Source organism: Subdoligranulum sp. APC924/74 (genome assembly GCF_003324125.1).
GTDB classification, from domain to species: domain Bacteria; phylum Bacillota; class Clostridia; order Oscillospirales; family Ruminococcaceae; genus Gemmiger; species Gemmiger qucibialis.
This window is the reverse complement of sequence record NZ_PSQF01000009.1, coordinates 1-56207: the sequence shown is the minus strand read 5'-3', so window position 1 is coordinate 56207 and position 56207 is coordinate 1. Positions and strand designations below refer to the sequence as shown.

General features: G+C 57.5%; 67 protein-coding genes and 1 other RNA gene. 63 read left to right on the top strand and 5 right to left on the bottom strand.

What is annotated here, in order from left to right:
• Window positions 1-61: 61 nt before the first annotated feature.
• The 7 genes from C4885_RS16415 to C4885_RS04615 all read left to right on the top strand — a co-directional run bounded on the left by C4885_RS16415 (window position 62) and on the right by C4885_RS04615 (window position 5094).
• Window positions 62-256, top strand: coding sequence for a hypothetical protein (locus C4885_RS16415; protein ID WP_158538810.1), 195 nt, complete (start codon window positions 62-64; stop codon window positions 254-256).
• Window positions 198-545 carry a hypothetical protein gene (locus C4885_RS04635; protein ID WP_113999243.1) on the top strand — a complete coding sequence of 116 codons (348 nt, stop codon included), beginning with the start codon at window positions 198-200 and terminating at the stop codon, window positions 543-545. Before C4885_RS16415 ends, C4885_RS04635 begins: the two co-directional genes overlap by 59 nt.
• Window positions 546-791: 246 nt before the next feature.
• Complete coding sequence (locus C4885_RS04630) at window positions 792-1517, top strand: hypothetical protein (protein ID WP_113999242.1); 726 nt, start codon at window positions 792-794, stop codon at window positions 1515-1517.
• Between the two features lie 93 nt (window positions 1518-1610).
• Window positions 1611-1958: a hypothetical protein gene (locus C4885_RS16265; RefSeq protein WP_147237751.1), complete on the top strand. Its 348-nt coding sequence runs from the start codon at window positions 1611-1613 to the stop codon at window positions 1956-1958.
• On the top strand, window positions 1936-3228 hold the full coding sequence (locus tag C4885_RS04625; RefSeq protein ID WP_113999241.1) for an FtsK/SpoIIIE domain-containing protein: 1293 nt from the start codon (window positions 1936-1938) through the stop codon (window positions 3226-3228). The genes C4885_RS16265 and C4885_RS04625 overlap by 23 nt, the downstream gene beginning before the upstream one ends.
• A gap of 124 nt (window positions 3229-3352) precedes the next feature.
• Window positions 3353-3889 carry a hypothetical protein gene (locus C4885_RS04620; RefSeq protein WP_113999240.1) on the top strand — a complete coding sequence of 179 codons (537 nt, stop codon included), beginning with the start codon at window positions 3353-3355 and terminating at the stop codon, window positions 3887-3889.
• A gap of 14 nt (window positions 3890-3903) precedes the next feature.
• Window positions 3904-5094, top strand: a complete 1191-nt coding sequence (locus C4885_RS04615; protein ID WP_113999239.1) for an SAP domain-containing protein — start codon at window positions 3904-3906, stop codon at window positions 5092-5094.
• Between the two features lie 1423 nt (window positions 5095-6517).
• On the opposite strand, the gene C4885_RS04610 is transcribed toward C4885_RS04615, so the two are convergent.
• The 3 genes from C4885_RS04610 to C4885_RS04600 are packed head-to-tail and all read right to left on the bottom strand — an operon-like array spanning window position 6518 to window position 9754.
• The gene (locus tag C4885_RS04610; RefSeq protein ID WP_113999238.1) at window positions 6518-7147 is read right to left on the bottom strand and encodes a response regulator transcription factor; all 630 of its coding nucleotides are present in this window, start codon (window positions 7145-7147) and stop codon (window positions 6518-6520) included.
• Window positions 7125-8111 (bottom strand): hypothetical protein, encoded by a 987-nt coding sequence (locus tag C4885_RS04605; RefSeq protein ID WP_113999237.1) that lies wholly within the window; start codon window positions 8109-8111, stop codon window positions 7125-7127. Before C4885_RS04605 ends, C4885_RS04610 begins: the two co-directional genes overlap by 23 nt.
• A complete protein-coding gene (locus C4885_RS04600) occupies window positions 8108-9754 on the bottom strand; it encodes a hypothetical protein (RefSeq protein WP_113999236.1) in 1647 nt (548 codons plus the stop codon). The genes C4885_RS04605 and C4885_RS04600 overlap by 4 nt, the downstream gene beginning before the upstream one ends.
• A 256-nt stretch (window positions 9755-10010) precedes the next feature.
• On the opposite strand from C4885_RS04600, the gene C4885_RS04595 reads away from it, so the two are divergent.
• From C4885_RS04595 to C4885_RS04585, 3 genes are read left to right on the top strand one after another with little or no spacing between them, the layout of a single operon-like run.
• Window positions 10011-10343 carry a hypothetical protein gene (locus C4885_RS04595; RefSeq protein WP_113999235.1) on the top strand — a complete coding sequence of 111 codons (333 nt, stop codon included), beginning with the start codon at window positions 10011-10013 and terminating at the stop codon, window positions 10341-10343.
• Between the two features lie 17 nt (window positions 10344-10360).
• Window positions 10361-11089: a hypothetical protein gene (locus C4885_RS04590; protein WP_113999234.1), complete on the top strand. Its 729-nt coding sequence runs from the start codon at window positions 10361-10363 to the stop codon at window positions 11087-11089.
• 50 nt (window positions 11090-11139) lie between these two features.
• Window positions 11140-11610 carry a hypothetical protein gene (locus C4885_RS04585; RefSeq protein ID WP_113999233.1) on the top strand — a complete coding sequence of 157 codons (471 nt, stop codon included), beginning with the start codon at window positions 11140-11142 and terminating at the stop codon, window positions 11608-11610.
• A gap of 556 nt (window positions 11611-12166) precedes the next feature.
• On the opposite strand, the gene C4885_RS04580 is transcribed toward C4885_RS04585, so the two are convergent.
• Entirely contained in the window at window positions 12167-12679 is a 513-nt protein-coding gene (locus tag C4885_RS04580; RefSeq protein WP_113999232.1) for a helix-turn-helix transcriptional regulator, read from the bottom strand.
• Between the two features lie 139 nt (window positions 12680-12818).
• Between C4885_RS04580 and C4885_RS04575 the strand changes: the two genes are divergently transcribed.
• From C4885_RS04575 to C4885_RS04325, 52 genes are all read left to right on the top strand, one after another.
• Window positions 12819-13049, top strand: coding sequence for a helix-turn-helix domain-containing protein (locus C4885_RS04575; protein WP_113999231.1), 231 nt, complete (start codon window positions 12819-12821; stop codon window positions 13047-13049).
• Window positions 13046-13465 carry a hypothetical protein gene (locus C4885_RS04570; RefSeq protein WP_113999230.1) on the top strand — a complete coding sequence of 140 codons (420 nt, stop codon included), beginning with the start codon at window positions 13046-13048 and terminating at the stop codon, window positions 13463-13465. The genes C4885_RS04575 and C4885_RS04570 overlap by 4 nt, the downstream gene beginning before the upstream one ends.
• Window positions 13455-13697, top strand: a complete 243-nt coding sequence (locus C4885_RS04565; protein ID WP_113999229.1) for a hypothetical protein — start codon at window positions 13455-13457, stop codon at window positions 13695-13697. The genes C4885_RS04570 and C4885_RS04565 overlap by 11 nt, the downstream gene beginning before the upstream one ends.
• Window positions 13696-13762, top strand: an RNA gene (locus tag C4885_RS04560) — hammerhead ribozyme type II. The genes C4885_RS04565 and C4885_RS04560 overlap by 2 nt, the downstream gene beginning before the upstream one ends.
• Before the next feature lie 23 nt (window positions 13763-13785).
• Window positions 13786-15846 (top strand): Mu transposase C-terminal domain-containing protein, encoded by a 2061-nt coding sequence (locus tag C4885_RS04555; RefSeq protein ID WP_158538809.1) that lies wholly within the window; start codon window positions 13786-13788, stop codon window positions 15844-15846.
• On the top strand, window positions 15833-16789 hold the full coding sequence (locus C4885_RS04550) for an AAA family ATPase (protein ID WP_113999227.1): 957 nt from the start codon (window positions 15833-15835) through the stop codon (window positions 16787-16789). The genes C4885_RS04555 and C4885_RS04550 overlap by 14 nt, the downstream gene beginning before the upstream one ends.
• A gap of 10 nt (window positions 16790-16799) precedes the next feature.
• Window positions 16800-17225, top strand: coding sequence for a hypothetical protein (locus C4885_RS04545; protein ID WP_113999226.1), 426 nt, complete (start codon window positions 16800-16802; stop codon window positions 17223-17225).
• A gap of 93 nt (window positions 17226-17318) precedes the next feature.
• Window positions 17319-17711: a hypothetical protein gene (locus C4885_RS04540; RefSeq protein ID WP_113999225.1), complete on the top strand. Its 393-nt coding sequence runs from the start codon at window positions 17319-17321 to the stop codon at window positions 17709-17711.
• 3 nt (window positions 17712-17714) lie between these two features.
• On the top strand, window positions 17715-18215 hold the full coding sequence (locus tag C4885_RS04535) for a host-nuclease inhibitor Gam family protein (RefSeq protein ID WP_113999224.1): 501 nt from the start codon (window positions 17715-17717) through the stop codon (window positions 18213-18215).
• Window positions 18216-18228: 13 nt separating this feature from the next.
• Window positions 18229-18711: a regulatory protein GemA gene (locus tag C4885_RS04530; protein ID WP_113999223.1), complete on the top strand. Its 483-nt coding sequence runs from the start codon at window positions 18229-18231 to the stop codon at window positions 18709-18711.
• Window positions 18704-19048, top strand: coding sequence for a Mor transcription activator family protein (locus tag C4885_RS04525; RefSeq protein ID WP_113999222.1), 345 nt, complete (start codon window positions 18704-18706; stop codon window positions 19046-19048). The genes C4885_RS04530 and C4885_RS04525 overlap by 8 nt, the downstream gene beginning before the upstream one ends.
• A 131-nt stretch (window positions 19049-19179) precedes the next feature.
• Window positions 19180-19551, top strand: a complete 372-nt coding sequence (locus tag C4885_RS04520) for a hypothetical protein (protein ID WP_147237749.1) — start codon at window positions 19180-19182, stop codon at window positions 19549-19551.
• 1 nt (window position 19552) lies between these two features.
• Window positions 19553-19891 carry a type VI secretion protein gene (locus C4885_RS04515; RefSeq protein WP_113999220.1) on the top strand — a complete coding sequence of 113 codons (339 nt, stop codon included), beginning with the start codon at window positions 19553-19555 and terminating at the stop codon, window positions 19889-19891.
• A 2-nt stretch (window positions 19892-19893) separates the two neighbouring features.
• Complete coding sequence (locus C4885_RS04510; protein ID WP_113999219.1) at window positions 19894-20472, top strand: phage protein Gp27 family protein; 579 nt, start codon at window positions 19894-19896, stop codon at window positions 20470-20472.
• Complete coding sequence (locus tag C4885_RS04505) at window positions 20469-21092, top strand: transcription termination/antitermination NusG family protein (RefSeq protein ID WP_113999218.1); 624 nt, start codon at window positions 20469-20471, stop codon at window positions 21090-21092. The genes C4885_RS04510 and C4885_RS04505 overlap by 4 nt, the downstream gene beginning before the upstream one ends.
• 120 nt (window positions 21093-21212) lie before the next feature.
• Entirely contained in the window at window positions 21213-21518 is a 306-nt protein-coding gene (locus tag C4885_RS04500) for a hypothetical protein (protein ID WP_113999217.1), read from the top strand.
• The gene (locus tag C4885_RS04495; protein WP_113999216.1) at window positions 21505-22773 is read left to right on the top strand and encodes a PBSX family phage terminase large subunit; all 1269 of its coding nucleotides are present in this window, start codon (window positions 21505-21507) and stop codon (window positions 22771-22773) included. The genes C4885_RS04500 and C4885_RS04495 overlap by 14 nt, the downstream gene beginning before the upstream one ends.
• Before the next feature lie 4 nt (window positions 22774-22777).
• Window positions 22778-22927: a hypothetical protein gene (locus C4885_RS16410; protein WP_158538808.1), complete on the top strand. Its 150-nt coding sequence runs from the start codon at window positions 22778-22780 to the stop codon at window positions 22925-22927.
• Entirely contained in the window at window positions 22924-23532 is a 609-nt protein-coding gene (locus C4885_RS04490) for a Rha family transcriptional regulator (RefSeq protein WP_199488073.1), read from the top strand. The genes C4885_RS16410 and C4885_RS04490 overlap by 4 nt, the downstream gene beginning before the upstream one ends.
• 76 nt (window positions 23533-23608) lie before the next feature.
• The gene (locus tag C4885_RS04485) at window positions 23609-23839 is read left to right on the top strand and encodes a hypothetical protein (protein ID WP_113999215.1); all 231 of its coding nucleotides are present in this window, start codon (window positions 23609-23611) and stop codon (window positions 23837-23839) included.
• 98 nt (window positions 23840-23937) lie between these two features.
• Window positions 23938-25326: a hypothetical protein gene (locus C4885_RS04480; RefSeq protein WP_113999214.1), complete on the top strand. Its 1389-nt coding sequence runs from the start codon at window positions 23938-23940 to the stop codon at window positions 25324-25326.
• 10 nt (window positions 25327-25336) lie between these two features.
• On the top strand, window positions 25337-27043 hold the full coding sequence (locus C4885_RS04475; RefSeq protein WP_113999213.1) for a phage minor capsid protein: 1707 nt from the start codon (window positions 25337-25339) through the stop codon (window positions 27041-27043).
• Entirely contained in the window at window positions 27021-27254 is a 234-nt protein-coding gene (locus tag C4885_RS04470) for a hypothetical protein (RefSeq protein ID WP_113999212.1), read from the top strand. The genes C4885_RS04475 and C4885_RS04470 overlap by 23 nt, the downstream gene beginning before the upstream one ends.
• Before the next feature lie 240 nt (window positions 27255-27494).
• Complete coding sequence (locus C4885_RS04465; protein WP_158538807.1) at window positions 27495-28040, top strand: phage scaffolding protein; 546 nt, start codon at window positions 27495-27497, stop codon at window positions 28038-28040.
• A gap of 15 nt (window positions 28041-28055) precedes the next feature.
• Window positions 28056-28928 carry a hypothetical protein gene (locus C4885_RS04460; RefSeq protein WP_113999210.1) on the top strand — a complete coding sequence of 291 codons (873 nt, stop codon included), beginning with the start codon at window positions 28056-28058 and terminating at the stop codon, window positions 28926-28928.
• 111 nt (window positions 28929-29039) lie between these two features.
• Window positions 29040-29390 carry a hypothetical protein gene (locus tag C4885_RS04455; protein WP_113999209.1) on the top strand — a complete coding sequence of 117 codons (351 nt, stop codon included), beginning with the start codon at window positions 29040-29042 and terminating at the stop codon, window positions 29388-29390.
• A gap of 1 nt (window position 29391) precedes the next feature.
• Window positions 29392-29811 (top strand): hypothetical protein, encoded by a 420-nt coding sequence (locus tag C4885_RS04450; protein ID WP_113999208.1) that lies wholly within the window; start codon window positions 29392-29394, stop codon window positions 29809-29811.
• Entirely contained in the window at window positions 29808-30185 is a 378-nt protein-coding gene (locus tag C4885_RS04445; RefSeq protein WP_113999207.1) for a minor capsid protein, read from the top strand. The genes C4885_RS04450 and C4885_RS04445 overlap by 4 nt, the downstream gene beginning before the upstream one ends.
• Entirely contained in the window at window positions 30182-30622 is a 441-nt protein-coding gene (locus C4885_RS04440) for a hypothetical protein (RefSeq protein WP_113999206.1), read from the top strand. The genes C4885_RS04445 and C4885_RS04440 overlap by 4 nt, the downstream gene beginning before the upstream one ends.
• A gap of 14 nt (window positions 30623-30636) precedes the next feature.
• Complete coding sequence (locus tag C4885_RS04435; RefSeq protein ID WP_113999205.1) at window positions 30637-31122, top strand: hypothetical protein; 486 nt, start codon at window positions 30637-30639, stop codon at window positions 31120-31122.
• 87 nt (window positions 31123-31209) lie between these two features.
• Window positions 31210-31683, top strand: a complete 474-nt coding sequence (locus C4885_RS04430) for a hypothetical protein (protein ID WP_113999204.1) — start codon at window positions 31210-31212, stop codon at window positions 31681-31683.
• Window positions 31683-32249, top strand: coding sequence for a Gp15 family bacteriophage protein (locus tag C4885_RS04425; RefSeq protein ID WP_113999203.1), 567 nt, complete (start codon window positions 31683-31685; stop codon window positions 32247-32249). The genes C4885_RS04430 and C4885_RS04425 overlap by 1 nt, the downstream gene beginning before the upstream one ends.
• 18 nt (window positions 32250-32267) lie before the next feature.
• The gene (locus C4885_RS04420) at window positions 32268-35060 is read left to right on the top strand and encodes a hypothetical protein (protein ID WP_113999202.1); all 2793 of its coding nucleotides are present in this window, start codon (window positions 32268-32270) and stop codon (window positions 35058-35060) included.
• A 1-nt stretch (window position 35061) separates the two neighbouring features.
• Window positions 35062-35433: a hypothetical protein gene (locus tag C4885_RS04415; protein ID WP_113999201.1), complete on the top strand. Its 372-nt coding sequence runs from the start codon at window positions 35062-35064 to the stop codon at window positions 35431-35433.
• A gap of 189 nt (window positions 35434-35622) precedes the next feature.
• Window positions 35623-39183: a hypothetical protein gene (locus C4885_RS04410; protein ID WP_113999200.1), complete on the top strand. Its 3561-nt coding sequence runs from the start codon at window positions 35623-35625 to the stop codon at window positions 39181-39183.
• 14 nt (window positions 39184-39197) lie between these two features.
• Window positions 39198-39392 carry a hypothetical protein gene (locus C4885_RS04405; protein ID WP_113999199.1) on the top strand — a complete coding sequence of 65 codons (195 nt, stop codon included), beginning with the start codon at window positions 39198-39200 and terminating at the stop codon, window positions 39390-39392.
• A gap of 1 nt (window position 39393) precedes the next feature.
• Window positions 39394-39666 (top strand): hypothetical protein, encoded by a 273-nt coding sequence (locus C4885_RS04400; RefSeq protein WP_113999198.1) that lies wholly within the window; start codon window positions 39394-39396, stop codon window positions 39664-39666.
• A 5-nt stretch (window positions 39667-39671) separates the two neighbouring features.
• On the top strand, window positions 39672-40991 hold the full coding sequence (locus C4885_RS04395; protein ID WP_113999197.1) for a hypothetical protein: 1320 nt from the start codon (window positions 39672-39674) through the stop codon (window positions 40989-40991).
• A gap of 13 nt (window positions 40992-41004) precedes the next feature.
• A complete protein-coding gene (locus tag C4885_RS04390) occupies window positions 41005-42864 on the top strand; it encodes a hypothetical protein (RefSeq protein WP_242979488.1) in 1860 nt (619 codons plus the stop codon).
• 497 nt (window positions 42865-43361) lie between these two features.
• Window positions 43362-44480, top strand: coding sequence for a Reverse transcriptase (RNA-dependent DNA polymerase) (locus C4885_RS04385; RefSeq protein ID WP_242979487.1), 1119 nt, complete (start codon window positions 43362-43364; stop codon window positions 44478-44480).
• Window positions 44480-45157: a hypothetical protein gene (locus tag C4885_RS04380; protein ID WP_113999196.1), complete on the top strand. Its 678-nt coding sequence runs from the start codon at window positions 44480-44482 to the stop codon at window positions 45155-45157. The genes C4885_RS04385 and C4885_RS04380 overlap by 1 nt, the downstream gene beginning before the upstream one ends.
• Window positions 45141-45572 carry a hypothetical protein gene (locus C4885_RS04375; RefSeq protein ID WP_113999195.1) on the top strand — a complete coding sequence of 144 codons (432 nt, stop codon included), beginning with the start codon at window positions 45141-45143 and terminating at the stop codon, window positions 45570-45572. The genes C4885_RS04380 and C4885_RS04375 overlap by 17 nt, the downstream gene beginning before the upstream one ends.
• Before the next feature lie 92 nt (window positions 45573-45664).
• Window positions 45665-46582 carry a glycoside hydrolase family 25 protein gene (locus C4885_RS04370; protein ID WP_113999194.1) on the top strand — a complete coding sequence of 306 codons (918 nt, stop codon included), beginning with the start codon at window positions 45665-45667 and terminating at the stop codon, window positions 46580-46582.
• Window positions 46583-46592: 10 nt separating this feature from the next.
• Complete coding sequence (locus C4885_RS04365) at window positions 46593-46895, top strand: hypothetical protein (protein ID WP_113999193.1); 303 nt, start codon at window positions 46593-46595, stop codon at window positions 46893-46895.
• Window positions 46896-46941: 46 nt separating this feature from the next.
• Window positions 46942-47709 (top strand): DNA adenine methylase, encoded by a 768-nt coding sequence (locus C4885_RS04360; RefSeq protein ID WP_113999192.1) that lies wholly within the window; start codon window positions 46942-46944, stop codon window positions 47707-47709.
• Window positions 47710-47784: 75 nt separating this feature from the next.
• Entirely contained in the window at window positions 47785-48048 is a 264-nt protein-coding gene (locus C4885_RS04355; RefSeq protein WP_113999191.1) for a helix-turn-helix transcriptional regulator, read from the top strand.
• 158 nt (window positions 48049-48206) lie between these two features.
• On the top strand, window positions 48207-49367 hold the full coding sequence (locus tag C4885_RS04350) for a hypothetical protein (protein WP_113999190.1): 1161 nt from the start codon (window positions 48207-48209) through the stop codon (window positions 49365-49367).
• A 40-nt stretch (window positions 49368-49407) separates the two neighbouring features.
• On the top strand, window positions 49408-51174 hold the full coding sequence (locus tag C4885_RS04345; RefSeq protein WP_113999189.1) for a zinc ribbon domain-containing protein: 1767 nt from the start codon (window positions 49408-49410) through the stop codon (window positions 51172-51174).
• Between the two features lie 63 nt (window positions 51175-51237).
• Complete coding sequence (locus tag C4885_RS04340; RefSeq protein ID WP_113999188.1) at window positions 51238-52560, top strand: SPFH domain-containing protein; 1323 nt, start codon at window positions 51238-51240, stop codon at window positions 52558-52560.
• Window positions 52557-53048, top strand: coding sequence for a hypothetical protein (locus C4885_RS04335; RefSeq protein WP_147237747.1), 492 nt, complete (start codon window positions 52557-52559; stop codon window positions 53046-53048). Before C4885_RS04340 ends, C4885_RS04335 begins: the two co-directional genes overlap by 4 nt.
• Window positions 53048-54124, top strand: coding sequence for a Trm112 family protein (locus C4885_RS04330; protein WP_113999186.1), 1077 nt, complete (start codon window positions 53048-53050; stop codon window positions 54122-54124). The genes C4885_RS04335 and C4885_RS04330 overlap by 1 nt, the downstream gene beginning before the upstream one ends.
• Window positions 54125-54140: 16 nt before the next feature.
• On the top strand, window positions 54141-54932 hold the full coding sequence (locus C4885_RS04325; RefSeq protein WP_113999185.1) for a TPM domain-containing protein: 792 nt from the start codon (window positions 54141-54143) through the stop codon (window positions 54930-54932).
• Window positions 54933-54988: 56 nt separating this feature from the next.
• Here C4885_RS04325 and C4885_RS16260 read toward each other — a convergent pair whose 3' ends face one another.
• A complete protein-coding gene (locus tag C4885_RS16260; RefSeq protein ID WP_147237745.1) occupies window positions 54989-55216 on the bottom strand; it encodes a hypothetical protein in 228 nt (75 codons plus the stop codon).
• A gap of 75 nt (window positions 55217-55291) precedes the next feature.
• Between C4885_RS16260 and C4885_RS04315 the strand changes: the two genes are divergently transcribed.
• Window positions 55292-56074 carry a ZIP family metal transporter gene (locus C4885_RS04315; RefSeq protein WP_113999183.1) on the top strand — a complete coding sequence of 261 codons (783 nt, stop codon included), beginning with the start codon at window positions 55292-55294 and terminating at the stop codon, window positions 56072-56074.
• Window positions 56075-56207 lie beyond the last annotated feature (133 nt).

The following is a 56207-nucleotide window of genomic DNA, read 5'->3' as shown; positions in this document are numbered from 1 at the left end:
CGAAATGCACTGAATGTATCACTATGATACGCTACAACTCCGCTAATGTCAAGAGGGCAGTATGGACTTCAAGATGTCAAAATTTGATATTGACCGTATTGCCTGCCTGATGTATCGCGATATTGCGGCGTACATAGACGACCAACGCAAGCAGTCTTCGGATTGTGATGCAGCGGCCAGAAAGGAGGAAAAACAATATGCGTTTGAACAATGCGACCATCAAGCAGGTGATTGTATCGCCTGCGACCCTCGGTGAGCGTCTTCGCCTGTGCGGTATTCGCCCTTACAACGAGTACATTAACGGCAATCGCACCGACACCGTTCTGGGCTACACTTACACGGTGACTTGTTCCGGCTTTCAGGGTGAACGCCTTGATGTTAAGATTCCGGGCAAGCAGCTGCTGGGTGAAGATGCCTATGACCATCTGGTAAAGTTTACCAACATTCAGCTTGGCATTTATCCCAGTTTCGTAAAAGGTCAGCGCGGCATTGATGCCGTCAACCTTAAAGCAATGGCCGAGGGTGTAACCGTTATCGGTGGTTAATCGCTGGGCGGTGGCAAGGGCGGGATGCCCTAAAGCGTCTCACCCTGCCGCCGCCTTACTTTTTGCCCTCTGGGTCGCTCGAACGGGCCCACGCCGGACGGGCGGGGAATATTACCTTAGAGCGACAATGAGACATTGAGATAGTGCAGAAATAAGACGTAGCACAGATGATAAAAGTATCTCAATGAAAACGACAAGTTGTTGAGATAGAAGCAAGTCGTTGAGATACAAAAGGTGGTGATGGCAATGGCAAAAGCAGCAGACTTTGATGGCAAGGCTAATGAAACAGAAGTCGTTACGTCAGAAAGTGTAAAAGGAAAACGAAAAACTTCTATTTTAGGCACGAAAGCGCGTCTGTGGCTGATTACAATCAATAACCCACAGAACCATGGAATATCTCTTGAACAGTCGGGAATTCTTGAACGATTCAAAGAGGACATTAAAACAGGGCGCGTTACCTATGTAGCAAGTGTTATGGAACAAAGCCTGACTGTCGATGAAAATGACAAACACACACCACATGGACATATTGCGGCATACTTTCCGTCACAAGAACTGGGCGGCCATCTGCACAAATTGTTCCCGATGGCAGCGCTGCAAGATTGCAAGGCAAATATTTTATCGGTCAGGCAGTACTTGATAAAAGACCCTACTGGTGCATGGTATAAAAAGTATCCTGAAAAGTTCGGCGAGAAGCTGCCAGATGATGAAGCTAACTTTTGGGAATGGGGCATCATTCCAGACGGAAGACGGAAATCTGCTGACAGCCAATCGTCAAAGACATTGAGCGAAGATGTGCTGCAAGCTATCCGCGAGGGGAAAAATGATGCGGAAATTCTGACGAAGTTTCCAACCGTGTGGAATCGTTCGGCAGAACTCCGCAAGATTCGATTTGCAATTATGAGCCAGAAGTACCGCCCGATTTATCGTGACCTAAATTGCATTTATGTGGAAGCCAATTTCCCACCTTAAGAAGCCTACAAGTTGTTTGCGCATACACCGGATACATACGTTGTAAGTGATTACACACACCCTTGGGATAGCTACTGCGCAGAAAAGACGGTTGTGCTGACTGAGTATGTAGGCCAATTCCCTTGGTTCGAGATTCGCCGTCTTTTGAGTGGTAACTACTGCACCTTGCCCGCGCGCTTTTCGGATGCTGTTGCCTGCTATACCAACATCATCATCATTTCTCCGCTACGCTTTGCGGAAATGTGCAAATGTGGAAAAGGATATAATCCTAATATATTGATAAGCTATTTTACACATTCCCGCCGCTATCTTGACCTTGCCGACTTTGGAACCGATTATGTGCTGAATCCTACATCGGGGGATTGGGAGCAGCGTTATCTTCTTCCCCCACACGTCGAACCGAAAAAGGAGAACGACCATGACGAATCTGAACAACAATGAATTGAGTGCTCGTACCAACCTGCACAACTTCTGCAATACCGTAAAGGCGGGGCTGCACAGTGCAGTCGTGTCTCCCCGCAAGCGCCATGCCTTGCTTGTGCTCCTGCTGCTGGGGGCGGCACTGTGCGCGGCAATCTACTGGCCGTACCATCTGCCCGCTTCGCTTGCGGGCCTTATGCTTGTACCGGCGGCATTTACCTATTTGTGTTGGGCTGCCGTTAGCGCTGCCGCCGTTGGCTATGTGCCGGGAGCATTGGAAATGCAGCACAATTTTGCCCGCATTGGATTCACGAACAGCGCGGGAGAAGCCCCTTACTTGGTGCAAAAAGAAAAGTGCGGCAATGCCGTTATACTGACGTATCACTGCATGGGCTTTCCCACGTCCGTATGGGCAGACAAACAGCTTGAACTTGAAAGTGCCCTTAATATGTTGATAGCCAGCGTTAAAGAGGGTAATGACCGCCGAACGGTGAGCCTGTGTTGCGTTCCGCCTGAACACGTTTTTGATACCATCGAATGGCATGAACGCTATATTCTGCGCAATGAGGACAACAAGCTGATTCTTGGGCGTGGCCTGACGGGGGATGTGATTATTGATATCGACAAGACCCCGCATATTCTGATTGGCGGCAACACGGGAAGCGGCAAGAGCGTATTGGTGCAGTGCTTGCTCTGGCAGGCAATTCAACAGGCAGATGTTGTATATGTGGCTGACTTCAAGGGCGGTGTTGACTTTTCTTATGTTTGGCAGGAGTTTGCCTACATTATTACGGAAGAAACGAAACTCCTTGTACTCCTGAACCACTTGGCAGATACCTTGGAAGAACGCAAACGGCTTTTCAAAAAAGTTGATGCCGCAAACATTATCGAGTACCGCGAAAAGTCCGGAGACTATATGCAGCGTATTGTCTTTGCTTGTGACGAGGTGGCAGAACTGCTTGACAAGACGGGTGCGGATAAAGCGCGTAAGGAACTGCTGGCACAAATTGAAGCACGACTTGCGCTGATTGCCCGTCAGGGGCGTGCCTTTGGAATCCATCTGATTCTTGCGACCCAGCGCCCGGACGCTAATATTCTGCCGGGGCAGATTAAGAACAACATGAACATTCGCATTTGTGGCCGCGCAGACACTACGCTGTCTACCATCATCATCGGGGACGGACGTGCAGCCGAGCAGATTCCGCACGATGCACAGGGGCGCTTCATTATGGAAGACGGCACGGTGTTTCAGGCGTACTATTTTAATGACGATACAATTTCAAAGTGGTAATATAAAAGGCAGACGTTTTTAGCGCCTGCCTTTTAATTTTGGCGAACGATTGTTGAAGGACATAGAAATTTATGCTATTATAAAAATATTGCAGATACGTTCAGATTTACAAAGGAGAATTTTTATGGGAATTTTTTCAAGATTTCGTAAGAATGAGCAAAAAAATAATTCTGAATCTGTTAGCTTGAGCCCAAAAGAAAAATTCAAAAAAATGGTGCCTGCTAATCCTGGAATTGCATTGAATGATGATGAAGTGTGCCTCTTTATGTCTGATGCTTCAATAGGAAAGGAAAAAACACATACAACGGGATATAAATCTTCTGGGATAAGCAGTAGAATCCGTATTGCAAAAGGATTATCGGTGGGAAGTTCTAACGTCCATGTAACACCAACACGTGAAACATATTGGGAAAAGACCCCCTGCCGATTCTTTGTTACAGACAAGAGATTCATTGCGATTTCCCAAAAAGGCGGATTTAATTTAAAGGCAGACAAAATTATTGATATGAAATTGAATGCTGACGCAGTGACTTTATATACAGGCTCGAAGACGTATATTGTCTTTATGACGAGCGAAGATGTGCATAGATATAAGGAACTGTGGGAAACAATTCAAAGTCTTCAAAGAAACGGTATTGACCCGAAAAAATTGTTGAGATAAAGGGGAACGATATAATGGCACTGCTGAATTTTATAGATGGACTTTTTAAGGGCGACAAAACTAAAACAAAACCACCCGTGCGAAATTCAACTGCGACACAAAAGCGATACTATGCGGATTCATCGAGCGTTGCGATAGAGGAAAGGCCATATTATCAGCAGGATAGTTATTATACCCTCGTAGTTCACGAAGGAACACAGTTCGAAAAGAAAGTGATTCCTTTTAATGAAAGAAAAACGGTGACATACCCGTCTAAAAATGGATTGTATGTTCCAGAAATTTTATTGCTGGAATATTGCAAATATGGAAAGTACCCTAAACCTTCTAATGGGTACCCGGGCTTTTGGTGGTTTGATTATGGAGTGCGTGATGTAGGAAGTTTACTTGATTCATTGAGAAGTCGTGAATTTATAAAATGGGAACGAAAAGGCAATTTGTTAATGAATCTGAATGTGAACGAGTTAAGAGAAATTCTTCGGGCTCATTGCCTTTCTACTACGGGAAAAAAGGGTGAACTTATCGAACGAATAAAAAGTGACATTGCGGAAGAAGACTTGCCAAACAACGTGGCTTTACAAAAATATACTTTAACCGAAAAAGGCATAGAGGAATTGAAAGAGAATGCATATGTGCCTTATATGCACAATCATCGGCATAAGACAACGGATGATTCCACTTTTGGAGAACCTTTTACGGTATGGGAAATGAATAAAATTATTGCGGCAGAGGGAAGACAGAAGGAGTGGGAAACAATAGTAGGTGAAATCGAAAGGCAACGATTTGGAGTAAATATGGCGGGGTCTCAAGGAACAACACAAAATCTTAGAACAACTCAAGAAGTGCCGAGTGAGAAGGAAAATAAAGGCGAGGAACTTAAAATGTTTCTGCGAGAGAACAGAAAGAATATAATAGCGGCTGCAAACACAGAGGGAGATGGATTTTTCGAGGAATCAAAGGGGCTTGATTACTGCACTATTGGAAATGATAAGGAGGCACTTTACCAATTTTACGTTGCGATAGAAAAGAAATTTGATGCGCCTGCACTATATAAAGAAACTGCGAAACTCTTACATAAATACGGCTTATATGATGAAGAAGTGAAGGTTCTGAAAAAAGGAGTCGCCATTGTTCCCGCGACAAACCGACACAGGGAAGAACTACTTAAAATGCTTCAAGATGCAATGACCATAAGCAAAACGAGATGAGTGCCGTTGAAAGATACAACGATGGATTTGTTATTCTACTTGGAATAAGGAATTGTGGGTTGTTCCGCGATTAGCCCAAAAAAGAGGGATGGGGAAATGTCAAGGGGACTGTGGAATACCGCAGCCCAGTTTGTAGAGCGAGGATATGCCGCAAAAGCCCCTTGATATTTCAACACCCCTCTTTTATCCTCGCGCGGAGGAACAACAGCATCACTTCCGGGTGAGCAGCCGTGTGATGCCGATGCCGCCCGGATAAACAAAAGTGTTCGGGTTTGCTCCCACATGGTGCACCAAGAAAAGCCGCAACGAATGTTGCGGCTTTTTTGTCGCACCATTCCCTCCGGGACGGACTCACACTTCGCGCAAGCGCTCGTGTTCGTCTCGCGGGGACTGGTCGCTAAATTCAGTCCGCAGGACTGAATTCTTAACGCGCCCACTGATGGTGCACCAAAGTACGCGTTGCAAGAAATTGCAGCGCGTTTTTTATTGCAATCTTTCAAAGAAGGTTCAATCTGGTGCACCATTGGGTGACGAGAACAGCTCGGGCCCGCCGCCGGTCCGGCGGGCAAAAACGCCCCAGTGGGGCGGTTTTAGAGCGCGGGAGAGTCCCCGATGGTGCACCAGAAAAAGCCGCAACGAATGTTGCGGCTTTTTTGTTGCACCATTCCCTTTGGGACGGACTCGCACTTCGCGCAAGCGCTCGTGTTCGTCTCGCGGGGACTGGTCGCTAAAAATGGTTGCGGGTTTGTGGGCAGGGGCCATGATTGAGCGTGAGCGAAAGCGGGGAGCGAACAATGTACGCCGCGCGCGGCGTACAACCGCACGAGCGGTTTTGCGAAGCAAAATGGAGGCCTTACAGGCCGACAAGCGGAGCAGACTGAATTCTTGACGCGCCCACTGATGGTGCACCAAAGAATGCCTTACACGAAAGTGTAGGGCGTTTTTTTGTTGCTCTATTTTAAGAAGGCACGATCTGGTGCAGCGTCGGAGATACTCGAACAGGGCGGCGGCACGCAGGTGCCGTAAGGAACGCCACAGTGCGGCGTTCCTTAGCCCGCGGGCACTTTACTTTTTACGCACCGTTTGCTATGGAATAACGGTTCATGGTCTGCCTACTATTTTTATGGCAATACCGCATAATTCTAAGTGTCGATACGGCGAGCGAGGTGCGGCAGCTGCTAAGCCAAAAGCGCAGATAATACTGGATGCTGCAAAGGTGAGCGCCGCCAGTGGCGGAAACAGCGAACCGAAGCAGGGGCAGCGGTCGCAGAGTGCGAGGGGCTTTTGCCCCCGAAGCACGATGCGGGTACCGCAACCCGACATTATCGAGCATTTTGGCAACGCAGATGCCGTGCCGCAGCCGCCGGAGCGGTGCTTAAGCCGTTAGGCGGGAATTGTGCGGTATTGCCTTATATACTACAAATTACTCCTCTGCCAACTCCACCACCAATTTGGCTTCGGTGGCGGCGATGGCAAGCTGAAGTTTATTCTCCAGGTTCGTCTTTTGCAGCATATTGATGACGTGGTACTTCACGGTGGATGGCTCGATGCCGAGTTCTTTTGCAATCTCGTTATAGGACAGCCCGCGCACAAGACAGCGCAGGACCTTCATCTCTCCTTTGGTGAACTCGGCGCTCATGGCAGTGCCGATCTCCACGCTGGGCGGTGCATCGGGGAAGATATGCTCCCCCGCCATCGTGCGGCGCACGACCTGCATCAGGGTCCCTTCATCGCCGTCCTTATACCACAGGCTGTCCGCGCCCACGGCTTTTGCGCGTGCCAAGACCTGTGTGTCAATAAGCGAGGTCGCCACCACGATCTTGATTTCCGGGTGTGCTTCTCGTATCTTTTTGGCGGCGGCCAGGCCGTTTTCGCGGTGTTCTGTCTGCACATCCATCAGCACAAGGTCGATGTCCTCGGTATCGCACAGGATTGGAGCCTCTGCAGCGCCGGGGATAGACACAGCAAGCTGATACCCGTCCTCGTTCTGAATATAGCTTTCAAGCAGGCTCCGTACCAGCTTTTGGTCCTCAACGATCATAACGCGTATCATTAGTGCTCTCCTTATCGGGCAGGGTGACTTCCAGAACAAATACAGGCAGGGAATGTACGGTTACTGTACCCCCTGCTTTTTCAATACGGCGGCGGAGCGAGGAAAGCCCGCCGCCTTCCTTTATCTCCGCCTTGGGTGGTGCGCCGTTGTTCGTGATGCAAAGGTGCCATGCCTGTGGCCGATGCTCGGAATCGGCGTACAATTCCGTGGCGCCCGCATGCCGCACACCGTTGGAGGTACACTCCCGCAGGATCAGTGCGTAGAGCTCGCGGGTGGCGCGTGCCGCAGGGTACGCACCGCGCAGCTGTACGGCTGCACCCAGAACAGCCGCCCGCCTTTGCATATAGCTCAGCGGGTCCTCTGCAGCATTCTCCTGCCGGGCGCGGCATAGCAGGGAGATGGAGCTTTCCCACTTCGCAGCTTCGCTCCTGAGCCGGGCGAGGTCATGCTCATGCCGCAGTGCGCGCCGTGCGGCAAGCAGGGTATGGCCGATGTCGTCATGCACCCGCATCTTCATTTTCAGGATTTCTTCCTCCCGCACAATGTCGGGCATATTGTCATATAAGCGCTTTGCGCGGCGGTTCGCATCGGCAAGGCGCTCGTTTTCCTGCTGCAGTGCAGCATGCAATGTAGCCAGCTGGGTGACATCGGTGGCCATCACCTCGGTGTACGGTATACCGTATTTGTCCTGAACAGGGCGCACCGTGAAATGATATACCGTTCCGTCCGGGAATTCATAGATGCGGGCGGCCTCATCGCGTAGCCGCACACCGCCGCCGGGACTGCGCAGCGCCTGCTCCAGATCCGTAAGGGTCTGCAGATCCCGGCCACAGAGGACTGCGGCGATTTCCTGCATCCTGTGATTGATCAGACGCAGCAGACCATTGCGGTCAAAGTAGCAGATGGCCGCCGGCAGCGTGTCAAAGCCTTCCTTGACGGCGTTGCGGGAGATTCGGGGAATCATAGGCCGCCTCCTTCTGCCGGAAACATCGAGAAATACAAAAGCCCGTCATCATCCCGTTCAAGCTGCATCTGCGGCAGGCCGGGCAGCGCAGCGGGCGCGTCGGTGCATTGAACGCTGCAGCGCAGCCCCCAGCCCTGCGCCGTATGCTCGGCGCAGAAAAGGATCTCCTGCAATCCCGGCAGGGTCGCTTCTATGATGGCTTCAAAGGCGTCATAGATTGCCACGGCGGATGCAGGGGAAATCTTTGCTGTGTCGGCAATCTGTACGGCGCAGCGTATATCACTCAGGCGTAGGCTCTCGGCCGATTCAAACAGGCTCAGCCGCAGCTCCGTGGTGTCGATGTCCTCCGCCTTGTCGCAGACAAAAACAAGGTTGCTGCGCCGCTTGATATAGGTTCCCAAAATGACGATGTGCTTCAGCAGCCGCCGGGCGGTATCGATATCGTCCGTGGCCTTGAGCGCGATCAGATATTCCTGTATCCGTGCCAGCTGGCGGGCCGTGACGGTCTCAATTTTGTCATACAGCCGGTTCTGCTCGCTCAGCTTCAGCCATTGTGCCTTTTGGGCTGTTTCCGCCTGTATGACGTCCCCGATGTCATGCAAATCCTCCTGCGTGAGACGCAGCTCCTCCAGCAGAGCCACCAGTTCGGTGATGTCCTCCTGCCAGAAGATATACCCTTTCCGGATCGGGTGGCCGTGAAGCTGGGTCGTTGCATCCAACTGGACACTGCCGGTGAGCGCCTGACGCAGCTGCTCCTCATGGAGCGGCGCTGCCTGCATGGAGCATTGCACAGGCACAAACGCCCGGTCCGTGATCAGACCCTTGGCCATAGATACCTCAAACAGCGTGGCATACCCCATATTGGATTGGATAAGCCCGCAACGGATGCACGCCTCAAAGGACGCTGTAAAGGTCAGGCATTGCACCACGGTCATATCACCGGCGACTGCATGCATCCACGGCACATTTAAAATATGCTTGTACAGTAAAGCATAGAGGGTGGCAAAAAAAATCGGCACAAGCGGCAGCCAGAGGATGCGCTTTGTATGCGGAATACGGCAGCGCCGTACAAGGTACACCACCGTGAACACGGCACAGGAAAATATCCACAGCAGACAGAGGTAATATACGAACCGATAGGTGTAATCGGGGCTGCCCAGTACCTCCTGCCCGGGTGGGAACGCAAACACAAGCTGATGACAGTCGTTTGTCAGCACCAGGCTGAACAGTACCACAGGGAATACAAAAATCACGTACCGGTACTTGTACAGCGGGGAGGACTGCCCCCAATCCAAAAAGAAAAGCGTATAAAGTGCAAGGGTCGGGATCAGCAGCATCGGGATATAGTACGCATACCACAATCGCCGCAGCATCTCCGGCGTCTGGGCAAAGTCATAGCGGATCAGGCGGATATCCAGCCAGAACAGCATCAGGGCGGCAGCACCCAGCAGGCAGCGGCGGGTCTGTGTGTGCAGGATACGCCACCAGACCGATACTGCCCAGGAAAAGATCAGAATATTATACAGCACCGTGCGCCAAAAGCCGGAATACGGCATATAAAACGCCCGCATCAGGACAGCGCAGAGAATCACCCCTGCAACCGCAGCGGCCAAACACAGATTGCCAAGCCGTACCTTTGTCATAGTGCCTGTCCTTTCCAAAGGGTAGATCATCCGTCTGTTTCTTTCCAGTATCATTATGACGCAATCTGCACTTTTTTGCAATAGTGCTAAAAAAGCAGAAAAAAGTCCAAAAAACTATCCAAATGGTGGGGGCAGAAATCGTCCGATTCCTATATGATGAAGTTGACAAATCATATTCTTTGCAGGAAAGGAGGGCTACGCCGTGCGGAGGATCGTTTTGGACGCGCAATACTCTGTGATGACGAGCGCATTGACAATGGCACTGAAACACGGCAGACCGGACTTCCAGGTGCAAAGCGCTGGTCCTAAGACAAAGGATATTGTAAAGCTATGCCGCTCCTGCAGGGCGGATGTCCTACTGCTGGAGGTCTGCCCGCATCCGCCGCGCACCCTGCAGGACAGACTGCAGCTGGCAAACGACCTGCGGGATGTATGCCCGCACTGCAAAACGGTACTGCTTGTGGATGAGGCCGAATATCCCGAGCTGGCCACCGCCGTGTGCCTGGCAAAAAAGGACCATATTGTCGATGATTTCGTCTACGCTTCCGTCTCGCCTGCCTATCTGAGCGCTATGATGGACACTTTATGACCAAAAGGAGGACAGCTATGAAAAAAGTACAACGAACGCTCGCTGCCGTATTGGCAGCCATGATGCTTATGGCTTTGGCCGGTTGCTCCAAGGGGGATGTGACCAAAGAGGTCAATTCCGGTTTATCCGACCTGAAAGCGCAGGCCGCCGAACCGGCTGTTGAACCCCAGACGGAGACCCCGGCAGAGCCCAAGACCGACGCGGCATCCGAGCCTGCATCCGAACCTGCATCGGAGCCTGCTGCAGAGCCGGAGCCGGAAGCCACCGCCGAACCGGCCCCCGCTTCCGCCCCTGCAGAAAATCCCGATTATCCGTCGGCTGCAGGCCTGAACACCCAGACGCTGGAGGCATTCGGCACAGACTATACGCTGGTGCTCAACGTGACCTGCCCCGACAAGGGCTGGTACAAGCCTGCCACGAACAGCTTTGGGGATTTTAAGCTGTTCCCGACCGATGACCCCAGCAATATCTTCTCCGGAGACCCGCGCATATTATTTGAGCTGCAAAGAGATCTGGACAAGATCAACTACTATTACGACAAATTTGAAAACGTGGAGGAGCTTACCCCGCGCACCATCGGCGGCGTGGAGATGGCCGGACGCACTTACAAAAACGTCGGTATGTGGTGGACGGAATACTACGGCGAGATGCCCACCGGCGGCTGGCTGAGCATTAGAATCTCCGGCGTAGACATCGACCCCGGCACCGAGGGCGACACCATTCTGAACAGCGTCACCTTTGGCTAAGGCAATCGCTGACACACACTACCCGCAACGAAAAGGCAGGTGAACCGACCATGAAAAAACTGCTATCCCTGACGGCGGCGGCCCTGCTGCTGATCACAACGGGCTGCGGGCGCAGCAATGCCCCGCCTGCCTCGGCATCTTCCGGCACCCCGTCGGTTTCCGCCCCGATAACGGAACCGACAGTCGAGTCGTCCGACGATACGACCCCGACCGTTCAGAAGGACGAAGCCGCCGCCAAGCCGCAAAACAGCCGGAGGCTGGATGATTCCCGCATTATCCCGCTGTACAGCGAGCGCTTTACCTACACCGACCCCTACGGCATCGAGGACACCTATTTTTATGAAGTGCCGCAGATCGACGATGACACCGAGGACGCCAAGCACATCAACGCGATAATCGACTACCGATACGGCTATCTGGTGGAGCGTGCCCTGGATGCCCGTTCCCGCAATGACTTTATCGATACAAGCTACATCATCTGGGTCAGCAACTGGAACGGCCCCGTGCTGAGCCTGCTGTAATCTTGTACGAAGAACAGAAAAGGGACGATTAAGGCGGAGGGGGTGGGGATTGAGGTGGGAAAAGGCGCAAAAAGGCGGGAAAGGGACGAATTTGCGCGGATTTTTTGAAGATTAAACGGGATTAAAGGGAAGAAAATGCAAAGCGGCGATTTTTGCAACTTGCAAGATTTTTGGGGCGGTTTTGGGGGTGTTTGAGCGCGTGCCGGCTGGAACGGCGAAAAAGCGGCGGGCGGCGTTTAAGGAGCGGTTAAAAGAAAATTAAAAAGCGAAAAAAGCGCGGTTTTATGACGTTTAAGGACAATTAAATAAAATTTAAGGGCGGGACGCACCATGCCGGGAAAACCGGACTGGCGCGCCCCGCCCTTTGACTTTCAATGGGACATTTCGCGTTGGTTTTTGTTGAGATGTCCTATTGCGATGAATCGCTGTTTTTGGCTTTTCTATCTGTCATGAGTCCCATTGGCAATGTCCCATTAAAGCGTTGAAATCAATAGGACATAACGCTCAGCGATATTTTGTATCGCTTTGAGTACAAAAAGACCCAAATCAGCTATCATCAATCCGAAGGATGCTTTGACAGGTCAAAACATTTATACTCATCCAACCGCTTCAGCATCTCTTTTTGGCCTTCGGCGGAAAGAGACGCATAGACTGTAAGCATCTTTGCATACCGAGATATTTCTTCGGCACAAAATTCGTCCTGTTCCATTGCACAAAGAAGTACAGTCAAGCTATCACGGATATAATTGATGGACTCCCGCTGCACCGCCTGATTTGCAATTAGCACATCCTGCTTGAATCGTAAAACAAGATCGTTCAACCCATCAATAGATGAATTGATTTCATCGGCACCATCCATAAAGCGTTGTGCGTCGAGATCCCCACGGAGAAATTCACCACTAACATGGAAATAACGCTCCAAAGCGGCCATTGCCTTGGAATTTGGCTCACGATAGCCGTTTTCGTAGTTTATGATGGACTTCCTTGTAAGCCCTGTTTCCCTTGCCAATTCCGCTTGAGAAAGGCCTGCGGCCTCACGAAGATCTTTTAACCGTTGAGCGACGCCCATAGTGATGCACTCCTTTGGATAGATATACTTATAATAGCACATTATCCCCATATGGGCAACAAAAAAGGCTTGACATTCCCCGAAAGGGGAAGCATAATAGCAGAAAGTGAACAAATGGGGAATAACCGAGGTGAACGAAATGTACATAAAGCCTTGCCCGGAAAAGATTCGGGCCGCCCGCCGGAAACAGGGACTTAGCGCATATGCACTGGCAATGAAAGCCGGACTGGATAAGAAGGCCATTTATCGGATCGAATCCAAAGAAAGCCTTAGAACACATTCCCTGCGTGCCCAAGCCATCGCCGATGCGCTTGGCTGCCCGGTGGAGGAATTGTTTGATGCGCCCGGCAAGAAAGGCAAAACGGCGTGAACCGAGAAATCCTGGATGCAATCGAAGAGCAAACCGACCTGCGCTATGACAGTCTGGCCGACGCGGCGGGATGGTACGGGACAACGACCGCCTGGCGGGAGGATTTTACCGCGAATTGGAATTCAACCGGCCCAAAACGGGCCGTTAAAAGGCAATTAAACCGAGATAAGGAGGCCGAAGAGATGGCAAAGGCAAAGATTAAGATCAAGGTGTCAGACAGCGGAATCGTGACATTGGCGGCGAGTGGAGACGGCTATGCCACGCTGAACGCGCTGGTGGAAGTGCTGGCAGCCACGATCTGCGAGGCATCCCCCAACTGGGACTTTGCCGAGATTATGACGGACGCCGCCGTCAACCGGCTGTATGACCTGGTTGATGACGGCACCAGGAAGAAGGTGATCCGACGTGGGAAATGACCGATATGCTGGTGTGCGCAGGCTGCCGGACGCGCCGATAGCGGGCGAAAGCTACCGCAACGCGGGAAGCCATTATAAAGTATGGCAGTACAACGCGGCGGCAGACACCGCCCACGTGGAGAATTTGACAAGCGGATGGGTTTGCACCGCCCACCACCCGGCGCTGTACCGCTTGCATGACGGCAGCGTGGAGCTGCAGTGGGATTACAGCACAGACGGACACTTTGAATAGCCGAAACCGCCGGGAATGGCGGTCTTGCGGGGATGGCCGCCTGTGACCGATGATGGCAGGCCGAAAGTAAGGTGAGAGTATGGACGCGATGTTAAGCACATCTGAAGTTGCTGAATTGACAGGGATTTCGCTGCGCCACGTTAAACGATTGGCAGCCTCAAACAAACTGCCTTGTGAGAAAACAGTCAACAGCAATAACCGCCCCAAATACCTGTTCCCATTAAGCGGGCTGGCTGCCCTTGACCCCACGCTGCCGCAGCGCTACCTGGCGCAGCACGCGCAGGAGGGCACGGCGGAGGGCGCGGCGGAACCACAGAACGCGAAGCGCGGCAGGGGCCGCCCGCGCAAGGGCGGGGCCGGGAAAACGGCGGCAAGCAAGCCGCTGGAGGAATACAGCACCGAGGAACGCGGGGAGATCGCGTTTTGGACCCAGGCCGTGCAGGACTGGCGCGGCTACCGTGCCGGGTACCGTGACAAGGCCGCCGCGGACGAAGCGTGGCTGGCGCAGTTCCGGCTGGACCACCCGGAGGTACATATCACCCGGAAGATCTTGTACGCGCGGCAGCGGGCCGTGCTGGAGGATGACCTGGACGGACTGGTGGACGGGCGCGGCAAGGCGCGGCGGGGGTACTGCAAGATCCCGGCGGCGGCGTGGGACGCCTTTATGTACTACTACCTGGACCAGCGGCAAAGCCCCATCAAGCAATGCTACGACCAGACGATCTACTTTTTGGAACAGCATTGCCCGGAAGCACTGCCGGTGCCGGACTACACGACTTTTTACCGCCATGTTATGGCGGATGTGCCGGAGCCCGTGAAGGTGATGGGGCGCGAAGGGCCGAAGGCATTTTATGACCGATGCAGCCACTACATCCGGCGCGAATACGAGAATATGCAGTCCAATGAATACTGGATCGCCGACACCCACACCTTTGACGTTGTGACCAAAGGCGACGGCGGCGGGACGCACCGCCTGTACCTGACCGCCTTTATGGACGCGCGCAGCGGCATTTTTGTGGGCTGCCATGTGGCAGACACCAACAGCAGCCAAAATGTGCTGACCGCCCTGCGGCGGGGCATTTTGCGGTACGGCATCCCGGACAACATCTATGTGGATAACGGCCGCGAATACCTGAACAAGGACGTTGGCGGCACCGGCCACCGCACCCGCAAAACCAAAAACGAGTGGCAGGGCTGGGATGACACCGAGAAATTTGTGCCGCCGCCCGTGTTTACGCGGCTGGGCATTAAAATGACGAACGCCATTGTGCGCAACGCCCGCGCCAAGACCATTGAGCGGCGCTTTTGCGATGTGAAAAACCAGATCAGCCGATTGTTTGACACATTCTGCGGCGGCACGGTGGTGGAAAAGCCGGAGCAGTTAAAACACCTGTTAAAGGGCGGTGAAGTGGTGCTTGACAGCGATTTTACCGCCAGCGTGCAGACGCTGCTGGACGGCCTGATGAACGAAAGCGAGTACAACGGCCCGGTGCAGCGCGACCACGGGAAAACCAAGCTGCAGGTCTGGCGGGACAACCTGAGCCGGAAGCGGATCGCTGCCCCCGCCGACCTGAACCTGATGCTAATGCGCAGCAGCCGCCCGCTGAAGGTGGGGCGCAACGGCATTACCGCGAACCTGTACGGCGCGAAGCTGGATTACTACACGGACGAGTTCACGATGCAGTACCAGGGCAAAAAGGTGTATTACCGCTACGACCCCGACGACCTGCGCACCATCCGGGCGTATGACCCGCAGGACCGGTTCATCTGCGAACTGCCCTGCCGCGACGATATGGTGCTGGAATACGGCGCAAACCGCGAGAGCATCCAGGCCGCCATGCACGAACTGCGAGGCTATACCAAGCTGGTCAAAAACGCCGCCGAAGCGCAGGCCGGGAAAATTACAGAGGTGTACGGCGAAGCCAAGGCCTTTGACGTTTGCCTGGCCAAGGCGCAGCAGAACATTGAGGCGCGCATCACCGCGCCGGAGAACGCCAAGCCGCCCGTTGTGGAGCTGCAGTTTGCAAACGAGGGCGAACCGCTGCTGCAAGCCGTGGGCGCGGAACATCTGGTAGACTTTGGCCGGATGACGGCCAATGCGATAAAACAGCATGAACAGGAAGGGAGCTTTGAAGATGAAAACCTATAACGCGGCGCTTCAGGCACAGCTGGACGCTTACCTGAGCGAGCAGAGCGGCCTGCCGCAGTCCAAGGCGGCGGCCATGATCGGGGTAAGCCCAACGGCGCTGAGCCAGTACCGCAACAGCAAGTACCCCGGCGACGTGGAAGCCGTGGAAAGCAAGATCGAAGAGTTTTTGCGCACCCGCAGCGCGGCGGCGCAGGCCGAGGCCGAGAAGGCCCCCTACCTGAGTGCCGGGTATGTGCCCACCAGCGTGAGCGAGGATGTATACAAGGCCATCCAGTACTGCCAGCTGGAGCGCGGCATTGTGGTGCTGCACGGGGACGCGGGCATTGGCAAGACGCGGGGCGCGGCGCGGTTTGTGCAGGACAACCCTGCCAACGCCATTTACATCCGCTGCACCCCGGTGGGCGGCACGCTGACCGCCATGCTGCGGCAGCTTGGCACGGCCCTGAAACTGCCCGCCACCCGCAACCGGTTGGAGCTGAGTATGGCCATCCATGACAGGCTGAAGGGGACGGACAAGGTGATCATTATTGACGAGGCGCAGAACCTGCGCTTTGACGCGCTGGAGGAGCTGCGCAGCCTGAGCGACCCCGACGACCTGACCGGCGAAAGCGGAACGGGCATCTGCCTGATCGGCAACAGTGAGGTGTACAGCCGGATGCTGGGCAAGCAGGAAGCGCAGTTTGCCCAGCAGTTCAGCCGGGTGCGGTTCCGCCGCCGGTACAGCACCGCCGACGTGAAGCTGGCGGATGTGGAAAAGCTGTTCCCGACGCTGGCGGACGGCAGCCACGGCAAGGAGCTTGCCTTTATGACCGGCGTTTGCCGCAGCAAATGGGGCATACGCGGCGCAATGAGCGTGTACACCAACGCCGTGCGCAACGAAAACACCAGCCTGGACGGCCTGCGCGGCATTGCCGCCAGCATGGGCGTGGGCGTACTGAGTTAAGGAGGAAACCATGAGCACACGGGAAGGATACGCCGCCGCCCTTGGGGCGGGGCTTGGCATGACGTTTGGGATGCTGTTCGGCGCGATCGCCGCGGGCAGCACCTGGACACAGGGGCTTGCAACGCTGGGGGCGGGCGTGCTGGGACTGTACATTATTGCGCGGATGATCATTGAGGACGGCAGGCTGGAGCGGGAACTTTTGCACGGCGGCCAGCCGGACGACGAGGAGCCGGAGAGAGCGCCCGCGATGTTCCGCGACCGATACGACACGGGGTACCGGGACGGCTACGACGATGCCGTGGAGAGCCTGCAATTTGCAAATTTGCCGCAGCGCCCCCGCAAGGGCAAGCACAAGCGCAAGGCGGCAGCCGGCAACATGGTACGGGCCGAATTGCCGGAGCGGCCCATTGTGATGGAACACCAGCACGGCGCGTAACCCTTTGGGGGCGCAGGCCCCCGCCTTAATGCAGCCGCCCGATTGGGCGCAGGTCGCAAGCCCTGAACGATGCAGAGCGAGGAAGGAGCGAATATGACAAAGGACGAATGGCAGGAAGCCGAACGGCGCGCCCTGTGGAAGTATGGCGGGCTTACGCTGTTGGTGGACGGATACAAAATCAGCGTCCAACGGCAGTACGCGACGCCTTACAAAAGCAAGCTGGCTGTTTATGTGAACGGCACATTCCGCGGAAAATGGCTCGTCGAAGATTGCGAGGAGCGCAGACGGTTCTGTTACTGCGTGAAGCACAGCCTGATCAAGAAAAACTGCCCGGAAAACAAGAAAAAGTGGTTTTTGAAGGCGATGGGCAAAAACGAGGAAGACTACGCCTACTATACCTACAGCCCGTATTATCCAAGTTTTGCCGCCCTGCGACGGCAGCTTGTGAAAAACAACCAAGACATACAGCTTATTACGGAGGAATGACCTATGGCAAGACGGAAAGTGACAACCGCGCCCGTGCTGGCAAGCTGGGCGGAAACCGACAAAGCGCTGCGGGACATCCGCGAATGCCGGCACACGCTGGCGGAACTGGCAGTGGAGCGCGACCGAAAAATTGATGCCGCCAAGGATACCTACACAACCACGGCCCTGCCCGTGCAGAACCGCGTGAAGGAACTGGAAGGCCAGGTAAAAGCGTTTGTGGACGGACACCGCGCCGAGCTGGTGGGCAAGAGCCGCGCGCTGAACTTCGGCGTGGTGGGCTACCGGCTGAGCAGCAAACTGGTGCTGCCCAAGGGGCGTGTGGAGGATGTGATCGCGCAGCTGAAAGCCCTGGGGCGGGACAACCTGATCAAGCGCACCGAAACCCTTGACCGTGAGGCACTGCGCAGGGAACCCGCGGAGCTGCTGTGCAAGCTGGGCGCGTACATCAACCAGACCGATGAGTTCTATTATGATGTAAGCGAAGCCGAGGCGAAAGAGCTGTAAGGAGGCGGCAGGGATGGGCGGATGCAGCACCTACCAGATCCGCAAGATCTACGCCATCGGGCAGGCGCTTGGAATCGTGAACCGCGGCGGCGAGGACGCGCTGCACGACCTTGTATATGGCGTGACCGGCAAGAGCAGCGTGAAGGAGCTGAGCTACAGCGAGGCGTGCAAGGTGATTGGAGAACTGGAAGCACGGCAGGGCACGCCGCCGCCCCGCCCAAAGAAAACCAACCACCGCAAGCGAAAGCCGGGCGGCGTGAGCGAGGGCCAGGAGCGCAAGGTTTGGGCGCTGATGTACCGACTGGCCGCCGCCAGCCCGAGCACGGTCGCGGTCGGCGACCGCTTGCGGGCGGCGATCAAGAAAGAGGCCGGCGTGGACGCTTTTGCCGATGACCCGTTCGCGTGGCTGGACTACAAGAGCTGCAACAAGCTGATCGAGGCGCTGAAGGGATACGTCAAAAACGCGGAGCGAAAGGCGGGTGCTGCGGATGGATGAAAAGCTGCCGGAATGGCTTGAGCAATGTTTGACCGAGGACGACCGACAGCTGATCGGCATTGTGGGCACGGAGGCGTTCCTGCGGCTGATCGACACCTACGGCGGCGGGAACGTGTACATCCCGAAAAACGACCGCTTTGAGCGCTACGCCCGCAACAAGGCAATCGTCGCCGAGTTTGACGGGTACAATTTTCGGGAGCTTGCGCAAAAATATCATTTGACGGAAATGCAAATCCGCGTTATCGTAAAAGACAAAGCGGCAGCGGTGAGGGCGAAGCCTGTGGACGGACAGATGAGCCTGTTCGACGCGCCGGACGAACAGAACACAGACAAGTAAATCATTTTGCGAAAGGGCTTTATCTTTCGGACTTTACGAATCGTGATGTATTATGGTTGCAGAAACCATAACACATCACGATTTTTGTTTTGAGGGGTACGGCAATGCAGTTTGACGCAGGGACTTGGTGGTTGGCAGTATTACTGCTTGGCGGCTTGACGGGCGCGCTTGGCTACATGATAAAGCACAGCTTTGACAAAATCGAAAAGAAGTTGGACACGGCTGTGCCGAAAGAAGACTTCGACACAAAGATAGCGAACCACGAGGCGCAGATCCGAAAAATCCAAGAAACCTACACGCCGCGCACGACCCACGACAAGGACGTGGGCGAGCTGCGGGAGAAGATTTCCCGCATCAGTGAAAACTACCTTACCAAAGAGGACTTTTACCGCGAAAACACCAAGACCGACCGCAAAATCGAGTCGGCAAACCAGAAAATTGACCGTGTGATCGAGCTGCAGATGCAGCTTTTACAGCAGTTGTCGCAAAAGGAGAATTCGTAACATGGACATGAAAGAAAAGTTGCTTGCCGAAATGGAGCAAAGCGACTTTGCCAAAAATAACGGCAAGATCATGCGGACGCTGAACGTGCTTGCGCCGAGCTACCACAACCTGAGCAGCATTCAGCGCATTTTGAAGGACGACGGCATTGGCGAGGGACAATACGCCGCCTGCCTCGACTTTCTGGCTTTGGAAGGGTATATTCTGCTGCGCACCGTAAAGGATCATGTGCGGTGCGAGGATTTAGCGGACCACAACTGGACGGAATTGGAAGCAAAGCTTTCCGGCAAGGGAATGCGCGTGCTTGAAAAGGATGTCAAGGACGCGATGATCGAGGTGTAACGATGGCGTGGCCGTTTCAGCGCGGGGGCAAGAGCAGCGGCAACCGCAAGCACAGCAAGATCGACAAGCTGCCGCCAGAAATGAAAGCTACCGTTGAGGAGATGATCCTTGACGGCAGCGCTACTTATACCGAGATCGTGGACTATTTGCAGGAGCACGGGTACAGCCTGTCGGTTTCGAGCGTGTGCCGCTACGCGCAGGGATACGTCGAAAATTTGCAGACGCTGCAGATCGCGCAGGCCAACTTTAGAAATATGCTTGACGAGCTGGAGCGCTACCCCGACCTTGACACGACCGAGGCGCTGGTGCGCGTGGCGAGCCAGGACCTTATGACGGCGCTGACCGCCAAGAAGGAAGAGGACTGGAACGCCGTGAGTGTGGACAAGCTGATGAACCAGATCAGCGGCCTGACCCGCGCGGTCGCCTACAAGAAGCGCGTGGAGCTGCGGAACAAGACCGACCTTGAAGCAGGCACGGATGACGTGAAGACCATGCTGTGGCGCACGATGGCAACCGAGAAGCCGGAGCTGTACAAGCAGGTTACGGCTTACCTAGACAAGAAAGCGCAGGCTGCACCATGAGCCTTTATGCTGTGCAGGTACTGACCGGGCAGGAAGCGGAGGTTTGCCGCCGCCTGGCCGACCGCCGCATTGCCACCCTGCTGCCGCAGGAGCGGCGGCTGATCCGCCGCGGCGGCGCGTGGCGGGAAGAGCCGTACACCCTGTTCCGGGGGTATGTGTTTGTGGACACCGAAGCCCCGCTGCCCATCTATTATACGGTACGCGGGCAGGACGGCGTGATGCGCTGGCTGGGGGCAAGCCCCGGCACGCCGGAGGCACTGAGCCTGGCCGAAGCCGTGAACATCCGCTGGCTGGCGGGGCAAGACCTACGCCCCAGCACCGCGCGCGAGGTGATGCCCGGTGTGCTGGGTTTTGTGGACGGGCCGTTGGCGCAGCTGAGCGACCGCATTGTGCGTGTTGACCGGCATGACCGGCGGGCGGTCGTGGCCCTGCCCATTGGCGGGGAAGCAAAAGAATTTACGCTGACCTTTACGATACAGGAAACCGCAGACTGCGGGGCGGCCGGTTCGCCCCGGCCCGCAGGCGCGGCGGACAGAAGCAACGGGATTTTGGCTGCGAAAACGGCCGAAAATGGCGAAGCATACCCCGCAAAACGCGGGTGTGCCGCCAGCACCGTTTAATTGCCCCGTTTAATACGTTTAATTTTGTTTAAGGAACGAAGGGCGGAAAACTGCCCGCGTGAGAGAAAGGCCCCCAAAACGGGCTTATTTGGGGCGCTGTGGGGCGGAGGGAAAAAACAGATGAAAACCAAGGAAAAAAGCCTGCGGGAGCTGCTGGCCGACATCCAGAAGGCCAGCGAGCTGGAACGCTATGACCCCGCCGCAGACCTGGCGCTTTTGGCGGCGCAGTACCGCAAGATGAGCCGGTGGGACTTTGGCAAGCTGCTGGACGGCATGGCCGCAAAGTACCAAAACGAATGGAGCGCCATCCACGCGGCGCTGGCCGAAAAGGCCCGCGCCGGGGACCTGGACGCCATCCGGCTGTACCGCGAAACCATGGCGCAGGCGGGCAGCGGCAATGAGGTGACGATCGTTGACGACATCTAAAAACAGCGGGGCGGCGGTGAGCCTGAAAGGCGTCATCGGCCCCGCTTTCTACGAAACGCACCGCCTGATCCGCGCGGGCAAGATCGACGAGGCGGTGGAGAAGGGCGGGCGCGCGAGCTTAAAGAGCAGCTATGTGAGCGTTGAGGTGGTTTTGCAGCTTTTGCGCCACCCCGACTGCCACGCGCTGGTGACGCGCCAGGTGGCCGATACCATGCGCGACAGCGTGTACGCCCAGATCTTGTGGGCCATTGACAAGCTGGGGCTGGGTGAAAAGTTCCGCTGCACACAAAGCCCGCTGCAATGCGTGTACCTGCCCACGGGGCAGCGCATTTTGTTCCGCGGGCTGGACGACCCGCAGAAGATCAAATCCATCAAGCTGCCGTTTGGGTACATTGGCATTGTGTGGTTTGAGGAAGCCGACCAGATCAAAGGCGGCGAAGAGGCCGTGCGCAACGTGCAGCAATCCGCTTTGCGCGGCGGCGAGTACGGGCTGACGTTTATCAGCTTTAACCCGCCCGCGGCCAGCCGCAACTGGGCCAACCGCTACGCCCGGGCCGAGCGGCGCGGCAAGTTTGTACACCACAGCAGCTACCTGCAAGCCCCCGCCGAATGGCTGGGGCCGAAGTTTTTGGCGCAGGCGGAGTACATTAAGGAAACGCAGCCGACCAAGTACCGCCACGAGTATTTGGGCGAGGCCGTGGGCAACGGCACGCAGGTGTTTGAAAACCTGGTGCTGGAGCCCATTGATGGCAAAACGATCCGCAGCTTTGACCGCCCGCTGAACGGCGTGGACTGGGGCTGGTACCCGGACGCCTGGGCATACAACCGCGTACAGTACGACGCGGCGCGGCGTACCTTATATATTTATGACGAGCTGACCCGCTGGCGCACCGCCAACCGCGACACCGCGCACCTGCTTTTGGCGCGCGGCGTTGGCACCGAAACGGGCGGCCCGCTGACCGCCGACAGCGCCGAGCCGAAGAGCTGCGGCGACTACCGCGCCGAGGGCCTGCCCTGCCGCGAGGCGGTGAAAGGCCCCGGCAGCGTGAACCAGAGCATGAAGTGGCTGCAAAGCCTGGCCGCCATCTGCATTGACCCAAAGCGTTGCCCCGACACAGCGCGGGAATTTGGCGAGTACGAGTACGAGGTGGGCAAGGACGGCCAGGTGCTGCCCGGCTACCCCGACGCTGACAACCACCACATTGACGCCGTGCGCTACGCCACCAACCGCCTGTGGACAAGGCGCGGGACCTGACGCCGTGGATGTTGTGCAGGTGTACGGCATTGCGCTGGAGAAAGGCGAGTATGACAGCAGCGACTATGCGAACAGCCTGAACTGGCTGTGGAGCCGGATGAAGGATATGGTGGCCGATCTGCGGCAGACGCTGAAGGGCGGTGATGCCGCATGAAAAAGGCCAACGCCCCCGCGCCCGCCGATGTGCAGGTGCTGCTGCCCGCCGCGATGATGAACGGCAAGGCCGTTGTGGATAGCCGAGAGGTTGCACGGATGCTGGGTAGGCCACACAAAAACCTTCTGGCGGACATTCACCGCTATATTTCGGCCATGGAACGCCGAAAAGCAGACGGGCTAAATTTTCAGCCCGTCGCAAGAGATTTTCAGCTTGTCGATTTCTTTGTCCCCAGCACCTACACCAACGACCACAACCAGACTTTCCCCTGCTATCTCCTGACCCAGAAGGGCTGTGAGATGGTGGCCAACAAGCTGACGGGCGAAAAAGGCATTTTGTTTACCGCCGCCTATGTGAACGCCTTCCACGCCCTGCAGGAGCAGGCGCAGGCCGGGGCCATGGTGCCCACGGTGCGGGCGGCCCCTGCGGCGCTGCCCGCGGCCCCCGCCGCGCCCGGCATTGCCGAGATGGAAGCCGAGACCCGCCGCAACAACAGCCGCCTGAAGCTGGCCCAGATGTGGCTGGCCATGGCGGAAACGGCGGGCAAGGCCAAGAAAGCCCACTACCGCCAGTGCGCCGAGAACGCGCTGCTGGGCAAAGCGTAACCAACTAAATACCGCACCGCCCACCCTTGCAAGAGGGTGGGTGGAATTTTTTATACCTTTATGATAGGAGCCTGCCATGAACCGACTGCACCGCTGGATGATCGAGAAGTTTTTGCCACGCTACGCGCACGAGCTGCTGCTGGACGAGCTGGCCGCCACCGACAAACGGCTGGCCGCCGCCCGGCAGACCATTGCCGAGCTGAGCGCCGAGAACCGGGCACTGCGGTTTGCCCTGCGGCAGATCGGGCGCGGGTGCCGCACGGAACGGGAGGGCGCGCCGCCGCATGAAAGTGACGAAATATTGTGAGCATTGCCCGTGGCGCAGCGCAGACCCCTACTGCCTGTGGCCGCGCTGCTTTAAGAAGTACTTGACAGGACCACAACAGGAAAGGAAGAAGCAAGCCGATGAACGCATTGCTGCGGGCGCTGACGGACAGCCGCGGAATTGAGAACATTGAACAGGCGCTGGGAATGCCGGACATTACCAGCGACGCCATGCGACGCGCCATCGACGGATGGTTTGACGCCTGGTTCAGCCGGGTGCCCCCGGACGAGGAGGACCCCTGCCAGCGCATCCCCTACGCCGTGGTGAACAAGCTGGGCAAGGCGGTGTTTGCGGAGTACGACAGCAGCCTGCAAAACACCGGCACCCCCAAGCTGCAATACCTGGACCGCGCGCGGCAGGCGTTCGACGCCAAAAAGCGCGAGCTGCTGCAATGGTGCATGGTGGGCGGCGAGACGTGGGCCAAGCCGGTGTTTGCGCCGGACGGCCTGACGTGGCAGGTGATCCGGCGCGACGCGGTGCTGATCTTGGGCCGCGCGCCGGACGGGCGCGTGACCGACCTGGCCTGCTGCGAAAAAAGCGTGGTGGCCGACCGCCAATATTACACGCTGGTGGAGCGGCGCACGACGGGGCCGGACGGGCGGCTTACGATAGAAAACCGGCTGTACCAGGCTGACAACAAGGCAACGCTGGGGCGGCGGGTGCCGCTGCAAAGCCTGGCGCAGTACGAACGGCTGGCCGACGCCTACACCTACCCCGCGCCCCTTGACGGGCTGGGGCTTGTGGCGCTGAAAATGCCGACAGTCAACTGTGTGGACGGCAGCCCGGACGGCGTGGCCGTGTATGAGCCTGCCATGGGGCTGATCCACAACATCAACCGCAACGAGTACCAGCTGGCGCGGGAGTTTGAACTGGGCCGGATGCGCATTGCCGCCAGCGCCGACCTGCTGACAGCGGAGAACGGGCGCAAGCGCCTGCGGGACGACTTGTTCGTTGGGCTGGAGGGCAGCGAACAGACGGTGGGGATCACGGCGTTTGCCCCGGCGCTGCGCAACGAAAACTACGAAGCACGGCGGCAGGCCTACCTGAAGGCCGTGGAGAACCTGCTGGGCGTCAAGCGCGGCATTTTGTCCGACGCCGAGGCCGTGAGCAAAACGGCCACCGAGATCAACTCCAGCGCCGGGGATTACAGCCTGTCCATCATTGAGTTCCAGAACCTTTACTATGACGCTTTGCAGGCCGCGCTGCGCCTGGCCGACCAGCTGGGGCAGGCGTACCGCCTGTGCGACGGCACGGCCTGGGACACAGAGGTTTTGAACGTGACGTGGGGCAACGGCGTTTTGTACGACGCCGACAAGGAATGGGCCGACCGGCTGGCCATGGTGCAGCAGGGAATGCTGCGCCCGGAACTTGCGCTGGCGTGGAAGTTTGACCTGCCGTGCGATACCGAGGAGGACCTTGCCGCCATACGGCAAAAGTATATGCCGACGATGCAGGACATGGAAAGCTGAGGGATAAGCGATGACCGCCACACAGCGCGAGGGCCTGAGCGACGCGGCACTTGCCCTGACGCAGCCCGTGATCGACGAGCTTTTGAAGGACATTGCCCGGCGCATCAAAGACGCCGGCGCCATTACCGACACGGCGGAATACCAGATCTACCGCGCGCAGGCGCTGGGCGAGAGCAAGCAGGCGATCAAGGCCGCTGTTGCCAGGCAGATCAAGGCGCAGGACAAGGTGATCGACAGCCTGTTCGACTACATTTTGGACAACAGCACACCCCTGACCGCGAACGGCAGCCTGAAGCAGATCGCAGAGGGCTACGCCAAAATGAGCCGCCAAAAGACCGCCGAGCAGCTAAAAAACCTGTGGGCGGACACGCCGCAGGGCAAGGTGCTGCCCATCCAGGACGCCTACGCGAAGGCGCTGGACTTTGCCTTCCGCCAGACCGTGACGGGCGCGCTGGACACGGAGACCGCCATCCGCCGCGCCTGCGCGCCGCTGGCCAAGCGCGGCCTGCGCACCATTGAACAGAAAAGCGGGCGCAGCGTGGGCATTGAGTACGCCTGCCGCCGCTACCTGATGGACCAGCTGGGTGAACTGGACGACGAGGTGCAACAGGTGACGCACGATGAACTTGGCTGCGACGGCTGGGAGATCAGTGCGCACCTGGCGTGCGCGCCCGACCATGAGCCGTACCAGGGGCGACAGTACAGCGACGCCGAGTACGAGAAACTGAACAACAGCTTACAGCGGCGCATTGGGCATTTGAACTGTGGCCACACGGCCAGCCCCATCATTTTGGGCGTGAACGCGCCGCAGTACACCGAGGAACAGCTGCGGGAGCTTGCCGACGCCAACGAGCGCGGCGTGACCTACAACGGGCAGCACTACACGCTGTACGAGGCTGGGCAGGAGCAGAGCCGGTTGGAAAACGCCGTCCGCACCTGCAAGCGCCACATTTTGATGAACCGCGAAACCGGCGACGCCAAAAACCTGAAGAACAACCAGATCCGCCTGCGGGTGCTGCAAAGCGAATACGGCAAGTTCTGCAAAGCGACGGGCCTGCCCACGCGCACCGAGCGCCTGCAAACGGCAGGCTTTGGCCGCAGCGAGGCGAACAAGGCAGTGTGGGAGTATAAGAAAAGCTCCGGCACCAAAGCGTCCGACCTGGGCGGGCAAGCGCTGCACACCGTCACGGACGAAGCGATACAGGCTGTGCCAAAGCCGTTTTTCCGGGGGCTGAGCAACAAAGCCAACACGGCGGCGCAGGGCTATGCCCGCGACCTGCTGACGAAGGTGAAAGACCTGCCGCTGGGCACCGAGGCTACGGTATCCTTTACCGAGGACGGGCAATGCAGCTGGGAAGTGGGCGACCTGAAGGAAATGCGCGTTAAAGTGAAAGACCTTCAGGTCCCGTATTATTCCTTGCACAACCACGCGAGCAATGGTATACTTAGCCCAGAGGATATTTTCCAGCTGGCCAAACACGACAACATGAAAGGCATCGGCGCAGTTGGGCATGATGGCGCACTGCATACCTGTGAAAAGGTGTTCGGATACAAGAAGGAGAACTTCAACCGCTGGATGGACGGCCTGCTTGAAAAATATCCTCTATATCAGAGCCAAGATGCAAATAAAGTTGAAACAGCACTGAAACAGCGCATCGACCTTGCAAACGAACTCCGGCAGGATGGTGATAAACATGGACTCCGCTTTTCGGGATAACCCGGCCACACCAAAAGAAATTGAGCGCTGGCGTGGAAATATTGCCAAGGCGCGCCCTTACACGGACGATGACCCTGAGCCGTGTTATTTCGACTGGATTCCAGACCCTGCACGTTCAAATGCGACTGTTGCTATGGAGCTTTTGAAGGCTGCCGGTCTGTGGACAGAAGAAGATGAACGCATTGCCTTTGGTCCGCACGATGAGGATTAAACCCAATTTAATTGCCGCTTGCACCCCAATTAAGGGGTGCTTTTTTGATGCTTAAATTTTGATACGGAGATGCCTTTATGCCTCACAACCGTACACCCCCGAACCGCCCCGGCCCCAGCGGACCGGGGCAAAGCTATACCCCGCCCGGCCCACGGCTGTGGCCGCACCGCAACCGCCCGCGGGACAAGCTGCCGCGCCAGACCCGTAAGCCCACCATATATAAGGAAAGGACAGACCCGCATGATCGAATGGATGAAAGAGATCCTGGGTGATGCTTACACCGAGGACATTGACAACAAGATCACCGCCAGGCTGACGGCGGACTACGCGCCCAAGGCCGACCTGGAGGCCGCCAACACTGCCAAAAGCGAAGCTGAAGCCGCGCTGGCCGCGGCCAACGACAAGTACAAGGACGTTGACATCGACGCCCTGCGCGCCGATGCCGAGAAGTACAAGGCGGAGGCCGCCCAGGCCCGCAAGGACGCGGACGAGCGCGTGGCCGCCGTGCAGTTTGACGGCAAGCTGGACGCCGCTATCACCGCCGCGCACGGGCGCAGCGCCAAGGCTATCCGCGCGCTGCTGGACGTGGATACCCTGAAAGGCAGCGACAAGCAGGACGAAGCCATCACCGCCGCCCTGGCCGCGCTGCAAAAGGACAGCGGCTACCTGTTTGAGAGCGGCGAAACCCCGCCGCCCTACGCCGCCGGAACCGGCAGCACCGCGCTGCACGGGGCCGACGCCGACACCGCGATGCGGCAGGCCATGGGCCTGCCCATCGACAACTGATAGGAGGAATGCCCTATGGCAAATGCAATCGAACTGGCAAAAAGCTATGTGCCCAAGCTGGACGAGGTGTACAAGCTCGCCTCGCTGACCGCCATGCTGGACGGCGCGTCCGACCTGGCAAGGCAGGGCGCGAACGCGAACGAGCTGATCATCCCCATGATGACGATGGACGGCCTGGCCGACTACAGCCGCAACAGCGGCTATGTGCAGGGCGATGTGACCCTGACCAACGAAACGGTCAAGTGCAACTTTGACCGCGGCCGCCGCTTTACCGTGGACACCATGGATGACCTGGAAACGGCAGGGCTTGCTTTTGGCCGCCTGAGCGCCGAGTTCATCCGCACCAAGGTGGTGCCGGAGCTGGATGCCTTCCGCTTTGCCGCCTACTGCGGCAAAACCGGAGTCACGAAGGTGGAAGGCGCGCTGGCGGACGGCAGCGCCGTTTTGCAGGCGCTGCGCGCAGCCAGCACCGCCCTGGATGAAGCCGAGGTGCCGCTGACCGAGCGCTACCTGTTCATCACGCCCAGCCTGCACGGCATGGTACAGGACCTGGACACCACCAAGAGCCGCGAGGTGCTGAACAACTTTGCCAAGATCACCGACGTGCCGCAGACCCGCTTTTACACCGCCATCAAGCAGCTTTCCGGCGCGAGCACCGAGAGCGCGGGCGGCTACACGAAAGGCGACGGCGCGGCGGAGCTGAACTTTATGGTGATCCACAAGCCCGCCGTGATCCAGTACACCAAGCACACCGCGCCCAAGATCATTGAGCCGTCCGTGAACCCCGACAGCGACGGGTACATTTTCGGCTACCGCATGGTGGGCATTGCGGACATCTACGCGAACAAGACCGCAGGCGTGTACGCGCACCACAAGGCGGTGGGCTGATGAGCAAGACGATCGGGTATATCCTGCCGAAGCCGACGCCCGCGCCGCAGGAGAAGCCTGCCGCGCCGAAAGCCGCCCGCAAAAAAGCGGATGCCGAACAAGAGAAGGCCCATGACTGACTTTAATTTTTACAGCGAAACCTACTGCGGCAGCCTGATCCCGGCCGATGCGTGGGACGCGGTGTGCCGCGACGCCGAGGCCCAGATGAACCGGTACGAGCGCATCTACCATGTCAGCTACCCGCAGACCGGCAGCCGCAATATGGCCGTGTGCGCCATGGCCGAGGCGCTGTACGAGTTTGCGCAGCTGCAGGACGCGGGCGGCGCGGTGCAGAGCGTGAGCGTGGGCAATGTGAGTGAGAACCGCGCGGCGGTGGCCGCGCCGGACACAAGCGCCGCCGCGCAGGCAGCGGAGCTGTACCGCCGCGCCGGGCTGTACGCCGACATTTACAGGGGGTGCTGAAATGCAGCGATATTTTGCCAGGGACCAGACCCTGACTTACCCGCTGTGCACGATGACCGTGACGGTGTACCACACGACGTTCAACCCGTTCGAGTGCCGCCGCGCCGTGCTGGAGGGGGTACACTATGAAACCCGCCGCACGGTGGCGGTGGACAAGACTGGCGCGGCACACAGCGCGGGGTACCTGCTTATTATCCCGCAAAAGACCGCCGCGCGCGTGAGCCCCACAGTTGACACCGGCATGGACGGCACCTATGTTTTGCAGCCCGGCGACCGTGTGGTCGCGGGCGAGGGGCCGGAAATCACGACCCGTGAGGAGTGGGCGGCGCTGCTGCCCAGCGACTACGACGTGACGACCGTAACCTGGGTGGAACAGAAATACTGGCACGGGCAGCCGTGCCATGTGGAGGCAGGGGCATGAAGTGCAGGGTGACCGTGGACATCCCGGACGGCGAGGGCTGGGTGGAAGCGCTCGGCCTTGGGCGGGACGGGCCGGTGCAGCAATTCCATACCGCAAATGTACTGCGGCGTATCCAGAAGTATATGCCGTACCGCACCGGCGCAACCATCAAGCTGACGATCGCGCAGACCGACACCCATGTGCCGGAGATCGTGACGGATAACCCGCAGGCGCGGTACCTGTATTACGGCATGAGCAAAAGCGGAAAGTCGCTGAACTATACCCATACCAAAAACCCGCTGGCCGGGCCGCGCTGGGATGAAGCCGTTATGGCCGCCGAGGGCGACGCCATGGCCGCCGACCTTGCGCGCTACATGAGGAGGATGCTGAAATGACAGACCTTGAATGCCTGATCGAATGGCTGAAAACCTACGATGGCTACGATATTCTGGGAAGCTGCCAGGTGGACTATACCGACCAGATCCCCAACCAGGGCTTTGTGTTCCCACAGGGCTTGGTGGAGGTAGAGCGCAGAGAGGATATTCTCGGAAACGTGACGCTAACCGACCGTTATAACTTTGGCCTGTATTTTACGTTTGAGAAGGCCCTGCAGGACGACACGGCAGCCCGCGCCAACGCAAGCTGGGTGATGGACTTCCAGCGCTGGGTACAGGAACAGAGCGCCCGCGGGCTTGTGCCGAACTTTGGCAATACCGAAACTAAAGCCACCGCGCAGGCCCAGAACGGTACACTGTACAGCGCCGAGGACAGCGGCACCGCGCTGTACATGGCAGTGCTTTCCGTCACATTCAAGCGAAAAATTGAAAATTGAGGTGAACTGATCCAGTGAAAATCGAACGCAAGTATATGGCGCATTACCTGAACACCGTCTTTGCGGGGGATACCGGTACGGCAGCCTATGTACGCCTTGGCAAAGACCTGGAAGAGTACAGCCCGGAGCTTTCGGCCAATGTTGAAAAGAAAAGCAACATCATGGGCGAAACGTCGGTGACCATCGACAGCTACCAGAAGCAGGGCGAAGTTGCCCCGTACTACGCCGAAAAGGATGACCCGCTGTTTACAAAGCTCCAGGCCATCATTGACGGTGATCTGGTGCTGGATGACCTGAAAACCGACATTGTGGAGGTCAAACTGTGGGAAACCGAATCTTCCGGTGCGTACCCCGCCGTGAAAGAGGAATGCTACGTTGAAGTCAGCAGCTACGGCGGCGACACCACCGGCTACCAGATCCCGTTCAATGTCCACTACACGGGCGTTAAAACGACCGGTACCTTCAACGTCAGCACAAAGACCTTTACAGCATCGACCTGATGAGAGCATGACAATGAGCGCCTTTGCGAATGAGCAAGGGCGCTTTTGTGATGCCCTGATCGGGCAATAAAACACGGAGGTTATACGATGAAACAACTTACCATTGACACCGGCGTCCAGGAGTTTGAGATCAACGGCAGCGGCGTGCTGCGCTTCAACCCCAGCGACCCCAACGTGTACAACCGCTTTTTTGCAGCCGAAACCACCCTGACCGAGCTGGACGCGGAAGCCCAGAAGCGAATGGAACAGATCGAGGCTGATTTCCCGGATGACAACCAGCGCGTTGGCGCGGAACTGGCCGTTTTGGCCGAGTATGACCGGAAGATTAAAGAGGTATTAAACGGCGTTTTTGGCGCGGGTAACGACTTTGACGAGATCCTGCATGGCGTGAACCTTGCGGCGGTCGCAGGCAACGGAAGGCGTGTGGTGACGAATTTGCTGGACGCCCTGACGCCGATCATCCGGGAAGGCGCAGAACGCAGCATGGAAGAAAAAGCCGACAAAGCCGTGCAGACGGCAAAGGCAAACCGCGCCGCACGCCGCGCTGCGGCCAAGAAATAATGCAGGGCTGGACGCTGCCGACCACAGTGACGGTTGGCGGGAAACCATATGCCGTGCATACCGACTACCGCGATATTTTGGACATCATCGACCACCTGCAGAACACCGATGATAACGAACAGGAGCGGTGGTATATTGCCATGGCGCTGTTTTACGAAAACTGGCGGGACATCCCCGCGCAAAACCGGCAGGAAGCTGCCGAGCGGATGGCGGAGTTTATCGCCTGCGGCAAAACGCAGGGCAAGCCCGGAGCCAAACGGGAAATCGACTGGCAGCAGGATGCAGAGCTGATCGTGGGCGGCGTGAACAAGGTCGCCGGGTGCGAGGTACGGGCGCTGCCCTACCTGCACTGGTGGACATTCATTGCCTACTTTATGAACATCGGCAGCGGGCCGCTTGCCACGGTGGTGGGCATCCGCCATAAGCTGGCAAAAGGGCAAAAACTCGAAAAATGGGAACAGCAGTTTTACCGCGAAAACAAGGAAATCGTTGACCTGCGCCCGCAGCTTACCAAAGAGGAAGAAGCCGAAAAGCAGCGCCTTCTGGCGCTTTTAGGCGAAGCATGATACAAAAAGGAGCCGTTTATGCCGAAAGTGTCCATAGACACCAGCCTGAACACGGTGCAGGTCGTAAAAAGCGGCAACGACCTGCAAAAGACAATGGACAAGCTGGGGCGATCCATCGAAAAGACCTTTGACGGCAGAAAAGCCAGCGGTTTGGGCGATGCTCTGAAGCCGCTGACCCAGGAACTGGCCAAAATCATGACGCAGGCGGGAGACACTGCCGCGCAGATCAAGGCATTGGAGAAAACCATCGTTGCCGCCGAGAACACCCGCGGGAAGTTGGCGGAAAGCCTTGGCAAGGCAAAAACCGAGGCTGAGCAAACTGCCGCCGAGCTGGAAAAAACGTACGCCAATGCCGACAAGGCCGCCTACGCGCTTGAAAAAGTAAACAGTGAGATCCACGCCGCTCACGACAAAGGGCAGCTGCCGAGCGACACCGCGCTGCTGAAAAGGAGCGATTTGACGGAACAGCTTACGCAGGCTGACGCCAAAATTGCGGAGCTGGAAGCCAAGCTGGAGCAGCAAAACAGCACAGCGGCCAAAATTACTGCCGAGTTTGAAAGCCAGCGGCAGTCGCTGGAGGGAATGACCCAGCGCCATGCGGAACTGGCGCGCCGGATGGAGCAGGAGCAGGCCGCCGCAGCGAACCAAGCTGAAACCTTGCAGCGCGCCCAGACAATGCAGGCGGGCGACGACGCGATGCAGCAGTATTTCAACAAGCAGGCTGCCGACATCGAAAAGCAGTACGCCAAAATTGCAGCGGCGCAGGAAAAAGCCTATGGCCCGGAAACCGCCACGCATCACGCCGAAAAAGTCGTGGCCGCGACCAAAAAGGAGATTGCAGCGCAGGAAGCCGCTGCGGAGGCTGCCAAAAAGCACGCCGCGGCGGAGGCAGGCCAAGAGGCGGGAAATGCCAGCAGCACTGGCGGTGCCAGTGACAGTGCCAAGCGGGCAAGCTCCGCTTTTGGCGTTTTTGCCAAACGGCTGAAAAGCATCGTGTTCAGCGCACTGATCTTCAACGTCATTTCTTCGGCCCTGCGGTCATTGACCTCCGCCCTGGGCAGCGCTGTCGCCAAGACGGACGGTTTCGGCACGGCACTTGCCCGCCTAAAGGGTGCCGCCGCGACCGCGGCCGCCCCACTGGTCAATGCACTGGGCAGCGCGCTGACCTATGTGATGAACCTTGCCGCCAAGGCGTTTGCCTACCTGGCAAAGCTCATCAGCCTGCTGACCGGCAAAAGCCTTTCGGGCATGCAGGCAACAGCCAAGAAGATGACCAGCGTCGGCACCGCGGCCAGCGGTATGGCCAAGCAGACCGACAAAGCCGCCAAGAGCCTTGCCGGGTTTGATGAAATCGAGCGGCTTGACGAGAAAGACAACAGCAGCAGCGGTGGCAGTGGAAGCGGCGCAGACGCCACGTTCGGTGCGCTGTCCGAGGTCGGCGACGTAAGCGGCATCACGGGTGCTATCGACAGCATCAAGGCCGCATGGCAGCGTTTCACCAACGCGCTGGCCCCGTCCGCAGCGGCGTGGAGCGCAGCGTGGGAACAAATCAAAGCCGCCGCAGAGGCAGCGCTGCCGCAGCTGGAGGCGTCGTTCACCAACCTGTGGCAAAACGGGCTGGCTCCGCTGCTGGACTATTTTGTCTTTGATTTTGTACCCGGATTTGTAAACGGGTTGAGCCTGCTTCTCGCGCCCGTAGTCGGCGACGTGGTAAGCACCGTGATCACATCGGGCACGGCGATCCTAAGCGCGCTGGCCAATATGCTGACGGATTCTATCAACACATGGATTATCCCGGCGCTTGACCTTGTAAAGCAGATATGGCTTGACCTTGCAACTGCCTGGAACGAAACCTGGACAACGTACATCTCCCCGATTTTTACCGCGTTCTGTGAAGTCGTGCAGGATGTGTGCGACATTATTCAGCGGCTTTGGACGGAGGTCATTGACCCAATCCTGGCAAGTTTGGTCACCAGCCTGACTGAGCTGTGGAACACTCACCTGTCCCCGCTGTTCAGTGACCTGATCGCCGTGGGCGGCGACGCGATCAACGCAATCGCTACGGTCATCAAGGCCCTGTGGGACAATGTGATCGACCCGCTGGCCAACTGGCTGTTAAGCACCTTCGGCCCGGTGTTTACGCAGGTGTTCAATTCCGTTGCCGGCATCGTGACCAACGCCATCGGTATTGTGGCCGACGTGCTGGACATTGGCCTGATTTGCCTGCAGGCCGTGATCGACTTTATGCGCAACGTGTTCGAGGGCGATTGGGAGGCCGCCTGGCAAGTGGTTCAGGACGCCGTAAGCGATATTTGGGATGTCATCAGCGACCGCATCCGGGGCGCGATCAACAACATTATCGGCTTTGTGAACGGAATGATTTCCGCCATTGTATCTGGTCTGAACACCGTGATAAACGGCCTGAACAGCCTGTCCTTCGATGCGCCGTCCTGGGTGACGGACCTGACCGGCATCTCGTCGTTCGGGTTCAACATCGGCACCGTCACGGCCCCGCAAATTCCGTATCTGGCGCAGGGCGCGGTCATCCCGGCCAACCGGGAGTTTCTGGCCGTGCTGGGCGATCAGAGCCACGGCACCAACGTGGAAGCCCCGCTGGACACCATCAAGCAGGCTGTGGCCGAGGTCATGGAGGACCTGCAGGCGGGCCAGATGGCGGGCTTTGAGGCCGTGGTTTCCGTGCTGCGGGAGATCCTCTCCGCCGTGTACGGCATTGAACTGACCGACGAGGACGTAGGCCGCGCCGTACAGCGCTGGCAGCGCAAACAGGCCATTGCAACAGGAGGTGTGTAACGTGACCCTGACTAATCTGTTCCAGATCGATGGCAAATCCCTGTACGCACCGGACTGCGACATTGAACCGAGCTATTCTGACCTAGATTCCAGCGATTCCGGCCGCGACGAAGCCGGGTACATGCACCGCGAAGTGGTGCGGGAAAAAGTGGCTACCTGGCCCATCGCCTACAGCTGCCTGACGGATGATGAATACAAGTACACCATCGGGCTGTTTGCAGGCAAGGCGACCTTCCAGTTCACCCACCCAAAAGCCGGATCTTCCACCGAGACCGAAACCACCACCTGCTACTGCAGCAAATACGGTATCGCCTGGCATAATGCCAAGACGAAACAGTGGAAAAACCTTAAATTTAACATTATTGAATGCTGATTGAGAGTTAGGAGGTAGGAGTTAAAACGAGCCTAGGGTCCAGCTCTGTAGGGAACGGTCTCGACCGTTCCGGGGCTTTGCGGTAGATGCCATAACAGGATTTACCGCAAAGCGACGGGCGCACGCGCACACCATGAACTCCTAACTCCTCACTCCTACCTCCTAACTAAAACCAAAGGAGGTGTATATTTGCTCCAACCAATTCTCACTCTCCCAAGCGGTACGGAACTGCGCGGCGGCCAGGCGGGCAGTGCGGTCGAAAACCTGACGCTGCACACTGCGGTAAACGCCGGGCAAGAATTCGCCATTGGCTCTGCTTATTCAGACTACATCGAGGCCGAAATCTGGGCGGACCCAGGCGGCAGCCTGCAAATTACTGCCGGAGACGTCCTGACCTACTACCGGCTGGACGATGCCGGGAACCGCACCAAGGTGGGCATTTTCTACGCCGAAAAGCCCACCCGCACCAAGCGCAACAGCTACAAGGTCACGGCCTATGACACCATGTCCAAGCTGGATGCGGACTTTTCCGGCTGGCTGCGGGCCAATCAGGCGCAGTTCCCCAAGACCATCTGGCAGCTGGTTCAGCTGGCCTGCCAGCGGGCAGGGGTCACGCTTGCCGGCATCAGCCTGCCCATCAACGGTAGCCACAGCGTGCAGGCGTTCTACGCAGACGACCTGACCTGCCGCCAAATCATCTCCTGGGCGGCGGAAGCAGCTGGCTGCTATGCCCACATGAATGCAGACGGCAAGCTGCAATTCTTGACCTACACAGACAAGCGCAGCACGGCTAAAATCACCCCGGACGGCGTCAGCAACAGCACCGCCTATTATGCTGACAGCCTGAGCTACGAGGACTACGCGGTCAAGGCCATTGAGAAAGTCCAGATCCGGCAGTCGGACAGTGACGTGGGCGTGATTTACCCCGACAGCACCACTGCCACCAACACCTATGCAGTGCAGGGCAACCTGCTGCTGACAACCGGCACCGAAGCCAACCTGAAAACCGTTGCCCAAAACCTGTACAACGTGCTGAAAAGCGTGACCTATACCCCGTGCAAAGTGGCCGTGCCCAGTGGTTCCGGCCTTGCCTGCGGGCAGATCGTACACGTTAAGGACGCACGCGGGCGGGAGTTTGATACCTACCTGATGAGCGCCACAATCTCCTCCGGCAAAGCCAGCTTTGAGAGCGTGGGCAGCGCCAGCCGGGAAAGTTCCAGCGCGGTGAACAGCCAGAGCTACAAGAACCTGACCGGCAAAATGCTGGAGATCAAGACCAGCGTGGACGGCCTGACCGTGACCGCGAGTGAGCTTTCCGGCAATTACAGCGAGCTGAAACAGACGGTGGACGGGCTTTCGGCGGAGGTGAAAAAAGACACCAAAATCACCGGCGGTGGGAACCTGATCCTGGGCAGCGAGAGCTTCAAAAATGCCACCTATGTTGGCATTGACAGCAGCGTTGTGTATGGCGACGATGGCAGTGCAACAATCACCAATGCGAACACATGCCGCGGGTTCAAGTTCAACACCGTTGGCGCTCATATCACCGAGGGCGTCACTATATGCATGTCCGTCATGTACAAACTCATTTCCGGCACTGATGCGCTGCGGATGGGCATTGCGTTCAAGGGCGATAACGGACAAAATTACATTGCCTCCATAAAAACCGCTGACCAGCTCGAAATTGAGCAGACGGACGGCTGGGTGCTGCGGTATGGTACATGGACGCCCCGCCATAACTATACGGGCATTCTAGAAACTGTCGAGTTTGACAGCAATGACAACTGCACCAATAAGCTTGAGCTGCTGCACCCCATGCTGCAATACGGCAACGCGCCGACCGCGTGGAACGCCAGCAGCGGCGACTACCTGACGCAGGAAAGCGCCAAAAGCCTGTTTTCGCAGACCGCTGACGAGATCAAAACCGAGGTCACAAAGTCAGTGACCGAAACGGTAACGGCCAACGTGAAGGAAACCGCCACCAGCGCTGCCAATGATGCCGTTGACAGCAAGCTGCAGGATTATGCCACCACAGCAACGGTGGAGAGCCTGAAAGAAGATGTCTCCAACATCAGCCAAAAGGCGGACGGCATCAGCACCAAAGTCAGCAGTCTGGAACAAACCACCACGACCATTTCGGATGACCTTGACAGCACGAAACAGGAGTTCAAGACGGTCAAAAAATCGGTATCCGCGATTGACCAGAAAGCCGACAGCATCACCCAGACCGTGACCCAGCGGATCACAGGCGGAAACAACATTATTACCGAAACGGATAACTGGAACAATGCGTCCATGGATGCAGGCGGCAACGACCTGAGCAAAAAAGGAACATACACGATCAGCGGCGAATCCGTCCATGTGACGAACAAGGCCCGGAACACCCGCTTCCACTTTGGGGCGGACAAAACGCTGGTGATTGCCAAGGGCATGACCTACTGCGCATCGGTGCTGTACAAGCTCAACTCCGGCACCGACAGCCTGTTTTTGCAGTTCGAGACCAAGAGCAGCAGCGGCACAAAAAGCTATTACGGCTCCGCGTTCAAGCAGGCCCAGCAGGACATTGCGCTGGATAATGGCTGGAAGCTGCGCTGGGCAGCCTTTACGGCTACTGCCGATGGATATGCTGACGGCCTGTTTGTGAGTACCGCGAACGATAACGCCACCGTTACCAATGACCTGACCATCATGCACCCCATGGTGCAGATGGGCAATGCACCCACTGCCTGGACGGCCAGCACCGGGGACTATCTGACCACCGCCGAAACCAAGACCGAGATCAAACAGACGGTGAGCGAAATTAAGCTAACGGCTTCCACCAGCGGCACTTCCAGCACCATCAAGCTGACGGCGGGCGGAACAGAGATCACCAGCACACAGATCAACCTATCCGGCGTGGTGACATTTTCGGATTTGAGTACCTGGAACCAGGACAAGACGATCATCAACGGCGGAAACATTACCACCGGCCAGATACACAATCTCAACTACACCACGGTGTACGACCTGGACAACGCCTGGATACGGATGGGCACCAGCGACGGGAACCGGGTGTACATCGACAAGAGCGGCATCCAGTGGTACGGGGGCACCGCCACCAGCAGCGGGATGTCGCAGGGGGTGATCCAGAACGGGCTGAAAACCACGACGGAGGGCGACACCACCATTTTCTGCGCGGACACCCGCTACCAGAAATACGGATGGTGGCACGACAGCAGCTTTCAGGGCATCACGATCGAGCAGGTGGACAACAGCGTGGGGTGCAGCGGAAAACTGGAGGTGAACCAGGGCATCCAGTGCCGTTCCCTGAGCGCGTGGGACGCCAAGAACCGCATTGTACGCACCGATTTTGGAAACCTGGCCATCAACGCGGTGGAAAGCCCGGAGCCGATGTTCTGCGATGCGGGCAGCGGCGAGTGTGATGAAACCGGCCTTTGTTACATCGCAACCGAACCGCGCTACCGCGAGACCGTGAGCGAAACGCAGGATTTGCGCTGGGCGCTGACCCCGACGGGCGCAAGCGCCGCGCTGTGGGCAGAAAAAACGGCCTTTGGCGCAATCGTTCACGGCCCGGCGGGACAGTGCTTTGACTGGGTGTGCTGGGGCGTACAGCGCGGCTTTGAGGGCGTGTACGCCGACGTGAGCGATGCCAAGTACCCGGAGGAGGAGAACCGGGGCGCGGCCCTGCTGGACGCGGCGGAAACAGAAGCGGCGGTGAGTTTGCCACTGACGATAGAAGAAGCGAGTTGAAAGGAGATTTGACCATGAACAAAATCACAGGCTTTAGCGTGCTGACGACCGGCGAGGGGGAGCGGGTGACGCTCTCTTACAGCGTGCTGGACGCAGACGGCAACATTGTGAGCACCAACAACCGCAAGAACTACGTTGTACTGGACGAGGACGTGCTGACGGCGATCGCCACCATCCGCACCGACGCGGCGGCGCATTTGGAGAGCTGAGATGAAGAGCATTGACAAGCGCGTGCATGACCTGCGGAGGGACGTGGAGGGCACGTTCAACCGGTACGGGTTCAGCCTGGCAGTGGACGAGCTGGTGCTGGAAAACATTTTGCAGGCCGTGCGCGCGCAGATGCAGCAGGACGCGGACGAAGAGCCGAAGAAACAGGACGCGACGGCACAGGCTAACCTCGCAATCGCGCGGATGACGCAGGCGCGGAGCAAGGGCGACCAGACCGAAAGCGCGCCGACTGATGACGTAACGAGAAAGAGGTGAACTCCATGGCATCCATCTGGCAGATCACCCTGTCTGGCTATGACGCGCAGGCCGCGTCTGAAAGCGGGCAGAGTGCGACCGGAAAAATCGCCCTTGGCACCTGGGGCAGCTATGGGCATGAAACCATCCAGGTAACTTTAGCCGAGCCGTGGGATGTTTGTACTTTGGTGACGGCGACCTTTTGGCCGACCTATCCTCCCGACCACTGGGACACGCCTGGCATTCGCGTGGCGCTGGGTACGGACGGCCTGCTGACCGTGCCGCCGGAAGCGACGAACCGGCCAACGCAGACGGGCCGAGTTGTGTTTGAGGGCTTAGCCGACAACGAAAAAATTATCAGCGCGGATGTGCGCTACACGGTGCGCGACCACGCACCGACCGGCGGCACTGAGAGTACCGCCACGCCAAGCCTGCTGGAGCAGCTCTTGACGCAGACCGGCAGCAACGCGCAGGTCGCGGCCCAAAGTGCGGACGCGGCAGCCAAGAGCGCCAGCGCGGCGGCCGAAAACGCGGATGCGGCCTCTGCCAGCAAAACGGCAGCGGCGACCAGCGAGGGCAACGCAAGTGCCAGCGCCGATGCTGCGGCCAAGAGTGCCGAGATGGCGGCGGACAGCCAACAGGCGGCCAAAGCGTCCGAGGCTGCCGCGCAAAAAAGCCAGCAGGCGTCCGAGGCTGCCGAAGGCGAGGCGGACGCCGCAAAGGATAACGCACAGAGCAGTGCCGAGGCCGCTGCCAAAAGTGCAAGCGCTGCAGCTGGTAGCGAGTCCGCAGCGGCAGAAAGCGCCGCTGCCAGTGCTGCCAGCCAAGCGGCGGCAGCGGCCAGTGAGTCCAATGCCGCGGTCAGTGAGACCAACGCCAAAACCAACGCGGATGCCAGCGCCAAAAGCGCCGAGGCGGCGGCAGCGTCAGCCTCAGCTGCCGCCGACAGCGAAAAAAGCGCGAAATCCAGCGCGGACGCAGCCTCTGCCAGTAAAGCGGAGGCGGCTAACAGCGCCAGCGCCGCGGCCACCAGTAAAACGGCAGCGGCCACAAGTGAGAGCAACGCCAAAACCAGTGCCGATGCTGCGGCCAAGAGCGCCAGCGCGGCGGCGAGCAGCGCGAACTCTGCCGCAGGCAGCGCTACCACCGCAGCCGACAGCAAAACCGCCGCCGCGACGAGCGAGGCCAACGCCAAGGCCAGCGCGGACGAGGCAGCGGCTAGCATGAAGGCAGCAGCCGCAAGTGCGCTGGAAGCGGCGGGCTATGCCGGGCTGGTAAACATCGGCTGGGCAGTGGACAAAAGCGACGGTCATTTATCCATGATCTATACAACAGACACAGACTAAGGAGGGCAAAACCATGTCAACGCAAGTAGTTGACTTAGTGCGGGACAGCACGATGCAAAAGATGCAGGCGGAGCTTGTGGCCGTCCACAAAGCCAGCGTGCTGGCCAGCGGCAGCACAGCAGCCATCGACCAAATGTACAACGCGCTGGTGAACAACGCCAGCACAGTGGCCGAAGTGAACGGCCTGTTTGTACAGTGGTGGCGGGCCAACTGGACGGAAGGCACCACCACCCGCAACGAACTTTTAGAGCGCTGGTTCGGCACTGTGCTGGACGATGACCGCGTGCACGGCGTGAAGTTTCCACTATTTCCCACAAGCGAGACGGCCATCGGCGAGCTGACGGACGACAGCGCGAGGCTTACCTGTACCCCAAGCACCGAGACAACAGCAGAACAGGACGACTTTGCGCACCTGCCGCAGTTTTGGAGCGTCCTTGTGGCCGCCGAGAAGGCCGCAGACGGCAGCCACACCATCTATGCCGTCGAGTTTATCGACAGCTATGACGAGGTACGCGGCGGCACACACCTGTGCTGGGCGCTGCAAAAAAATACATACACCCGCGAGTGGAACGAGGATGGTTACCGCTACTTCAAAATGCAATGCCGCCCCGCCACAGGCTATGACACATGGCCGCAGGGCACTGACCGCACGGGCAAAGTCCACGCCTACATCGGCAACCCGGCCTATGCAGCGGGGCTGGATGCCGACGGTAACGTCACCTGCGGCACGGGCTTGCCGCCGCTCAATTACAGCAGCCATAACACAGACGTCGCCAAATGGCGCGCCCGCGGGTCGCAGTACAGCGGCGCGAGCGGCAACCTGATCAAGTGGCAGCTTGCCATGATCCGGCTGAAGTACGCGCGCAAGGGCAACTCCGGCACGATTGAAGGCTGCACGGCGTACAATTACCAGTATAAGGCTGCCGCAGCTGAGACCGGTGTAACCCGCGTGCTGCTGACCGCCACGCAGGCGAAAAATCTCTTTGTCGGCAGCAGCGTCATTGTGGGCGATACCGGGACGGGCACCAGTGCCGATCGCGGTACAGCCAGTATGTACAAGCTGGCCAAAAACGTGCGCATTAAGAGTATCACAGATGTAACGGTAGATGGCACTGCTTATAAAGCTGTAAACCTGGACACAGAGACGCCATTTGACATAACCACCGACACCTACATCTCCACTATGCCGTACTGGAGCGGTTGGAACGATACGGTGCAGGGCTATGACGGCAGCCGGTACAGCCCCACCACAGGAAAAGAACCGGGGCTGATACAGCGCACCGAGTTCCAAATTGGCGCATACCTAATTATTAGTGATGAGCTGTGGCAGTGGGGCACGGATGCGGATGGCAACTACACCTTTGATTGCTACACCTGCCACGACCAAAGCAAGGTGAACGGCAGCAGCATTACCAGCGATTACACCAAGCAAGAGGATTTGACGCTGGTGTTCCCCGCTGGGAGCAGCAGCGGCTGGCAGTACATTGAGGATACGGCAGTGGCAGAGGATAAAGCAGTTCTGTGGCCGGATACCGTTAGCACGGTAGCCGGTAGCGGTACCGGGTGTAAGGCTGGCTTCTACGTTGGTCTGGCAACGAGTGGGGTCCGTGCCGCGTGGGCCTGCTGCTACCTTGATAACTATGGTAGTGCGGGGTTGCCCGCGCGCAATTCTAACTTTTCGGCAGGTACAGTTACTGGTACGGGTCTGCTGGCTCGCCTGGTTTGGCTGGGTGACACAGGGGTGAATTGTTCCGGCGCAGCCGGGGCAAGAGGGGGCGCAAGCCCCATTGTCACCCAGACAAATCAGGCACGCACCCACTGTGGAACGGCCCCAACGGCTGCCGCGAAGCGGCAGCCGTTTATAGATTTTTGATTTTGGGTTTTTTCAAGCATCAGGAATATGGTATAATTCCTGTGGGATGTACGGCGTATTCGTCAGCTTTCTTGAGTTAGTTGCTGTTTTCACCTTCTGCTATTGGGGTGGGAGTGGGGTCCGTGCCGCGTGGGCCTGCTGCAACCTTAATAACAATGGTAATGCGGGGTTGCCCGCGCGCAATTCTAACAATTCAACAGGTAACAGTAACTGGAACGGGTCTGCTGGCTCGCCTGGCTTAGTTTGGGGGCAAAGTGCCCCTTGCACCGAAAATATATATTGCGCCGTATATTCCGCCCCTATCGGGAAAATTGTGCTGAAACCAGCGGAGGCTAGTAGCTGTGGCGAACGCCACCGAAGACACAAACCAAGAGGTGAAACTGGTGAAGACCTACTGTAAACCGGCAGATGTAAATGTTGAGGATTTGGAGTTTATCCGGCAGCAAGTGCATCTGTGCTTTATTGGAAAAAGGTCAAAAGGAAGATTCCAAAAACTATTGATTTCAACCGGGAAAATCACAAAAGCAGAACTGAAGCAGGAAATACAGGACCAAAGCTGCAGCAAAACGCTGGATGCCATTGACGCGGTGGCCGAGCAGGCCCAGGCAGATATTCTGGCGCGAGATGTACACTTTGAGCCTGTACGGCAGTTCCAGCTGCGGGAAAATGGCAAGCTGCGGGATATTTGCGAGGAAAGCCCCAAGCAACAGGTATTTGAGTACATTGCCAAGGGTGCGTTGGACCCGCTGTTCCGGGCCAAGCTGCTGCCCATCCAGTATGGCAGCCTGCCGGGCAAGGGCCAAATCAAGGGCAAGCGGCAAAACGAACGTATTCTGCGCCGGGCATTGCATCACAAAACCGATGCTGCCAAGTGTGATGTGCGAAAGGCGTACCCCTCCACCACGGTGGAGTGCGTTATGACCCTGCTGCGCCGGGACATTGGCAAAAACAAGGTGCTGCTGTGGCTGGTGGAGGCCATCATGGCGAACTACCCAGATGGGGTGCTACTGATCGGTGGCTACCTGCCCTGCTGGCTGTTTAATTATGTGATGAGCTATGTTTTGCGCTACATCCTGAGCCACCGCAAGGTGCGCCGCGACAAAAGCCTGAAGATGGTGCTGGCCATCACCTGCTATGCGGATGACATCACGGTATATGGCCGCATATCCAACTTGGAAAAGGTGATGCGGGACACCACGCGCTGGGCCAAAGAAACCTTGGGGCTGACCATCAAGAGCGCCTGGCAAATCGTGCATTTTGCATCGTTTGTACAGGAGCGCCAGCAGCGGAACCGCCGCCGCAAGGGTAGCCGCCAGAGGACCCCTGGGCTGGATATGATGGGGTATGTGGTGCGCCGCACCTATACCATTATCCGGGGCCGCAATTTTGTACGGCTGCGGCGGGCAATTCTGCGCGCCCAACGGAACCTGGACACCCTGGGCTATGTGCCATGGTGGCGCGCCCAACGGATTTTGAGCCAGTGGGGCGAAATCAAGCACAGCGACAGCCGGGGCTTTTGCACCAAATATAACGTATACAAACTGATAAAAGCAGCCAAGCGCTCCGCCTCCTGGCGGGGCAAGCAACTGCACAAGCTGAGATTGGAGGCAGCATAATGGCTGAACAATACACCGAAAGGCCTACCGAAATAGAAGTTTTCCCGCTGGGCAGCGAGACCGATGTAATTCTGCGAAAAAGCATCGCCGAATCGGAAACAACTGGCGAAAACGGCGACGTCGCCACCTGCTGGCAGTGCGAGGAACGCCAAATTCGCGTGCCCGGCACCGTGAGCGCAGAGGATATTGCAGCGGATTTTGAAGCGTGGTGGGAGTACACGCCCGGAACCAAAGCGCAGAGCGTGGAGGACGTGCGCACCGAGACCGTGGCACAGATGTCGGCGACCTGCAACGCAGCCATTGTGGGCGGCGTGGACGTGACGCTGACCGGCGGAGAAACGAAGCATTTTTCTTTGACGCTGGAAGACCAGTTGAATTTATTGAGCTTGCAGGGGCGTGTGGCCTCTGGGGCCGATAGCGTCCCATACCACGCCGACGGCGAGGAATGTTCTTACTATTCCGCCGCAGACTTTGGCCGGATTGCGGATGCCGCAACCCGGTGGAAGCTGTACCAGGAAAGCTATTTCAACGCCCTGCGCGGCTACATTTTGGCGCTGGAGACCGTGACCGAGCTGCGCGGCGTGACCTACGGCATGGACATCCCGGAAGCATACCGAACGGACGTGCTGCGGGCGCTGCTGGCACAGCAGGAGACAGCGGATGTGGCGGCTGAGTAAGCACGCGGCGCTGTTTGCCGTCGGCGCGATAGCCTATTTTGAGATCGAGCTGCACTGGAGATACTTTGCGGGGACGCTCCCCGTACACTGGACGATGCCCATTTTGGGCGGCGTCCTTTTTCTTTTGCTTGGCGGCCTGAACGAGTGGCTGCCGTGGGAAATGCCGTTCTGGGGGCAATGCCTGCTTGGTGCGGCAATGGTCACGGCTGCCGAGTTCGCCGCCGGGTGCGTGCTCAACCTCTGGCTTGGGCTGGGCGTGTGGGACTACACAGATATGCCGTTCAACCTGATGGGGCAGATCTGCCTGCCGTTTTCCGCCGCGTGGATCGTCGTGTCCGCTGCCGCCATCTTGCTGGATGACTGGCTGCGCTGGCAACTCTACGGCGAGGACAAGCCCCATTACCGCTGGATATAAGGACAACTCACAAAATCGTTTCGCGGCTTCTCCGCCCCCCCCCGACCGGGGCGGAGGGCCTTTTGTTTTGCAAAAAAAAGAAAGGAATCGCCATGGATGTAATTTACAACGCGATCGACGTCAGTAAGCACCAGGGAAAAATCAACTGGGAAGCGGTCAAAAATGCGGGCGTGACGCACGCGATGCTGCGCGCGGGGTACGGGCGGTACAAGAACCAGGTTGACCCGCAGTTTGAGCGCAACAGTGCAGAGTGCGAACGGCTGGGCATCCAGTACGGCGTGTACTGGTACAGTTATGCCAGCACACCGGCGGAAGCACGGCAGGAAGCACGCTGCTGCCTGGCCGCAATCCAGGGCAAGCATCTGTGCCTGCCGGTGGCCTATGACATTGAGTATGAGCCGTGCATCCTGCGCCTGACCAACGCGCAGCGCACCGCGCTGGTGGAAGCGTTCCTGGGCGAGGTGCAGGATGCGGGCTACTACGGCATCCTGTATGCCTCGACTGACTTCATCCGCAATCGCCTGGACTGGCAGGCTTTGACCTGCTTCGACTGCTGGCCCGCGCAGTACGGTTCAGCCTGCACCTGCCCCCTGCCACATGGAATGTGGCAGTACAGCAGCGCCAACGCGCTGGGCGTGCCGGGGTTTGGCAGCCATCTGGATTGCAATAAGGTCTACAAGGACTATGAGCAGATCATGATCCAGGCTGGGCTGCAAGGCCACAAGACTGCCGAACCGGATGCCGACACGAAGCCAAACGCGCTGCCGCTGCAAAAGCTGACCATTGGCCCCGTATCCAGCGGCGATGCACTGACGCTGTACAAGCTGGCGCAGGGGCTTGGGCTGGTGGAAGCAGGGCTGTACAAGGCCGAGCGGATCGGCGGGCAGATCATGCAGATCTTGACCATTGGGCCTGTGTCGAGCGGCGACGCATGGCTCATTATGCGCAAGTGCGCCGCGTTGGAGCTGACTGACCGGGGACTTTACCTAGCGGAGTATGTGACAGAATAAGGAGATTTTTATGAGTATGATTGCACTATCTATTGTTATGGCCATCACTGTTGAGGGACTTGTTGAGCTTGGAAAGAGCATCGGGAAGGCTGCGCTGGACGGTGACCGCAAGACCGCCGCCACGCAGTTGGCAGCGCTGATTATCAGCTGCGCGTTGTGCATGGCGGCGGGTGCGGATGTTTACGATGCATTGGGCGTATCGTTTGCTGTCCCATGGCTTGGCATGATTCTGACAGGCATCCTCGCGTCCCGCGGCTCGAACTACATTGCGGATTTTGTTAAGCGCCTGCAAACCATTGCCACAGACAAATAATACTCTTGTGCGAATCATCCTATCGCCCCAGAAAGGTTGATTGCACATGAACAGTTTTATCGGATGGATTGGCGGAAAACGCGCTTTGCGCAGCGAAATTTTGGCGGCATTTCCAGATGACGTTGGCCGTTACATTGAGGTCTTCGGAGGTGCAGGATGGGTGCTGTTTGGCAAAGACCCGACTAGGCAAATGGAGGTATTTAACGATGCCGACGGCAGTCTAATCAACATTTACCGCTGCATTAAATACCACCCGGAGGCCGTCGCGGCGGAGCTTGCCCTGCTGCCGGACTCCCGCGAGGTGTTCTTTGACAGCGCCGCGCAAACCGACTGCAGAGGCCTGACAGACATCCAGCGCGCGGCGCGCAGTCTCTACCTAATCAAGATGAGCTTTGGCTGCGACCGCCGTACTTTTGCGACTGCGCCTAAGATTGCAGGCAACATTTCTGCATCTTTTGCGCCCGTACAAGAGCGGCTGCGAAAGGTTATAATTGAGCATCTGGACTTCGAGCAGCTGATTCGCACCTACGACCGCCCAAACGCTCTATTTTATTGCGACCCGCCCTATATGGGGACGGAAAAGTACTACCAAGCAGCATTCAGCACCGCTGACCATGAGCGTTTGGCACGAGTTTTACATAATATTCGCGGGCGCTTTTTGCTTTCATATAATGATTGCGAAGCTGTCCGTAAGTTATACGAAGACTGCGAAATCACGCCGCTGGTGCGGCGGAACAATCTGCCCAGTGTTTCCACAGGCGAATTCCATGAGGTGCTTATCAGCAATTATACAAAATCGCAGGGAAATGCCTAACGAAAATCGGTAGAATGTATCGTTCTAGAGGACATTTTCCCAGAAAGTGATACGATTGCCTGTAGGGGCGATAAGATGATCCGCAATCATCTTTCCCGCTTGCTAGGGGAAAAGCATTGGTCGCAAGCCAGACTTTCCCGTGAAACCGGCATCCGCCCTAACACAATCGGACACATTTGCAATGACTACGCAGAAGGTATAACCTATGAGCAAATGGATCGCATCTGCGAAGCCTTGGACTGCGATTTGAACGATTTGCTGGAGTATGAGCCCAACAGGGTGCGCCGCACGGGCAAAAACCTCATTGTGGAAGACCACGGAAACCGCAAACGCAAGTAGGGACAAAAAACGGTGATTAAGGCAAATTTAATCATGCCTTAATCACCGTTTTTGCATTTATAGGGTAAAAATTAAAACGCTTTATTTTTCTGTTCTATTCTCAATCTGTTTTTTGTTTTTTTGCAAAGCTACACCTGCAAATCACCAGCTCCGACAGGATGTTCAACGACGATGTGGGCAGCTACCATTACAACTTTGCCACAGGGCAGGAACTTACCAATCTGGATTTGCTGGAATACATGGGCTACACCGACAGCGCAAAGACCTTGAACGCGCTGCAGCGCGCCACAGCACAGCATTTCGATGTCCATTTCGGCGGCTATGACCCCGAATATACCGCCATGCTGTACAAGATGCGCGCGCAAAGCCTGAGCGAGCTTGACAGTGTATTTACCTACTACTCCATATTTCCCCATTTTTCAAACGGTTTTGTCGTGACCGTACCGATGTACACCCCCGCCGGGTCGGGAATGTACTGGACAGATGTTCAGGTTGACCCCAACAAGCGGCAGGCCAGCGGCCAGGTGCTGCACGGCCAGGACGAATGGTTTACCTGCGATGTGACCGCCACCGGCAAGGTAACGGTGCGCGCCCTGACCGACTATGTAAGCTCCGACGGCGCAGTTACCTACCAAGACATGAAGGAATGGTACGAGCTGGGCGACCAAACCGAGTTTACGGTAAACGGCTGCTACGGCAACTATGTAAAGATGCTCATGACCAGTGTCGGCCAGGATTATGCCCCCTATGTGTTCCTGCTGACCGAGGACGGCAATGTCGAGTACATCGACGTCATCAGCGGCGCACAGTGCGGCACCATGGCCAACGGCGGCCCGCTGTACGGCGTCAACGAGATCGTCAAGTTTGAGATCGGCACCGCTTACGATGCGGATTTCGAGGCCGAGTATACAACGGTGTACGCTGTCTCCCGCAACAATGAAAAATTCAACCTGGTCGAGGCCATGCACAATGCCGACCCGATGGAACTTTCCAGCCTGATCGGCTCGTATGTAAGTGACTACACCGGTACCTGGTTTGAAATTTGCGAGGATCAGCCGAACTTCTACATCGGCGAATACCGAAACGAAAACCGAGAGCCCGCCACATGGGACAGCGGCATCACCTACCTTGGTATGGATCACCGCGGTTGGATCTGCAGCATTTCGCTGTACCGCATGGATCTAGGGCGCGCACAGCGCGAAACCGTGGCCATGATGCCCACCGATTACGGCGGCTTTTACGTAAGGCATATCGGCGGGGAATCCCTGCTGAACCTGCCAAAGGACGAATCCGTTTGGTTTGAAATGACAAACGAATAAAAAAATCTGAAACGATTATCTTGTAAAGGAGGCAGACACTATGGCAACCTGTACGCAATGTGGTGCCGAGTTAAAGCCCGGTACTAAATTCTGCGAGAATTGCGGTGCAAAAGTATCCGTACCGCAGCCTGCCGCACAGCCCGCCGCACAGCCCGCAGCTGTGCCCCCGCCCCCGGTTCAGCCGACCCAGGCTGCACCGCCGCCCCCACAGCCTGCACAGACGCCCCCGCAGCCGCAGGCAAGCGGCGGCAATCCCTATGCAGGCAGCGCACCTGCCGCCCCGCAGCCCCGGACGAACGCAGCGAATCCTTACGCAGGCAATGCGCCCGGCACACCGCCGCAGACCGGCGCAGGCGCACCGCTTTACGCCGGGGAAACGCCCCCGTCCGCGTCCGCACCGCCTGTCACGCCGCCGCCACCCGGCGGCACGGGCGGCAACCCTTACGGCAATGTGGCCCCCGGCGGCAAGCCCAAGCGCCCCCGCGCACCAATGTCCCCCAAGCGGATGATCCTGATCGCCATCCCGGTGATATTCCTGCTTATGATCATCGTAACAATGATTAGCGGCTCTATCCGCACCGGCAAGCCGAACGCCGGTGACCCGAATCAGGGCACCTGGGAAGCAGCCTACGCCGAGATCGGCGGCTCCGTGACGCAGGTCGAGGATGCCTTCGGCAGCGGGTTCCTGATGGACCTGAATGATAAGGGCAAGTGCGTTGTAACGGTGGACGGCACCAAGTCCTACGGCAAGTGGACGCTGAACAGCGGGGTCTTCCAGCTGGATTGCGGCGGCCTGAGCTGCACCGGCACCCTGCAAGACGAAATCCTGACCCTGAACGATGTGCAGGGACAGGGCGTGACGCTCTACTTCGTCAAGTCCGGCAGCACCATGCAGCAGCCTCTGGACGGTGACAACATGACCCAGGGCACCACCGCAGGCAGCGATACCGATGTGGGCATCTATGTGCTGGAATCCGCCTCCGACAGCGAGTACACCCTCTCCAAGGAGGAGCTTGCCCTCGTCGATATGGAGGACTTCTACATTGAGCTGCGCGCGGACAGCACCGGCGAAACCTACATGGAGGATTTTGTCACCTTCCAATGGAAGGACGGCAGCTTCTACGCGCTGACCGACCCCAACACCCCGGCCATGACCTACACCCGTGAGGGTGACCTGCTGACCATTGAGTTTGACGGTATGACCATGGTCTTTAAGCGCAGCGACACGAAGCCTGAAATCGACCCCGCCTTGCTGGACGGCGGCGAGGACGAATATGACGGCGACGGCTGGATCGACGGCCCGGATGAGCCTGACCCGCCCTACACCTACGACGACGGCAACACCTACGATGATTTGGGCAACACCAACTGGTACGGCTGGTTCCGGATGGAAAACTACAAGAATGTACCGAACCGTGATTACTTTGACACCGACACCTACGATTGCTGGGGCTACATCGGTGAGAGCGATGACGGCAGCCACTACTTTGAGGTTTACCGTGACGGTATGCCCGATGACCCAGTCATCACGATGTGGGTCAATGTCTATGATGACCATATCGAGCCTATCCTGGACGGCTACGACTGGGTGCTTGACCAGAACATAACCGAGAGCGATGCGTATAAGTTCAACCTGTACCCGTATGACGACAGCATCTCGCTGTTCATGTATGACTACGAGGGCGACGACGGTACGGCCTGTGCGGTCAGCTTCTACATGAGGCTGGACGGCACCGAGTGGAACGAGGAGCTCGAAGAGCTGCCGCCCCGCTATGAGGAGTACAAGGCCGCCTTGGCCAACAAATAACGAACTGATTTATCTGTACAAAATGGGGCGGGCCCTGCCCGCCCCTGATATAGGAGGATCATTATGGGACTTATCAGAGCTGCAATGGGCGCTGCTGGCGGCGTTATGGCCGACCAGTGGAAGGAATACTTTTATTGTGAAGCCATGCCAGCTGACCTGTTGGCTACCCGCGGCTGGAAACGCCAGAGCGGACGCAGCGCCAACACCAAAGGCAATGACAACATTATCTCCAACGGCTCCATCGTGGCCGTTGCCGACGGCCAGTGTGCCATGATCGTGGAGCAGGGCAAGGTCGTGGATATGTGCGCCGAGCCGGGTGAGTACACCTACGATACCGGCAGCGCGCCGACGCTGTTCAGCGGCGATTTGTCCGAGTCCATCGGCGCAGTGTTCCAGAACATCGGCAAGCGCTTTACCTTCGGCGGCGAGGCCCCGATGGATCAGCGCATCTATTACTTCAACACCAAGGAGCTGGTGGGCAACAAATACGGCACGCCCAGCCCGGTGCCCTTCCGCGTGGTGGATCAGCGCGCCGGCATCGACATCGACATTGCCATCCGCTGCTTCGGCGAGTACAGCTACCGCATCACCAACCCCATTTTGTTCTACACCAATGTCTGCGGCAATGTGGAGGAAGGCTACACCCGCGATGAGATCGACGGGCAGCTGAAATCCGAGCTGATGACCGCCCTGCAGCCCGCCTTTGCCAAGATCAGCGATATGGGCATCCGCTATTCCGCACTGCCTGGCCACACGATGGAGCTTGCCGAGGCCCTCAACGATGTGCTGAGCGCCAAGTGGGGCAAGCTGCGCGGCATCGAGATCGTATCCTTCGGCGTTTCCAGCGTGAAGGCCAGCGAGGAAGACGAGCAGATGCTCAAGGAAATGCAGCGCAACGCAGCCTTTATGGACCCGACCCGCGCCGCTGCGCATCTTGTCGGCGCACAGGCCAGTGCCATGCAGACCGCGGCCGGTAATCAGGGCGCAGGCCCCGCCATGGCCTTTATGGGCATGAATATGGCCGGTGCGGCGGGCGGTATGAACGCCCAGAACCTGTACCAGATGGGTGCCCAGCAGCAGGCCGCCGCACAGCCCGCCCCGGCCCCGGCCTCTGCCCCCGCAGGCTGGACCTGCAGCTGCGGCCAGACCGGCAACACCGGCAAATTCTGCGCAAACTGCGGCAGCCCCAAGCCTGCCCCGGCTCCCGCAGCCGCCAGCTGGGTATGCAGCTGCGGCACTTCCAACACCGGTAAGTTCTGCTGCAACTGCGGCAGCCCCAAGCCCGCCCCGGCTCCCGCCAAGTGCAGCCAGTGCGGCTGGACCCCGGATGACCCGGCCCATCCGCCCAAGTTCTGCCCGGAGTGCGGTAAGCCGTTTGGCCAGTGATGCACAAAAAAATCGCTGCGGTGCTTTGCGCCGCAGCCGCTTTTCTGACAATGTCCGGCTGTAAAAAAGCGCCGCCCGGCACACTGACCGGTATCAGCATCAGTTATTCCGGTATGTGCTATGACGACACCTATGGATTCAGCATAAGAAATGACCCGGTTGACGGCTGCCTTTTCAGCTGCAATTACAAGGATGATGAATGGGTGGAGCTGGAAAACATCCCTGTTGAGGACACCCATTGGCAAGAAGCCCTGGCTCTGGCAGAAAAGCTGGGGCTGGAAAGCCTGCCAGACGAAAAGAAAAATTCTCCCGGCTTATTCATCACCGATGAAACGTTAGATAGCGTTTGCCTGATTTACAAGGCCCCGGATGGCGAGATCATCTACCGTTATCTGGATGCCGATGGCAATACGCGCAGCACCCTGCGTGATTTTTTTGAAGATCTGGCAGGGCAGCTGCAAACCGAAGGAAAGAGAGGTGACGCATAATGGCAACGCAGCTTACCAACTACCAATGCCCTGCCTGTACCGGTCCGCTTCACTTTGACGGTGCCAGCGGAAAGCTGGTGTGTGACTTCTGCGGCAGCAGCTACGATACTGCTGAGATCGAAGCGCTCTATGCTGAAAAAGAAGCCGCTGCCGAAACCGCGGCACAGAATAAACAAGCACCGCCGCCAGACTCCGTCTGGAGCGAAAACGAGGCCGCCGGACTGCGCAGCTATTCCTGCCCGTCCTGCGGCGCAGAGCTGATCTGTGACGAGACGACCGCCGCGACAAGCTGCCCGTACTGCGGCAATCCAACGGTCATCGCGGGGCAGTTCAGCGGCATGCAGCGGCCTGAGCTTGTCCTGCCGTTTGTGCTGGATAAGAACGCCGCCAAGGCCGCACTGAAAAAATACTATCGCGGGAAGAGATTCCTGCCCAATGCCTTCTCTTCGCAGAATCATATCGAGGAGATCAAGGGCGTGTATGTCCCGTTCTGGCTGTTCGATGCCAACGCCTCCGGCTCGGGCCTATATGAAGCCACGACCAGCTCCCGCCACCGCAACGGCGATTACGTCATCACCACGACCAAGCACTATGATGTCCGCCGCGCGGGCACCACGCAGTTTATGGGCGTACCTGTGGATGGCTCGACCAAGATGCCCAACGGCCACATGGACGCCATTGAGCCGTATGACTACCGCGCGTTCCAGCCCTTCTCGACCGCGTACCTGCCGGGCTATATGGCAGACAAATATGACGAGGACGCCGACACCTGCCAGGCCCGCGCCCACAGCCGTATGCAGAATTCGGTCAGCAGTGAGCTTTCGGCCAGCATTACCGGCTACAGCAGCGTAAGCACCCGGAGCGAGAACATCAGCATTGATTACACCGCCAAGCACTACGCGCTGCTGCCCGTCTGGATGCTGCACACCAAGTGGCAGGGCAAGGACTATCTGTTCGCCATGAACGGGCAGACCGGCAAGCTGGTCGGCGACCTGCCGGTTGATAAGCGAAAGGTGGCCGCCTGGTTCGCGGGCATCAGTGTTCCGCTGATGATCCTGCTTGCATTCCTGCTTTGAAAGGGGGAAACAGAGTATGAAAAAGAAACTGTTTTCTCTGCTTACGGCACTGGTGCTGTGCTTGCTCTGCGCCGTACCGGCGTTTGCCGAAATGCCGTTGGTGATGGACACCTACGAGCTGTTCAAACCCGAAGCGACCGCTGAATTGGAACAAAAGGCGCAGGACGCCAGTGCCGGACACGGTGTCAACGTCTACCTGCTGACGGTGCCTGACATCGGCGGGCAGAACGTGCGCGAGTTTGCCAAGGATTGGTACCGCGACTATGACCTTGGCTACGGCGAGGGCAAAAGCGGTATCCTGTTCCTGATTGCGCTGGATTCCCGCGATTATGTCACGATCACCTACGGCGGCGGTGTCACGGCCTTTACCGATTACCGCATTGCACAGATCGAGGATAAGATCGTGCCGATGCTCTCGGACGGAACGTATTATAAGGCCTCCGAAACCTACATAGAAATGTGCGCGGACACGCTTGATTTCTATGCCGAAAAGGGTGCACCGCTGGACAGCGGCAACGACCCCGCCAAGGGTTGGATCAAGTGGGTGTTTGTGTTTGTCATTCCGCTGGCTGTAGCGTGTATTGTCTGCGGCATCTTCTATGTGCAGATGAAAACTGCCAACGAGCAGACCCATGCCAACGCCTACATGCCCGCCGAGGGTCTGGCGCTGTCCGTGGTGGAGGACACCTACACCCACACCACCGAGACCGAAACGTACGACCCCGTCAAGAACGACAGCTCGAGCAGCTCGAGCGGCTCGAGTACCGACAGCGACGGCTTCGGCGGCAGTTCCGGCGGAAAATTCTAAGAGTATCCATTTTGACAACAGCGGCGGCTTTCTTTGCGAAAGCCGCCGCTGGCCTTTTATCGGAATTTTTCGTTATGGCTTTGGGAAATGTTCTGCTGTTTAGGGGTGCTGTAAACATTCTCGATTTCTGTATCTACGATTTTTTCCGCAAGCGAGATTGCCGTATCATCAACACGGATTTCGCGGTATAGCGTCCGTTCTCGTTCGATGGCGATGATTGGCCGCAAGGCAATACGCTGTTGGTGAACAGCATCAACATCTACCGGCTGAATCGTATGCCGCAAAGCACTTGACCTTTTTGCCGGAGAGCAGTATACTTTTTATGCGGTTAGCCGCACTTAACCACAGGGAGGTACTATATCATGCAAGATGCGTTTTGGGGAATCTTGATTCCTTTTCTGGGCACAAGTCTTGGGGCGGGCTGTGTGTTCTTTTTGAAAAAGTCTTTGAGCGATGGCATCCAGCGTGCCCTCACCGGCTTTGCAGCCGGAGTGATGGTGGCGGCATCGGTATGGAGTCTGCTGATCCCGGCCATGGAGCAGGCTGCAGATCTGGGCAGGCTGGCGTTTTTCCCTGCAGCGGTGGGCTTCTGGCTGGGCATCCTGTTTTTGCTGCTGCTGGATCATCTTATTCCGCATCTGCACCAGAATAGTTTGCAGGCCGAAGGGCCAAAAAGCCAACTCCAACGCACCACGATGATGGTTCTGGCAGTGACGCTGCACAACATCCCGGAGGGCATGGCAGTGGGGGTGGTCTATGCTGGCTATCTTGCCGGGACTGCTCAGATCACTGCAGCCGGAGCGTTGGCACTTTCCCTTGGGATCGCCATCCAGAACTTCCCAGAGGGGGCCATCATTTCCATGCCCCTGCGGGCAGAAGGAATGCCAAAACGCCGGGCGTTCTGGGACGGAGTACTATCTGGCATCGTAGAGCCCATTGGGGCAGTGCTGACGATTCTGGCAGCAGGCATCGTGGTGCCTGCTTTGCCCTATCTGCTCAGCTTTGCTGCCGGAGCCATGCTGTATGTGGTGGTGGAGGAACTGATCCCGGAAATGTCGCAGGGACAGCACTCAAACGTTGGCACGATGTTTTTTGCGGTAGGCTTCAGCGTGATGATGGTGCTGGATGTGGCGCTGGGGTGACGATTTTTTGGGGGGCCGAAAGCGAAATCTCTTTCGGAATCTCCGAAAATGCCTAAGGCAACACCGCACAATTCCCGCCTTACGGCTTAAGCACCGCTCCGGCGGCTGCGGCACGGCATCTGCGTTGCCAAAA

Coding starts and splice junctions, on each gene's coding strand:
- C4885_RS16415 (WP_158538810.1), top strand. CDS start 62: ATGGACTTCAAGATGTCAAAATTTGATATTGACCGTATTGCCTGCCTG.
- C4885_RS04635 (WP_113999243.1), top strand. CDS start 198: ATGCGTTTGAACAATGCGACCATCAAGCAGGTGATTGTATCGCCTGCG.
- C4885_RS04630 (WP_113999242.1), top strand. CDS start 792: ATGGCAAAAGCAGCAGACTTTGATGGCAAGGCTAATGAAACAGAAGTC.
- C4885_RS04625 (WP_113999241.1), top strand. CDS start 1,936: ATGACGAATCTGAACAACAATGAATTGAGTGCTCGTACCAACCTGCAC.
- C4885_RS04620 (WP_113999240.1), top strand. CDS start 3,353: ATGGGAATTTTTTCAAGATTTCGTAAGAATGAGCAAAAAAATAATTCT.
- C4885_RS04615 (WP_113999239.1), top strand. CDS start 3,904: ATGGCACTGCTGAATTTTATAGATGGACTTTTTAAGGGCGACAAAACT.
- C4885_RS04610 (WP_113999238.1), bottom strand. CDS start 7,147: ATGATACGCGTTATGATCGTTGAGGACCAAAAGCTGGTACGGAGCCTG.
- C4885_RS04605 (WP_113999237.1), bottom strand. CDS start 8,111: ATGATTCCCCGAATCTCCCGCAACGCCGTCAAGGAAGGCTTTGACACG.
- C4885_RS04600 (WP_113999236.1), bottom strand. CDS start 9,754: ATGACAAAGGTACGGCTTGGCAATCTGTGTTTGGCCGCTGCGGTTGCA.
- C4885_RS04595 (WP_113999235.1), top strand. CDS start 10,011: ATGGCACTGAAACACGGCAGACCGGACTTCCAGGTGCAAAGCGCTGGT.
- C4885_RS04590 (WP_113999234.1), top strand. CDS start 10,361: ATGAAAAAAGTACAACGAACGCTCGCTGCCGTATTGGCAGCCATGATG.
- C4885_RS04585 (WP_113999233.1), top strand. CDS start 11,140: ATGAAAAAACTGCTATCCCTGACGGCGGCGGCCCTGCTGCTGATCACA.
- C4885_RS04580 (WP_113999232.1), bottom strand. CDS start 12,679: ATGGGCGTCGCTCAACGGTTAAAAGATCTTCGTGAGGCCGCAGGCCTT.
- C4885_RS04575 (WP_113999231.1), top strand. CDS start 12,819: ATGTACATAAAGCCTTGCCCGGAAAAGATTCGGGCCGCCCGCCGGAAA.
- C4885_RS04555 (WP_158538809.1), top strand. CDS start 13,786: ATGTTAAGCACATCTGAAGTTGCTGAATTGACAGGGATTTCGCTGCGC.
- C4885_RS04550 (WP_113999227.1), top strand. CDS start 15,833: ATGAAAACCTATAACGCGGCGCTTCAGGCACAGCTGGACGCTTACCTG.
- C4885_RS04545 (WP_113999226.1), top strand. CDS start 16,800: ATGAGCACACGGGAAGGATACGCCGCCGCCCTTGGGGCGGGGCTTGGC.
- C4885_RS04540 (WP_113999225.1), top strand. CDS start 17,319: ATGACAAAGGACGAATGGCAGGAAGCCGAACGGCGCGCCCTGTGGAAG.
- C4885_RS04535 (WP_113999224.1), top strand. CDS start 17,715: ATGGCAAGACGGAAAGTGACAACCGCGCCCGTGCTGGCAAGCTGGGCG.
- C4885_RS04530 (WP_113999223.1), top strand. CDS start 18,229: ATGGGCGGATGCAGCACCTACCAGATCCGCAAGATCTACGCCATCGGG.
- C4885_RS04525 (WP_113999222.1), top strand. CDS start 18,704: ATGGATGAAAAGCTGCCGGAATGGCTTGAGCAATGTTTGACCGAGGAC.
- C4885_RS04515 (WP_113999220.1), top strand. CDS start 19,553: ATGGACATGAAAGAAAAGTTGCTTGCCGAAATGGAGCAAAGCGACTTT.
- C4885_RS04510 (WP_113999219.1), top strand. CDS start 19,894: ATGGCGTGGCCGTTTCAGCGCGGGGGCAAGAGCAGCGGCAACCGCAAG.
- C4885_RS04505 (WP_113999218.1), top strand. CDS start 20,469: ATGAGCCTTTATGCTGTGCAGGTACTGACCGGGCAGGAAGCGGAGGTT.
- C4885_RS04500 (WP_113999217.1), top strand. CDS start 21,213: ATGAAAACCAAGGAAAAAAGCCTGCGGGAGCTGCTGGCCGACATCCAG.
- C4885_RS04490 (WP_199488073.1), top strand. CDS start 22,924: ATGAAAAAGGCCAACGCCCCCGCGCCCGCCGATGTGCAGGTGCTGCTG.
- C4885_RS04485 (WP_113999215.1), top strand. CDS start 23,609: ATGAACCGACTGCACCGCTGGATGATCGAGAAGTTTTTGCCACGCTAC.
- C4885_RS04480 (WP_113999214.1), top strand. CDS start 23,938: ATGAACGCATTGCTGCGGGCGCTGACGGACAGCCGCGGAATTGAGAAC.
- C4885_RS04475 (WP_113999213.1), top strand. CDS start 25,337: ATGACCGCCACACAGCGCGAGGGCCTGAGCGACGCGGCACTTGCCCTG.
- C4885_RS04470 (WP_113999212.1), top strand. CDS start 27,021: ATGGACTCCGCTTTTCGGGATAACCCGGCCACACCAAAAGAAATTGAG.
- C4885_RS04465 (WP_158538807.1), top strand. CDS start 27,495: ATGATCGAATGGATGAAAGAGATCCTGGGTGATGCTTACACCGAGGAC.
- C4885_RS04460 (WP_113999210.1), top strand. CDS start 28,056: ATGGCAAATGCAATCGAACTGGCAAAAAGCTATGTGCCCAAGCTGGAC.
- C4885_RS04455 (WP_113999209.1), top strand. CDS start 29,040: ATGACTGACTTTAATTTTTACAGCGAAACCTACTGCGGCAGCCTGATC.
- C4885_RS04450 (WP_113999208.1), top strand. CDS start 29,392: ATGCAGCGATATTTTGCCAGGGACCAGACCCTGACTTACCCGCTGTGC.
- C4885_RS04445 (WP_113999207.1), top strand. CDS start 29,808: ATGAAGTGCAGGGTGACCGTGGACATCCCGGACGGCGAGGGCTGGGTG.
- C4885_RS04440 (WP_113999206.1), top strand. CDS start 30,182: ATGACAGACCTTGAATGCCTGATCGAATGGCTGAAAACCTACGATGGC.
- C4885_RS04430 (WP_113999204.1), top strand. CDS start 31,210: ATGAAACAACTTACCATTGACACCGGCGTCCAGGAGTTTGAGATCAAC.
- C4885_RS04425 (WP_113999203.1), top strand. CDS start 31,683: ATGCAGGGCTGGACGCTGCCGACCACAGTGACGGTTGGCGGGAAACCA.
- C4885_RS04420 (WP_113999202.1), top strand. CDS start 32,268: ATGCCGAAAGTGTCCATAGACACCAGCCTGAACACGGTGCAGGTCGTA.
- C4885_RS04405 (WP_113999199.1), top strand. CDS start 39,198: ATGAACAAAATCACAGGCTTTAGCGTGCTGACGACCGGCGAGGGGGAG.
- C4885_RS04400 (WP_113999198.1), top strand. CDS start 39,394: ATGAAGAGCATTGACAAGCGCGTGCATGACCTGCGGAGGGACGTGGAG.
- C4885_RS04395 (WP_113999197.1), top strand. CDS start 39,672: ATGGCATCCATCTGGCAGATCACCCTGTCTGGCTATGACGCGCAGGCC.
- C4885_RS04390 (WP_242979488.1), top strand. CDS start 41,005: ATGTCAACGCAAGTAGTTGACTTAGTGCGGGACAGCACGATGCAAAAG.
- C4885_RS04380 (WP_113999196.1), top strand. CDS start 44,480: ATGGCTGAACAATACACCGAAAGGCCTACCGAAATAGAAGTTTTCCCG.
- C4885_RS04375 (WP_113999195.1), top strand. CDS start 45,141: ATGTGGCGGCTGAGTAAGCACGCGGCGCTGTTTGCCGTCGGCGCGATA.
- C4885_RS04370 (WP_113999194.1), top strand. CDS start 45,665: ATGGATGTAATTTACAACGCGATCGACGTCAGTAAGCACCAGGGAAAA.
- C4885_RS04365 (WP_113999193.1), top strand. CDS start 46,593: ATGAGTATGATTGCACTATCTATTGTTATGGCCATCACTGTTGAGGGA.
- C4885_RS04360 (WP_113999192.1), top strand. CDS start 46,942: ATGAACAGTTTTATCGGATGGATTGGCGGAAAACGCGCTTTGCGCAGC.
- C4885_RS04355 (WP_113999191.1), top strand. CDS start 47,785: ATGATCCGCAATCATCTTTCCCGCTTGCTAGGGGAAAAGCATTGGTCG.
- C4885_RS04350 (WP_113999190.1), top strand. CDS start 48,207: ATGTTCAACGACGATGTGGGCAGCTACCATTACAACTTTGCCACAGGG.
- C4885_RS04345 (WP_113999189.1), top strand. CDS start 49,408: ATGGCAACCTGTACGCAATGTGGTGCCGAGTTAAAGCCCGGTACTAAA.
- C4885_RS04340 (WP_113999188.1), top strand. CDS start 51,238: ATGGGACTTATCAGAGCTGCAATGGGCGCTGCTGGCGGCGTTATGGCC.
- C4885_RS04330 (WP_113999186.1), top strand. CDS start 53,048: ATGGCAACGCAGCTTACCAACTACCAATGCCCTGCCTGTACCGGTCCG.
- C4885_RS04325 (WP_113999185.1), top strand. CDS start 54,141: ATGAAAAAGAAACTGTTTTCTCTGCTTACGGCACTGGTGCTGTGCTTG.